The sequence below is a fragment of the Micromonospora marincola genome (assembly GCF_056150385.1).
Genome location: NZ_JAXCFT010000001.1, coordinates 456939 through 513870, shown reverse-complemented (window position 1 = coordinate 513870; position 56932 = coordinate 456939). Strand labels below are relative to the sequence as shown.

Here is a 56932-nt window from a genome sequence, read left to right as displayed (position 1 = left end):
GGGCAGCTCGTGCAACGCCCAGCCGGTGGCGGCGGCCAGCTCGACCGAGGCGTCGTAGCCGTCACCCGGTCCCGTCTCGGTGAACGTCAACGCCCGGTCGGCCGGCCCGGTGCCGGCACGGAACCCGGTGAACGGGTAGAACGCGGCGGAGACCACCGGGGCGGCGGAGGCGGGCAGCCGCCACGACACCGGCAGCCGGTGCACCGGCAGCTCCGGGTTGTGCCGCAGCAGCGTGGCAACCGCCGACTGCATCGGATCCCAGGTCAGACCGGTCCAACGGGCGGTCTCGACGGTGGAGAACGGATCCAACTGCCCCGGGTCGCCGACGAACAGCGCCCGCTCGAACCGCCCGGCCACGCGCAGCAGCGCGTCCGCGCGCATCTGGTACGCCTCGTCCACGATCGCCCACGGCCAGCTCCCCTCGGTGACCGTCGCCCACTTGGCCGCCGTACCGATGGTCACGGCCGGCCCACCCAGGTCGGCGACCTTCGCCGCGACCCGGACCGCCGGGTGGTTCCGCACCCGCTCGCTGGGCTGGTAGTCGGTGGCGGAGAGCCGGCCGACGCGCAGCTCCGGCGCCTTCCCGCCGAGCCTGTCGATCAGGTCGTCCACCTGTTCGTTGGTCTGCGCCACGATCATCAGCGGCTCGCCGGTGACCGCGAGTTCCACGGCCGCGCGCACCACGAGGGTGCTCTTGCCGGCGCCGGGCGGCGAGTCGACCACCACCCCCCGGTGCGCACCCTCGCGCACATCGCGCAGCACACTCTCCACCACGTGCAAGGCGGGGGCCCTTCTTAACGCATTCGGTATAGGCGGGGCCCCTTCTTAACACGGCTGGGGTAAGACTGCGGGCATGAGTGAAGCGCCGGTGCTCTACCTCATCGTCTGCGCCGCTCCCCCGGCCCAGCGGATCGGCGAGCTCGCCGAACTGCTGGCGGCCGGCGGCTGGCGGGTCTGCCTGATCGCCACCCCGACCGCCGCGAGCTGGCTCGACCGCGACGCGCTCGCCGACCAGACCGGTCATCCGGTACGGGCCGAGTGGCGCCGCCCCGGCGACCCCGAGCCACACCCGCCGGCCGACGCCGCGGCGGTCGTGCCGGCCACCTTCAACACGCTCAACAAGTGGGCCGCCGGGGCGAGCGACACGCTGGCCCTGGGCATCCTCAACGAGCTGCTCGGGACCCGGCTGCCGATCCACGTCTTCCCCCGGGTCAAGGCCCCGCTGGCCGCGCACCCGGCGTACGGGCCGAACCTGCGGTTGCTGCGGGACGCGGGGGTGGTGGTGCACGATGCGGAGGTGCTGCGGTCGCCGGACGAGATGACGCCGAGCCGGTGGGCGGCGGTGGTCGACGCGCTGCGCGCGGCGCGACCGCAGCAGCGCTAGCGGGCCTGGCCGACCGCGCTACGGCGCTGGTTACTGGTGCGCTTCCGCGGGCTTGCGGGCGTCGACCTCCCGGCGGAAGAAGGAGTCGAACGGCTCGGCGCGGTCGAGCAACGCGCGGACCTCGGCCCGGCAGACTTCGACGATCCCGGGTTCGACGATTTTCTCCGCGCCGACCGGAACCCCCGCGTCGTCGTAACGAACGTCGTAGACGGCCCGGCTGCCGGCCACCATCAGCTCCGGAACCCGGCCATGGTCCGCCTCAAGGTCTGACACACGGCATCAGGTCCACGATCCGCAGGCGGTGCAGCCCAGAGCCCATCCCGTCGAGGCGGGCGAAGAACCGCGCCAGCTCGGGGTTGTGCTGGGCGGCGATCCGCAACGCCTCGTCCCATCGGCCGGCGACGAACGCCTCCCGGCTCGGGATGCCCGGTTCGCGGAACGTCTGAAGCCGTTCGGTCTTGAGGATCACCCCGGGAGGCGGACCGACCGAGCCGCCGGGCGAACGTCGCGGCTGGTTCCGCTTCCCATCGACCAGCCATCACCACTCCTCGGAGTCACGGTCGAGCACTCAGATCAGCGAGGGCTGGCCGAGGGGCACTCTCGGATTTCGCGAACTGAAGTAGATCTACGGTCACGCGGCGGGGCGGAAGAGCGCCACCAGGTCGTCGAGGGCGACGACAAGCACGCCGAGGAGCAGGCCGGCGGAGGCGGCCAGCGCCGCCACGGCGAGTCGCGGCTCACCTGCGGACGTCGACGCCACCAGCCCGAGCCCGGCGACCGCCGTCAGCGCGCCGTTGCGTACGACGTGCTGCCAGGCCAACGGGGTGTCGGAGGCCCCGAAGCAGCGGCAGCGCGTGCGCTGTCCCCGACGGACGATGATCGTCACGCCCACGGTGAACACCGCCAGCAGCGCGCCGGCCAGCGCGCACCCGAGTGCCCCGCTCCCGGGGAGGGGCAGCAGCAGGATGAGCGTCACGGTCGCTTCGGCCGCCACGGTCGCCGCCGCCACCGGCCGCAGCACGTACGCCGGCACGATGCCCGCCTGCCGCAGCGAGTGGACGAACGCCGTGTAGCTCGCCCGGCCTGACACCTTGCCGGCCAGCGCGGCGACGAACACGACAGCGAGCAGCACCCGCGCGAAGACCTCCAGGTGTCGCATCCGTTCCCGCTCCCTTCGACCGACCTGGCCGCCAGCCTGGACGCCGGGCGTGCAAGTCCGGTGGAAGACCGGGGGCGCCTGCCTTCCACTCCGGTTGCACCCGGCCGGACGACGGTGTTCCCAAGCGTGCGGGGTCCGCCCCACGCGAACCGCCATCGCGGAAGGGAGTTCGGGATGTACAAGCTGTTGGAGAAGGTGGGGGGCAGGCTCCTGGGGGCGTTCGTGCCGGAGGTGGACGCCGCAGCCGCCTCGACCGCCTGCCGGTGGAAGAGCTTCAGCAGTTGCTGGCAGTGCGACTACCGCCCCTGCGACGCGTACTGCTGCGACGGCTACGGCTGCGACTTCGGCATCTGCTACTGACCGACCCGGCCGGCGGGTCCGCCCGCCGGCCGGCTCCCCTCTGAAGGAGTGACCATGCCCATTCTCACCGCGGCGCTCGTCCTCGTCGGCGCTCTCTGCCTGCTCGATCTTCTCCTCACGCTCGGCGTCGTCAAGCGGCTGCGGGAGCACACCGCGCTGCTCAACGAATCCGTCGCACCGTCGCCGCTCGTCGACGTGGGACAGGAGGTCGGTTCGTTCGAGTCGGCCACAACCACCGGCGAGCCGCTCACCGCCGCCGGGATCGGCTCCGGCACCCTGGTCGGCTTCTTCTCCCCCACCTGCGGTCCGTGCCGGGAGAAGCTGCCGAAATTCGTGGCGCACGTGCGTGACCTGCCCGCCGGGCAGCAGCGGCCGTTGGCCGTGGTGGTCGGGGACGCCGATCAGGCCGGCGACTTCATGGCCGCGCTGAGCCCGGTCGCCCGCGTGGTCGTCGAGGCCGGCGACGGCCCGGTGAGCAGCGCCTTCGGCGTCCGCGCGTACCCGACGCTGCTGCGGGTCGATCGCGACGGGGCGGGCAGGCTTGTGGTCGGCGCCAACCGGGTGGAGGTGGACCGGCCGGCCCCGGTCCCGGTCGGATGAGCCGCCGGCCGGCGGCGCCGTCCGACCCGGGGACCCCGAACCGGGTACGCGCGGCGGCGACGCTCACCGCCCGCGCCGCGCCGCTGCTCCTGGCCGGGTACGCCGGGCTCACCCTGCTCGGCGGCACCCTACCGGTGCTGGCCGCCTGGCTGACGAAGCTGGTGCTCGACGGGCTGGTCCACGGTCGTCCGCTCGGCGGCCTGGCGGCGTTGGCCGGGGCGCTGGCGCTGGCCGGCCTGCTGGCGGCGGCCGTACCCCAGGTTGGCACGTATCTGCGTGCGGAGCTGGACCGGGCGGCCGGGTTGCGCGCCCACGACCGGCTGTTCCGGGCGGTGGCCGGGTTCGTCGGGTTGCGGCGGTTCGAGGATCCGGAGTTCCTGGACCGGCTGCGGCTGGCCCAGCAGTCCGGCGGCACCAGCCCGATGCAGGCGGTGGACGCGATGCTCGGCGTGGCCCGGGCGACCGTGACCATCGCCGGTTTCCTCGCCTCCCTGTTCGTGCTCAGCCCGACGATGACGGGGCTGCTGCTGGTGGCCGCCGCGCCGACAGTGGTGGCGGAGGTGCTGCTCGCCCGTCGCCGGGCCAGGATGCTCTGGGCCATCGGGCCGACCGAGCGACGGGAGTTCTTCTACCGCGACCTGTTGTCCACCGTGGAGGCGGCCAAGGAGATCCGGTTGTTCGGACTGGACCGGTTCCTGCACGGCCGGATGCTTGCCGACCGGAGGCGCGCCGACTCAGCGCGTCGCGCCCTCGACCGGCGTACCCTGCTCGTCCAGGGCGGTCTGGGTGCGCTCGCCGCGGCCGTCTCGGGGGCCGGGGTGGTGTGGGCGGTCGCCGCCGCCCGGCGGGGCACGCTCTCGGTCGGCGACGTCACGGTCTTCGTCGCCGCGGTGACGGGGGTGCAGGGTTCGCTCGTCACGCTGGCCCGGGAGTTGGCCCGTGGTCACCAGGCGATGCTGATGTTCGATCACTATCTCGCCGTGACCACCGCCCCGCCCGACCTGCCGCTTGCCGCGCCGCCGGAGCCGCTGCCGCCGCTGCGCGCCGGGATCGAGCTGCACGACGTGTGGTTCCGCTACGCCGACGACCAGCCGTGGGTGCTGCGCGGGGTGGACCTGCGGATCCCGTACGGGGCGACGGTGGCGCTCGTCGGGCTGAACGGCGCCGGCAAGTCCACGCTCGTGAAGCTGCTGTGCCGGTTCTACGACCCGACCCGGGGCAGCATCCGCTGGGACGGGCTGGACGTGCGTCGCGTCGACCCGGCCGAGCTGCGCCGCCGGGTGAGCGGGGTGTTCCAGGACTACATGCACTATGACCTGACGGCACACGAGAACATCGCGCTCGGTGACCTCGATGCGATCGACGACCGGGACCGGGTGGCCCGGGCCGCGACCCGGGCCGGGATCCACCGCCGGCTGACGGAGCTGCCCGACGGCTACGACACGTTGCTGTCCCGGACGTTCTTCGTCGACGCCGCCGGCGGGCCGGACCAGCCCGGGGTGGACCTGTCGGAGGGGCAGTGGCAGCGGCTGGCCCTGGCCCGGGCGCTCATGCGCGACCGGTCCGAGCTGCTGATCCTGGACGAGCCGTCCGCCGGGCTCGACGCGGAGGCGGAACACGAGATCCACCGGGTGCTGCGGCAGCACCGCGACGGGCGTACCAGCCTGCTCATCTCGCACCGCCTGAGCACCGTCCGCGAGGCCGACCTGATCGTCGTACTCGCCGGGGGTCGAGTGATCGAACAGGGTGACCACGCCACGCTTACCGCGCTCGACGGCGAGTATGCACGGTTGTTCCGGTTGCAGTCGACCGGCTACCGGGACGCCGCGCCGGGCCTGGTGTCCGCCGGCGGGACGCCGTGATGCGTCACCTGTCGGCCGGCCCGGCCGCCGCGGACCCGGAGCGGGCCGTGGCGGTCGGGCGCCCCGGTCCCCCGCCCACTCCCGGGCAGCGGGTACGGCGCCGCACCCGCGGCGCGTCCGGACGGTTGTGGCTCGTGGCGGCGCTGCTGGCGGGTGGCGCGGCGGCGCTGTCGGCCACCGGCCGGACCGCCTGGACGGTGGTCTTTGCCGTGCTGGTTGGGGCGGGTGCGTGGGTCGCCGCGGCGGTCTCCCGGCGGCTGGTCGCGGTCACCGTGCGCGGGGTGAGCATGCTGCCGGCCTTCCGCGACGGCGACCGGGTCCTGGTCCGGCGCGCCAGAACACCGATGGTGGGGCAGGTCGTGGTGGTGGAGCAGCCGACGCCGGACGGCAGGTGGGCGCGCCCGCCGTTGCCCGCCTCGGCCGGTGCCCGGGCGGTGGCCGACCGACGTTGGATGATCAAGCGGGTGGTGGCGGTGCCGGGCGACGTGGTGCCGCCCATGCTCGCGGCGCGTACGCCCGCCGGCGCGCGGGTCCCGCCGGGCCGGCTGGTGCTGCTCGGCGACAACGCCGAGGCCAGCCTGGACTCCCGCCAGCTCGGACATCTTCCGCTGGACCGGATGCTCGGGACGGTCCGGCGACGGACCGGGCCGACCACCTGAGGCTCGGCGACCACCCCGGCTCACCGTTGCCCGAGGATGGGCAGACGCAGGCGGTCGGCGGGCACGCCGGCGACGGCGAGCCGGCGGTGGGCGGCGGCGAGCATGGCCGGCGGCCCGCACACGTGGACCTGTTGGCCGGGCCGACAGTGCCAGGTGGCCAGGTCGATCGCGGTGCCCCGCTCGCCCGGTCCGGCCTCCGGGTCGGCGGAGAACACCGGCACGATGGTCAGCCAGTCGTGCGCCTGTTGCAGTTTGTCCAAGGCGGTCGCGTCGTACAGGTCGGCGAACGTGCGCGAGCCGACAATCAGCGTGACCCGTCGGCCGGCGGGCGCTTCGGCGACCTGCTCGACCAGGGCGCGCAGCGGCGCCAGGCCGGTGCCGCCGGCCACCAGCAGCAGATCGTCGGCACCGCCGGCCAGTTCCAGCCCCGAATCGGCGGGCGCGCCGAGGTGGAGCAGGTCGCCGGGGCGTACCTCCTGGACCAGGCTGCCGGAGACGGACCCGCCGGCCAGCGCGCGGACGTGGAACTCGACGGTGCCGTCCGCGCGCGGCGCGTTGGCCGGCGACAGCCACCGCCACCGCCCCGGCCGGCGCGGCGTGCACACCGGCATCGCCTGCCCGGCCCGGAACGGTAGCCGCCGCCACGGCCGTACCGTCAGCACTGCGACACCGTCGGCGGCGCGGTCGTGGTCGACCACCTCGGCCGGCCACCAGGCCGGGCCGTCGCCCACCCGGGCGGCGGTCCGCTCCACCAGCCGCCACGCACGCCACCAGCCCATACCGGGCGAGGCCAGCAGCGCGGCGCCGATCGCCCCCGCGTGCCAGGGCCGCACACCAAAGCTGCGGTACGCGGACCCGAGCGCCCGCAGCAGCGCCGAGCGCCCGGCGTGGTCGTCACCGCCGTCCAGCAGTCGGAGCAGGGAGGCGTGCAGCAGCGGGGCGTCCCGCTCCGGCAGCAGCCCCGGACAGCGGTCCTCCACCACCGCCCAGAACCGGTCGGCCGCCTGGTCGGTCTCCTGTTGCGTCTCGGTGGCCGGGGTGCGTTCGTCGGCGGGTACGGGGGACATCGGTGGGCGCCTCCGGGCTCGGGTGTCGTGGACGCGGCGCCGGGGCGGGCGGGGTCGGCGGGCCGCCATTGTCGGGGGACGCGGCACCACCGGAGCCCAGCGCCCGCCCCGGGCCATACGACAAGCCTCGGACAGGTGAAGTCGAGGAACTACAGCGTCGAAGGAGCCCGTATGGCGCAGAAAAGAGGCATTCACCGCCCCACGATCTCCACGCATGGTGACTACATTGACTACAGAACGGAGGGAGGTCCGAGCATGGCCTTGAAGCGGCAGCGGCTCTGTCAACGGCGGAAAGCTCTCGGGTTCAGCCAGGAGCGCTTGGCCGACATCCTGGGCGTGGAGCGGTCCACGGTGGTGAGATGGGAGAACGCCGAGACGGACCCTCACCCGTGGCACAGAACCCGGATCGCCTTCGCGTTAGGCGTTACGCTCGAACAGGTCGATGACATGCTCGCCGACGTGTCGGTGGCAAAGCGTCGAGGGCAGGCTATGGCAAACAGGGATCAGGACCGTGACGCCAGCAGCACCGCCGCTGCCCGCCCGGAGCTTCTGGGCGACCTGCGGAGCTTCCTGACCGACTACCTCACGCCGTCGACCCGGCCAGCCCAATCTCCAGCCCAGGTTCGACGATCCGTCCGACGCATCCACGATCTCTATCAGCGGGCGAGCTACACATCTGCTGCCCTCCTGATACCGGACGTACTACGTGAGGCAACTGAGCTGTCGAACCAACCGACAGGGCCGGGCCGTCGAGACGCCTTTCGACTCCTCGCCGCCTGCTACCTCGCGGCAGCCAAGCTTGCCGCGAAGTTCGGCGACGGAGAATGCGCCCTCCTCAGTGCCGATCGGGCCGCGACCGCCGCGAAGCTCAGTGACGACGAAGCCCTCGTAGCGATCGCGGCGTACCAGGCCGCGTGCGGCCTTCTGCGGATGCCGGCCCGAGCCAACGAAGCGGAGGAGATCACCCGCCGCAGCATCGATCACCTCGCCGAAGGTGGTTCGACAGCCGACCCGGACCTGCTCTCCGCCCACGGTGCGCTGCTCCTTCTCGCCGCCGTGATTTCCGCCGGACAGGGCAACACCAAGGAATCCGCCCAGCTCCTGTCCCGTGCGGAGCGGTTGGCGGCAGACCTCGGAGGCGAGCAGAACCGCTTGTGGACCGCTTTCGGCCCGACGAACGTCGCCATCCACTCAGTTTCTGCCGCCGTCCACGCACGTAAGGCTGACCAAGCCTTGGAGGTCGGGTCGCGTCTCGACACCACACGGCTGCCCGCCGTCATCGTCGGACGACGCGCTCAGGTGCACATCGACCTGGCTGCGGCGGCGTTCATGTCATCCACGGACAGGTCTACTGCCGTGCTGCATCTGCTCGAAGCCGAGCGGGTAGCCGCCGAAGCGGTGTACGCCAACGTTCAAGCAAGAGCAGTCCTGCTCGACCTCATGACCAAGGAAAGGCGAGCGGCAACCCCCGGGCTGCGTCCGCTAGCGCAGCGGGCCGGCCTGCTGACATAACGGAGTCAAACCTCGCAGCTCTTGCATAGGACCTGTCGAGACGGGGTCCGCGGCGTGTCGATGATCTGACATTGGGCGGGCAAAGCGCCCGACACGGACCGATTCCACGGTTACAACGGCTTCCGCAGGGAACCGCATCGCGGCTAGCTTGCCTTCGTGGGGGATCTTGAGCAGGGCATTTACGAGCACCTGATAACGCAGGAGCTGACGGAGCGGCTCCAAGGCGTTGACCGCTCGCTCGTCCAGGACGAGAAGCTTGACCCCGCCGACTCACACGACGTACTCGCCCGCCACCTCGCCGCCCTCGCGCGACGTGCGCTACTCGCCGTTGGCGGCGGGGAGAACAAGCTCGCCCGGCAGGTCGACCTGGCGAACCGTATCGCCGCGCAGATCGCGCAAGCCGAGCCCCGTGCCGTCTCCGCCGACGACCAGGTGTCCGACGCCCAACGCCTGCTGCACGCCATCGCCGCCCCGCCCACCCCGCCGGCCGCACCCGTCTTCCCGATCCGCCCCTCCACGCCGCTGTCCACCGGCGCGCTGCTCGTCAATGGTCGGCACCAACCGCGGATCGGGCACGAGGTCAGCCACGAGATGGCCTCGGCGGACGCGGTCGACCTGCTCTGCGCCTTCATCAAATGGCACGGGCTGCGCATCATCGAGCCGGCGATCAGCGACCTCATCGCCCGGGGTGGCCGCATCCGGGTCATCACCACCACGTACATGGGTGCCACCGACCAGCGAGCGCTCGATCGGCTCGCCGAGCTTGGCGCCGAGGTCAAGGTGTCCTACGAGACGCGGACCACCCGCCTGCACGCCAAGGCGTGGCTGTTCCGACGCGACAACGGCACCACCACCGCGTACGTCGGCTCGTCCAACCTGTCGAAGGCCGCGCTCGTCGACGGCGTGGAGTGGAACGTACGCATCTCGAACCTGGAGCAGCCGCACGTCATCGACACCTTCGAGGCGACGTTCGCCGACTACTGGCACGACTCGGCGTTCGAGACGTACGACCCGGTGCGGGACGCCGAGCGGCTGCGCGTCGCACTGCGCGGAGAGCGCGCCGACGAGGCACCGACCGAGATCGCGAACCTGGATGTCCGACCGTTCCCGTACCAGCAGGAGGTCTTGAACGACCTCGACGCCGAGCGGGTGGTCCACGGACGCTGGCGCAACCTGGTGGTGATGGCGACCGGCACCGGTAAGACCGTGGTGGCGGCGTTGGACTACCGCCGCCTCCAGCGGGACGGGCACGTCGAGTCGCTGCTCTTCGTCGCGCACCAGGAGCAGATCCTTCGGCAGAGCCGGTCGGTGTTCCGTCAGGTCGTGGGTGACGGCAGCTTTGGCGACATGCTGGTCGGCGGCGAGCGGCCACGGCAGGCACGGCACATCTTCGCCTCGATCCAGTCGCTGCACCGGCAGGAGATCGACCCCGGGGCGTACGACATGGTGATCGTCGACGAGTTCCACCACGCCGAGGCACCGACGTACACGCGGCTGCTGGAACGGCTTCGGCCGCGCGTACTCCTGGGATTGACGGCGACCCCCGACCGGAGCGACGGCGGCGACGTGCGCCGGTGGTTCGACGGCCGCGCATCGGTGGAGCTGCACCTGTGGGAGGCGTTGGAGCGGCAGTTGTTGGCACCGTTCCAATACTTCGGGCTGCACGACGAGGTGGATCTGACGCGGGTGCGGTGGAAGCGCGGACAGGGCTACGACAAGGCCGACCTCGACGGCGTCTACACCGGCAACCACGCCCGGGCCCGGCTCATCCTGCAAGCGGTCCACCGGATCGCCGACGTGGGACGGATGCGGGCGCTCGGCTTCTGCGTCAGCATCGGGCACGCCGAGTTCATGGCCGACTGGTTCACCAGGCACGGCGTACCGGCCGCGGCGGTGACCTCGACGCGCGAACGCGGCGAACGACACACGCTTATCGACCGGTTCCGGAAGCGTGAGCTGCGGGTGCTGTTCACTGTCGACCTGTTCAACGAGGGCGTCGACCTGCCGATGGTCGACACGATCCTGATGCTGCGGCCCACCGAGAGCGCCACGATCTTCCTCCAGCAGCTCGGCCGAGGGCTGCGGTTGGACGACGACAAGCCATGCCTGACCGTGCTCGACTTCATCGGCGGCCAGCACGCCAACTTCCGCTTCGACATGCGGTGGCGGGCGCTGGCCGGGGTGAGCCGGCGGGCCGTCGAGGCGGCCGTACGCGAAGACTTCCCGTCGCTGCCGAGCGGTTGCCACATCGAGCTGGACCGGGTGGCGAAGGACATCGTGCTCGCCAACCTGAAGTCGGCGCTGCCCACGTCGAAAAACGCGCTGATGGCGGAGCTACGGCAGCTCGGTGACGTGAGCCTGTCCGACTTCCTGCGGGAGACCGGCCTGGAAATTGAGGATGTCTACCGGTCGGCGAGTGTTGGCGGGTGGGCCGGGCTGCGACGCCTGGCCGGTTTCGATCCGGCCCCGGGCGGCCCGGACGATCGTGACCTCGGTCGGGCTATCGGTCGGATGCTGCACGTGGATGACGTCGATCGGCTGGACCTCGTCGGCCAGGTGGCAGCGGGTCAATCGCCCGCCGGTGGACGGCTGTTGGACATGCTGCACTTCAGCCTGTGGGGGCCGGCGGTGCCGTTGGCCGAGCGCGATGCGCGGCTCAAGCGGCTGTGGGCGGAGCCGGTGCGCTCCGCGGAGCTACGGCAGGTCGCGGCTGTGCTGCGCGATCGGATTCATCGGGTTACCGAGCGGTTGGCTTCGGGTTGGGTGCCGCTGCGAGTGCACGCGCGCTACAGCCGGAACGAGGCGTGCGCGGCGTTCGGGATGGCGAACCCGGGTTCGCTGCGTGAGGGGGTGAAGTGGCTGCCGGACGAGAAAGCCGACCTCTTCTTCGTCACGCTTGTCAAGTCGGCGGAGCACTACTCCCCGACCACGATGTACGCGGACCGGGCCATCACCGACCGGCTGTTCCAGTGGGAGTCACAGAGCACGACCTCGGCGGGCTCGGCGACCGGGCGGCGGTATGTCAACCACGTCGCCCAGGGATCGACGGTGCACCTGTTCGTGCGGGAGACCCGGGTTGCCGACCGTGACCTGGGCGCGCCGCCGTACCTGTACGCCGGGCCGATGACGTACCGGGAGCACAGTGGTGATCGGCCGATGCGGATTCTGTGGGAGCTGGAGCATCCGCTGCCTGCTGACATGTACGCCGCAGCCCGGGCAATCGCGGCCTGACTGGTAGTGCTGGGGATGCGAGGCTTACTTCCTCTCGCTGGCCCTGCTGGTCCGGGTTGCCTCAAGTGTTGATCGGGCAGATCGGCAATGCGAGCGTCAGGCCGGCGCGGATGAGGGCATCCGCAGCTTTCGGCTCGACTGCGAATTGTGCCGCGACACCACGTACATCACAACCGGCCTCCCATGGCGGTCTTCGGACCCTACCGGGCCGAGTCCCGTGAGCGGGAGTCCTCGGTCGTCAGCATTTCACTGACCGAGCAGGCACGATCGCCGTCCGTTCTGTCGAACGGGCACGCCGGGTGGCCGGAAACAGCCTCCACCGAGCGATAGGCCGGGAAGGAGAATTCTGTCTGAGATCTGACATGAGAGTTGGGCGCATCCGGGGCATTGAGGGCGACTCAATCTTCCGCGACAACCAGTTCAGAGGTTGAACGTCGTGGGCGCTGGCTAAGGTGTCGATTCCGCATCCCTCCCGACACCTAGGAACGACTGTGGGCATCCTCAAGGAGATGCAACGGGCGCATGCACGGCAGGTGCGCGCCCAGAAGCAGGCTCAGGCCGCCGTCTACCGACACCAGCAACAGATGCGCCGCGAGGCAGACCGCGCGATGAAGGCCGCGCAGCGCGCCAGCGCCGCGAATGAGCGTGAGAAAAAGCGGCTGTACGCAGAGGCGCGCGCGGCGGAGGTGATAGCCGACAATGCCGACCTCCAGTCGCGCATCGAGGAGTTGAACGACCTTCTCTCGGCAACACTTGAGATCGACGACCACATCGATCTTCGCGGCCTCCGACGCTCCGCGGAGCACCCTCCCTTCGAACCTGGCTCCCTCGGTGTCCCTCAACCATCTCCGGACTGGCGACGCTTCGCTCCCCCCGCTCCCACCGGTCTCGGCAAGATGTTCGGCGGCCAAGCCCGACACCAGCAGCAGGTCGCGGCGGCACAGCAGGCATTCGGGCAGGCTCAGGCGCAGCATGCTGCGGCCGAGGCCGACCGGCAGCGCAGACTGACCGCCGCCCACCAGCGCTATCAGCAGCGCTGCGCGAAGCTCGACGCGGAAGTCACTGCGCACAACGCCGAGATCGAGCGCTTCGCGGCTGCCGTCGCCGCCGCCGAACCCGGGTCCGTGGTCGAATACTTCGGCATGGTGCTGGGCAACTCGGTCTACCCCGACGACTTCCCCCAGCACTACCGACTCGCGTATGTGCCGGAGTCGCGGCAGCTGGTGGTCGAGTACCACCTACCGACCCTGGACGTGATTCCTGCGGTCCGGGAATACCGATACGTCAAGTCGCGCGACGAGATCACCACTGCCGCCCGTCCGGGCAAGGAGATCAAGGAACGGTACGCGAATCTCGTCGCCCAGGTCACGTTACGGACCGTGCACGAGTTGTTCGAGGCTGACCGTTCCGGGTTGATGGAGACGGTGGTGTTCAACGGAATCGTCGACACGACCGACCCGCGGACCGGCGCTTCCGTTCAGCCGTGTCTCGTCACGCTACGGACCACCCGGGACGTGTTCACCGGGTTGAACCTGAAGCTGGTCGAGCCGCTGGCCTGCCTGCAACACCTCAACGCCTCGGTTTCCAAGCGTCCCGCCGAACTGGCGCCGGTCCGGCCCGTGCTCGAGTTCGACATGGTCGACAAGCGTTTCGTCGACGAGGTCGACGTCCTCGCCGATCTGGACCAGCGGCCGAACCTGCTCAAACTGACTCCGACGGAGTTCGAGAGCCTCATCCAGAATCTCTTCGCCAGAATGGGCCTGGACACCAAGCAGACCCGGCCGTCCCGAGACGGTGGTGTCGACTGCGTCGCCTTCGACCCACGGCCGATCTTCGGCGGCAAGGTCGTCATCCAGGCCAAGCGTTACCGCAACACGGTTGATGTCTCCGCTGTCCGCGACCTGTTCGGCACCTTGCAGAACGAGGGTGCGTCCAAGGGCATTATTGTGACCACCAGTGGCTACGGCCCGGCCTCGTACGAGTTCGCCTCGGGGAAGCCGCTGGAGCTGATCGACGGTTCGAACCTGCTTTACCTGCTCGCCGAACACGCGGAGGTGAAGGCCCGCATCGACCCCGGCGAACTGGACTGAGCTGTGCCTTCAGTGACACCCGAGCGAGCACAGATCATGCACTTCACCCACATCGACAACCTGGCAAGCATTCTCACCGCTGGCCGGCTACTTGCCGACCGTTCGGTCGGCGCGCATCTGAGGACCGATGTCGGAGCGGCCGACATCAAGGCCAGCCGCCGAAGCCGCCGGGTCACCTGCCCTCCTGGCGGTGTTGTCGCAGACTACGTACCGTTCTACTTCGCGCCCCTTTCGCCGATGATGTACCGGATATCGCGGGAGCATCGGGACGGAAGAACAGGTTGCTACCCCGGCGGGGACGATCCGCTCGTCTACCTGGTGAGTTCGATCGACCGGGTGCACGAAGCAGGCTTGTCATGGGTGGCGAGCGATGGCAACTGCGCCGCAGGAGTGACCGTCTTCTCCCGGGCCCTCGGCGACCTGGCCGCACTGGTGGACTGGCCGTTGATGCGAGAAAAGTACTGGAAGAACGTCCCCGAGGACTCCGACCGGGTCCGACGACGCATGGCCGAGTTGCTGGTCCACCGCGAATTTCCGCTCAGCCTGATCACTGGTTACGTGGTGCGAACGGAAGCTCGGAAGACGCAGGTCATCCACATCCTCCGAGCTGCTGGCATCATCGACGCGTACGTTGATGTCAGACAGCACTGGTACTACGGATACCAGCGAGGGGAGGTGCGTGAGTGATCGTCGTCAGCCAGGGCAACCTGCTGACCGCAGACGCCGAAGCCCTAGTGAACACGGTCAACACGGTGGGTGTCATGGGCAAGGGCATCGCCCTTCAGTTCAAGCGCGCCTACCCAGCCAACTACACCGCCTACCGGGCTGCCTGCGCGGCTCAAGAGGTCAGGCTGGGCGAAATGTTCGTCTTCGACTCGGCCCGACTCGGTCCACGACGGTACGTGATCAACTTCCCGACAAAGAGTCACTGGCGTGCGAACTCGCGGATCGAGGACGTCCGCTCCGGGCTGGCGGACCTGGTCCGGGTGGTGTGCCAGAGGGAGATCACGTCGGTAGCGGTTCCAGCGCTGGGCTGCGGCAACGGTGGCCTCGACTGGGGCGAGGTCCGGCCCATGATCGAGGAGGCATTCGCCGAGCTTCCCGAGGTCCGGGTGCTGCTGTTCCCACCTGAAGGCGCCCCCGACCCTGGTGACATGCCGGTAGCCACAGAGAAACCCGGGCTCACTCCTGGCCGGGCCACGCTGCTCCGCGCAATCGAGCGTTACGTGGACCGCGCCCGGGCACTCGAACCACGTGACGGAGTCACCGTTCTCGAGATCCAGAAAATCGCCTACTTCCTCCAGGTGCTCGGTCAACCACTTCGCCTCCAATTCGCCCGCGGGCGATACGGCCCCTACGCGGAGAACCTCAACCACGTCCTCGACCAGATCGAAGGGCACTACCTCACCGGTTTCGGCGACCGATCAGCCAGAGTCGAAGAGCTTCGACCGATCCGCCTGGTCGACGGCGCGGCCGGCGACGTCTCCACCTGGTTCGCCGAGCATCCCTCCCCGGACGCGCTGCTGGATCGCTTCGCGCAGCTTGTCGATGGTTTCGAGGCGCCCTACAGCCTCGAACTGCTGGCGACGGTGCACTACGCCGCCGAGTTGCACCCGCCGGCCGCCGACATCGACGAGCTGATCGATCGGGTGCGGACGTGGAGCGGCCGTAAGGCTCGACTCTTCACACCTGCTCACGTCCGGATGGCCTACGGCCGACTGCGGGAAGTTGGCTTGGCGCCAAGCCCGGCACGGGCCTGACGCGACTCGGAGAACAGTCGGTCTGCTTGTGTTCGACTGCCATGCTTCCGGTCAGGCAACTCGGAAAGAGGGCATGACCATGGAGCTTCACAGGACCCGGCTCTTTCCCGTCTCTGGCATCGTGTTCCTGGCCTTCGGTGCCTTCGTGCTGCTGTGCGGCCGCACCGACAGCACCTTAAGTCTGATCGGGACGCTGGTCCTCGGTGTGCTCAGTCTGCTGGTCGGCAGCATTTTGGCCTACTTCGCTCTTCGGCCGTTCCGGTTCCACATCGGCGCCGCCGGACTGACGGTGCGGCAGTCCGAGCCCAGGATCAACCGATTGCTGCCATGGACAGAAATCGATCACTTGGTCCTCGACCAGCCGGCACCGGTTCTCACCGGCAACAAGACCCCGTCCGCACTGCTGCTGCTCGTACCGGCCAGCTGGTCACCTCTCGATCTCCCGCTGACCCGCCGGAGCCCACTGGACGACCGCTCCGGCCTGATTCTGCTCAATCTCGGTGGCGTCCGGGAATCGCCGGACCAGGTGGCGGAAGCCCTCGCCCGATTTGGCGGCAGCCGCTTCACCGACTATCGGCAGCTCGTCCGGCAACGTTTCACGGCTCCGGACTTCGCCGTGGGGCTGCGGGGATACGACCAGGCTGCCGTCGACGCCCTGATCAGGAAGGGCCAGGAGGGGTTGACGTCGAACGCGATGCTGCTACGCCTTGGCGTCATGGCGGAGATCGAGCGGGACCGGGCCAAGCTTCCGGTCGCCGCGCGCGGCTACGACTACGGACAGGTCGATGCGTTCCTTGAGGACCTGTGCGCCGCGCTGGCGCGCTGGGAGGACGACAGGAAGGACGCCGGATAGCGGCCGATCCCGGTAGCCTCTGCACCGGAACTCCATTTCCCGGCTCAGGAGACGCGTCGCAGTAAGGGCCAGGAACCCGCCCCCACGTGCGGGAGGAGAGGGCGACAGTCGTTGCACGCTGCCCATCTCCAGGAGCACACCCATGGACCTCGGTCTCGGCCTCCCGATCAGCGATCCGCGCCTGCTCACCGACTGGGCGCGGCGCGCCGAGTCGTGCGGGTTCGACACGCTCGCCCTGCTCGACCGGCTCGCCTACCACAATCCCGAACCGCTCGTCGCGCTGTCCGTGCTGGCCGGCGCCACGTCGCGGATCCGGCTCCAGACGGAAGTGCTGCTCGGCCCGCTGCGCGCCACCGCCCTGCTGGCCAAGCAGGTCGCCACGCTGGACGTGATGTCCGGCGGTCGGTTCACGCTCGGCATCGGCCTCGGCGGCCGGGAGGACGATCACGCCGCCGCCGGCACGCCCCTCACCGCCCGCGGCCGGCTGCTGGAGGCCCAACTCACCGAGCTGCGCCAAATCTGGCGCGGCGAGCCCTTCCGGGGTACGACGATCGGCCCGCGACCGGAGACGCCGGCCGGGCCACAGGTCCTCATCGGCGCGTTCGCGCCCGCGGCGCTACGGCGGGTCGCCCGGCACGGCGACGGTTTCCTCTGCGCGGCGCCGCTCGCGTGGGCCGGGAGGCTGGTACGCACGGTCCACGACGAGTGGGCCGGGGCCGGGCGCGACGGCCGGCCCCGGCTCGCCTGTCAGGTGAACGTCGCCCTCGGCGCGGCCTTCGCACCGGCACGCTCGGCCGTCGCCGCCTACTACGGGCGCGACGACTGGGGCGTACCGATCGCCGATCCGCACGAACTCGCGGACACCGTTGCCGCGTACCGCGACTTCGGCGCCGACGAACTCGTCCTCTACTGCTACGCCGACGACCCGTCGCAGGTGGATGTGCTCGCCGGCGTCGTCGGCCGCGCCTGAACCCATGGAGATGCCGCCCCGGCGAGAGCTGACTCGCCGGGGCGGACCGCCGCTCAGACCGGGGCCTCGCTGACCGGTTCCGGCTCGGCGTGCCGGCCCCCACCACCACCGCCGCCGTTGCGCCGCTCGTCGCCGTGCCCCGGCCACCACGCCTTGTGCCCGATCAGCCCGGTCAGCGCCGGCACGAAGAACATCGACATGACGAACGCGGACAGCACGATCCCGATCGCCACCGCGAAGCCCATCTGCTGGAGGAACGAGATCGGCGCGAGCATCAGCACCCCGAACGTGCCGGCCAGGATCAGCCCGGCCGCGGCGACGGTCGGCCCGGCGTGTTCCACGCCGATGGCGGCGGCCTCGTGCGGTTCGTTGCCCTCCCGCGCCTCCTCGCGTAGTCGGGCGATCATCAGGATGTTGTAGTCGGTGCCGATCGCCACCACGAACAGGTAGAGGATGATCGGCAACTGGAACGTGACGCCCGGGTTGCCCTGGAGCCCCTGGAACACGTAGACGGTCGCGCCGAGCGTGGCGGCGAAGTTGAGCAGCACCGCGATCACCAGGTAGACAGGCGCGACGAGGCTGCGCAGCAGCAATGCGAGGATCAACGCGATCAGGCCGGCGGCGACCGGCAGGATCACCGACAGGTCGCGGTTGTTCGCCGAGTTGATGTCGGCGAAGATCGCGGTCGGGCCGCCCACAAGCGCCTTCGTACCCTGCGGCGCCTTGTCGTGCAGGTCGTCCCGCAGCTCGTCGCGGACCAGGCTGATCGCCTCGTTGGAGACCGGGTTCTCATCGAGCAGCAGGTTGATCCGGGCGACGCTCGGGTCGGTGGTGCTGCGTTCCGCCGGCTGCACCCGGGCCACGCCCGGCGCGCTCGCCGACGCGGCGGCGAAGTCGTTCACCTGCTGGTCGGTGAGGGGGCTGCCGTTGCCGGTGGTCAGGTAGACCTCGGTGGGGGCGAGCGCGCCGGCCGCGAAACCGCGCTGGAGGTCCTGTGCGGCCCGCGCCGATTCGGTGTCCTGCGGGAAGCCGGCGCTGAAGTCGTAGTCGGCCTTGTAGCCGAGCACACCGGCGGCGAGCGCGACGAGCAGCACGCCGGAGGCCGCGGCCACCACGGCGGGCCGGCGGCCGACGGCGGCGCCGAGCCGCCGGGACAGGCTCGCCGTGGGCGTACGCTGCCACGCCTTCGACGGCCAGAACACCCACCGGCCGAGCAGCGACACGATCGCCGGGATCAGGGTCAGCGACGTGACGAGCATGACGCCGACGGCGATGGCGAGCGCCGGGCCGAGCGAACCGAAGAAGCCGAGCGAGGCGAGCAGCAGCACCAGGAACGCGACGATGACCGCACCCGCGGCGGACGTGATGACCTCGCCGACCCGCTGCACCGTGACGATCATCGCGGTGCGCTTGTCGTCGCCGGCGCGCAGCCGTTCGCGGTAGCGGAACAGCAGGAACAGGATGTAGTCGGTGCCGATGCCGAACAGCACGATCAGCAGGATGGTCTGCAGGTCCTGGCTGACGTTGAGGTCGAACGCCTTGCCGGCGGCGGCGACCAGCCCGGTGGTCACGGACATGACCACGCCGATCACCACCACCGGAAGCAGCGCGGCGATCGGGCTGCGGAAAATGATCAAGATCAGACCGATGATGAGGACGATGGTGGCCACGCCGACGATCGCGAACGCCGAGTTGAACGTGTCCTCGTTGTCGACGAAGCTGGCCACGTCGCCGGCCACCCCGGCGGTCAGGCCGCTGCCGGCGAGCTCGGAGCCGAGGCTGGCGCGCAGCTCACGGACCGCGTCGAGCAGCTTCGGGTCGTCCGGCGTGTCGGCGTCGAGGCCGACGGAGATGATCTGCACCGACTTGTCCGGCGCGACCGCCTGCGGGCCGGTGAGGTAGCCGGAGGTCTGCGGGATGTTCCGGCTCCTGAGCGTCTGGGCGAGCTGCCCGACGCGCGCCTCGTCGGCCGGCGCGAGCGGCTTGCCGTCGCCGCGTTTGACCACGACGGTGGCGGTGGCGGTCGCCGCCTGCGGGAACGCCTTGCTGGCCAACTCGGTGGCCTGCACCGACTCGTAGGAGTGCGGCAGGAAGCTCTCCTGGTCGGCCGAGGTGATGTCGCTCAACGACGGGCTGGCGACGATGACTGCGATCGCGGCGAGCAACCAGCCGCCGATCACCCACCATGCCTTGCCGACAACGAACCTGCCCAGTCGCTCGAACATCGTTTCCCCCGTGAACTCGACTGCGTCATCCGCATCCTACCGTCGGTGACCAATCCTTTTCGGACGCCGCGCGATCTTCCGGTGCAGATCCGGGTGGTCGGTGCCGGAGTGTCGTAGGTGGCTCGTAGCCTGACGGGCATCGACGATCGCAGGGAGGCGACGTGCTCGACCACTTCTCCATAGCGGTGCGCGACCTGACGACCAGTGGCGCCTTCTACGACGCGGTCCTCGCCCCGCTCGGCGGCCGGCGGATCATGCAGCCGGGCCCGATCGGCTACGGCGTCGACGCGCCCGACTTCTGGGTCGAGCCGGCACCGGCCGACGCAGTCCCGGCACCGCTGCACATCGCGTTCACCGCGCCCGACCGGGCCGCCGTGCACGCGTTCCACGACGCCGCGGTGGCCGCCGGCGCCGAGGTGCTGCACGCGCCGAAGGTGTGGCCGGAATACCACGCCACCTACTACGGCGCGTTCGTCCGCGACCCGGACGGCAACAACGTCGAGGCGGTCTGCCACCGGCCGGAGTGAGCGCGGTGGAGATCGAGCCGGTCGAGCACGCTCCGGTCCGCGCCATCCGCCGGGCCTGGTTGACGCAACGCTGGCACGACCTGACGTTCCTGCACTGGGCGGTGCCGCCGGAGCGGGTCGCGCCGCTGCTGCCGGCCGGCACCCGGCCGGACACGATAGACGGTCTCACCTACGTCGGGCTGATCGGTTTCCGGATGGTCGGGGTGGGGTTCGGCCCGGGGCCGGGCGTGCCGTTCTTCGGCACGTTCTGGGAGACGAACGTGCGGCTCTACTCGGTCGACGGAGCCGGCCGGCGGGCGGTGGTGTTCCGCTCGCTCGACGCCTCCCGACTGGTGCCGGTGCTTGTCGCCCAGATCGGCCTGCGCCTGCCCTACAAGTGGTCGGCGATGCGGCTGGACCGCGCCGGCGACACGCTCACCTACCGCTGCCGCCGCCGCTGGCCCGGCCCGGCCGGCGCGAGCGGCCGGATGACCGTGCGCGTCGGCCCGCCGATCCCCGAACCGACGCCGCTGGAGCACTTCCTCACCGCGCGCTGGGGCCTGCACACCCGGGCGTACGGACGCACCCGGCACCTGCCGAACTGGCATCCGCGGTGGCCGTTGCACCGCGCCGAACTGCTGCACCTGGACGACGAGCTGGTCACCGCCGCCGGCCTGCCCGCACCGGACGGGCCGCCGGTGAGCGTGCTCCACTCTCCCGGCGTCCCGGTCGTCTTCGGCGGCCCCACCGCACTCCCCTGAACCGGCCCCTCGGTCAACACCAGCTCGGCGAAACGGCGGCATCAACCGCGCGGTCAGCGCAGCGGGTCGTGGGTGCCGCGCGGGACGTCGGGGCGGCAGCGGCGTACCCGGTCAGCAGCCATCCGGCCGCCCACCGCCAACCCGTGCCGTTCCACCGCGGCCAGCCCGTACGCGCTGCACGTCGGCGTGTAGCGGCAGGTCCCCGGCCAGCGGTGCGACAGCCAGCGCCGGTAGCCGAGGATGGCGGCCCGCCCGGCCCGGTCGACCGCCGGAGTCCGCACCACGCCGGCGGTCACCGAGCCGAGCGTGAGCAGCGTCGAGAAGAGCCCCAGGTCGCAGCAGCCCGGCCCGTCGCAGTCGGGCAGGTCGCAGTCGCACCCACGGTCCTTCTTCTTTTTCCGGTGGTGCCGCTTCCGCATGATCACGATGCCATGATGCGACACTGCCGCCAGCCGCCCCGGCGGCGTCGGAGATCAGGCGGCGTCGGCGAGCGGCGAGAACCGAACGTCGAGCCGCATGTCGAGCGCGCGGGCCAGTCGTTCCAGGATGACGAGGGTGGGGACCGTTCCCCCGGCTTCGAATCGGGCCACCGCGGACTGCGTCATTCCCGCCGCACGTGCCAGCTCGGTCTGACTCCAGCCGAGTCCCTCCCGCAGCTCACGAACGGCCTGTCCGAGTTCGAAGGCGAGACGCGCGGCCGCGTACGCCTCCTTTGCGCCCGGCTCCACCATCCGCTGCTGCCGTAGTTCTCCCCAGTCGGACCGCTCCGTCATCACTCAACCCCCTCGACCACGGTGTGCCGCTCCGCCGCGCACCGCACCAGAGCCTTACGCGCCCGCTGGACCTCACGGTCCTCCCGCATCCGCGTCTTGCGGAAGACTGTCAGCAGGATGATCCTCCGGTCGGAGGCAATCCAGTACGTCAGCCTGATCGCTTCGCGCTCCAGGTAGAAACGCAGCTCGCGAAGCTTCCCGTCGAGTTGCCGGGTGTGCGGCTCCCCCAACAGCGGGCCTCGATCGGCGAGCAGATCGACATAGAAGGCGGCTCGTGCGAACTCCGCGGTGGACAATTCCTCCAACCAGTCCCGTACCTCTGGTTCCAGTTCGACCCTACCCCAGCCTATAGCGTTGATGCTATGGGCTGCCGAACGTCGGTTAGCGATTCTGAGCCGGCGTGTCGCGGTGGCGGATGGGGCGGGAGCCGACCGGAACGGGTCCGGTGAGGTCGGGTCGGGGGGTGGCCGGCACCCTAACGTCGAGGGCGTCATCAGGAAGGAGCATCGGGTGCTGGATCGGCTCAACCAGGCCATGGACCACCTCGAACAACGGCTCGACCAGCCGCTCGACGTGGCCGAGCTGGCCCGGATCGCGTGCGTGTCGGAGCACCACTTCCGGCGGCTCTTCTCGGCGCTGGCCGGAACGCCGCTGTCGGAGTACGTGCGCCGCCGCCGGCTCACCCTGGCCGCCGCCGACGTGCTCGCCGACCGGGCGTCGCTGCTCGACGTGGCGGTCCGCTGGGGGTACGGCTCGAACGAGGCGTTCGCCCGCGCGTTCCGGGCCGTGCACGGTGTCGGCCCGGCGCAGGCGCGGCGCAGCGGTTCGGTGCTGCGGTCCCAGCCCCGGATGTCCTTCCGGCTCGTCGTCGAAGGGAGCATCAGCATGGACTACCGAATCGTGACCAAGGAGGCTTTCCGGCTCGCCGGCCGCAAGGCCCGGGTGCCGCTGGTCCACGAGGGGATGAACCCGCACATCGTGGCGTTCGTCAAGAGCGTGGACCCGGAGACCGTACGCCGGATCGAAGCGCTGTCCGACCAGGAGCCGCGCGGGATCGTCAACGTCAGCGACGACCTCGCCGGCTCCCGGGCGGAGGGCACCGAGCTGGACTACTGGCACGGTGTGGTGACCGGCGCCGAGGTGCCGGACGATCTGGACAGCCTGCCGGTGGAGGCCGGCGACTGGGCGGTTTTCCGCAGTTCCGGCGCGTTCCCGCAGGCGTTGCAGTATCTGTGGCGGGACGTGTTCACCCAGTGGTTCCCGTCGAATCCGTACGAGATCCGGCCCGGGCCGGAGATCTCCCAGGTGCGGATCGCCGAGGGCGGCGGCACCGCCGACGCGGAGCTGTGGATCCCGGTACGCCGGCTCTAGCGTCACGCCGTGTCCGCGGCCTGCGCCAACTCCGCGGCCTGCGTCAACGCGGCTGGCACGTCGTGCACGTGGTAGGGGTGCTCGCTCGGCTCGATGCCGGCGAGGAACATCGCGTACACGGCGGCCAGCCGCAGCGGCGCGACCGGCCGGAGCAGGTCGACCGCCCGGTGCGGCCGGCAGCCGGGCACGTCGGCCCGCCACCGGTCGGCCCACGCGTCGACCAGCCGGGCGGCGGCGGGCGGGTCGAGCCCTTCGGTGAGGCGCAGGATGTCGAAGGCGGGGTGACCGACGAAGGCGTCCGCCCAGTCGATGACCACGCGCCGGTCCCCGTCGCCGCGCACGTTGCCGGGGTGCAGGTCGCCGTGCACGAGCGTGTCCGGCAGGGCGCAGTCGCGGAGCCGCTCGTCGAGCCCGTCGAGCAGCCTCGCGGCCACCGTCACGTCGTGCCCCGCCAGCCGCTCCCGCACCCACCCCGCGAGCCCCACCCCCCGAAGATCGGGTACGCCCACCCCGACCAGCCGGTCCACCGCCCCCACGCTCCGGAGCTGCACCGAGTGGTGCGCCGCCGCGATCCCCGCCCGCACCCCTTCCTCCGCCCCATAGAGGTCCTCCCCAGGCACGTCCGCCAGAAGCAGCCGCCCTTCCTCCCCCACAGCCAGCACCACCGGCCCGGCCTCGACTCCCACGGCGGTGGCCAGCCAGGTCAGGACTGTGGGTTCTTGGCGGGCGAACGGGGGGAGCTGCTTCAGCCACGCCGGGCCCTGTGGGGTGTCCAGGCGCCAGATCGCGGAGAGGTTCCAGGTGCGCTGCTGCGCCACGGCGGTCACCGGGCGACCGAGGCGGCGCAGCTCGTCGATGGCCCAGGCGACGCTGCGGGCCGGGCCGCCGAGCTGCGCCCACGGCTGGCGCAGCGGATGCGGCGCGACGTCCACGGTCGCCGGTTCCAGGGGTACGCCGCCCGCCGCTCCCTGCCCGGCCGGCGCCCCGGTGAGCTGGGCGAGGTAGCGGACGTGGCCGCCGGGTGGGTGCGGACGGTCGGCGTCGAGCAGCCGCAGCACGGCCACCTCGACGCCGTGCCGCCGGCGAACGCCGTCGACGATCGACGCGACCTGCTGCCACCACGGGTCCGGCACGTCGAACGGGGGCAGCGCGCCGAGCCGCCGGCCGGCGTCGTCGACCAGGGCCACTGTCACGGTGCGGGACACGGCCGGGACGCTAACCGAGCACCCCTACGGGACACGAACGGTTTCCTCCGGGAGCGGTGCGGGGCTACTCCCGCTTGTCCCGAGGACGGGCGACGGACAGGCTGGGGCAATGAGCCTCCTCGATTCCCGGACCGGTCCCGCGTACCGCTGGTTGCGACCGGTCGCGGTGACCGCCGCGCTGCTGCTGCTCGGCTACGGACTGCTGCGCCGGGTCGACCGCTTGGACGGGCACAGCGACAAGGGCGCCTGGGCGTGGAACATCGGGCACGGCCAGTTCCTGCTCGGCGTGCTCGGGTTCGCCGCGCTGATCGTCGGGCTGCACGGCCTGCTGCGTACCCGCTCGACCCGGCTGCGGACGCTTGACGACGTGGCCGCGCTGGCCGGCCTGGTCGGCGCCGCCGCGTTCGTGTGGGTGATCCTCGGCGACCTGTTCCCGCGCTTCGGTGACGCGGTGGACACCCCCGACGTGGTGCTGTTCGGCGGGCCGGCGCTGTTCGAGCTGGGCCTGCTGGTGCTGCTGTGCCGGGCGGCGGCGACGCGGCTGCTGCCGGTGTGGGCGCCGGTGCTGGTGCTTGCCGGGTTCGTGGCGATCGCGGTGAACCTGGACCTGCTGCCGGTCGGCGCCGTGCTGGTCCTGGCCGGCGTGCTGCCGCTGCGCGTCCGGGGTGTTAGGCGGGGGCCCCGCCTATACCAAAAGCGTTAAGCGGGGCCCCCGCCTTACACCTCAGCTCCACACGGTGCGGCGCAGTCCCCGGTGACCGGCGCACACGTCGGGCTGCCCGCCGGTCCGGCTGATCGTGCCGTCGCGGCACTGCACCAGCCAGCCCCGGCCGGACCAGAACCCGGGTACGCACTCGAACCACTCGCAGACCCCGGCGGCCGGCTTGCGGATCCGGTCGCCGCCGCAGTAGTCGTACCCGAAGGGGTTCGTCGGGGCGCCGCAGCGTCGCTCGGCGACGGGCTGCCGGTCGTGGTCGCGCGGCGACGCGGACCGGGTGCCACCGGGCGCCGGGCTGGTGCTGGGCCGCACCTGGACGGCGGGGGCGACCACAGGCGGCGGGGGCGTGCCGGTGGTCGCCGGGGTGGCGGCGGCGGCCCGCTCCGACCCGGCCCGCGTCGGCGGGTCGGACTCGACGAGCATTGCCGGCACGACAAGCGTGAGCGCCACGCCGACCGCGATGGTCCGCCGGCCACCGGGCACCAGCGTGGAGATCCTGGCCTGGGCCGGGGTGAGCACGGCCGGTCGCTGCGGGCGCAGCTCCGCGTGTTCCTCGATCAGCTCGTCCAGCTCGGCGACGACCGCGGGGCGCTGCTCGATCGCGTCGGCGAAGGCCAGGGTGAGCGTGAACCGGAAGTCGGCCACCGCGCCGGTGGGCAGCAGCAACCCTGAGGTACGCCGCCGGTCCAGCACCTGGATCAGGGTGACCGGCGCGGCCGGGTCGTGGGACAGCCCGGTCATCCTTCCGTACGCCCAGTCGCGCCGGCCGCGTCCGCCGAGCAGCGCCAGGCGCCGGTTGGTGAGCACGGCCAGCCCGGCGTCGACCACCCTGACCCCCTCCGGGCGGCGTGGGCGCAGCACCGGCGGGTCGGGGTCGACGAGCAGTTCGGGGGCCGGGAGCACGGCGGTGTGCCGCACCTCGACAAGTTGCGCGGCGGGCAGCGTCCAGAAGACCACCTCGCCGGGGGCCAGCTCCATCGGCAGGCCGTCGCCGGCCCGGACCGAGCCGTGGAAGGACACCGCGAGGGTACGCAGCCGGCGCAGTTGGTCGTCGCGGCGGCGCCACGCCTCGTCGGCCGCGCGGAAGACCCGCTGCCGCCGCTCGTTCTGCCGGTGCGCCCACCGGTAACGCCATGTGGAACCCGTCGAATCAGTCATCGCCACGCCGACTCCTCCGCCGCGCGAGCCCACCATTCGGGGTGTTCATCCCTTTCAACGGCAATGCGGGGGTACGAAGACACGCCAAAGTCGCCGATTAGACCGAACGGCTGATTGACCCGCCTCCCCCGGCTCCGCTTCGCCATGCGGGCCGACTGACTCGTCGGTAACGTCAGCCGCAGGGCGGGGCGTACGCGGCCCCGGTGACGAGTGGAGGTGCATCGGTGGGCGACCCGACCGTCGTGGTGGGCGTGGACATCGGCACCACGAGCAGCAAGGCGGTCGCGTTCGACACCGACGGGCGGCAACTGGCCAGCCACTCGATCGGCTATCCGCTTGAGGAGCCGAACCCGGGCTGGGCCGAGCAGGACCCGGACGTCATCTACGAGGCCGTGGTCGGCGTGATCCGCGCGGTCGTCGACGAGCTGGGCGCGCCTGTCGCCGGCCTGTCGTTCAGCACCGCCATGCACAGCCTGATCGGGCTCGACGCCGACGGCAACCCGCTCACCCCGTCGCTCACCTGGGCCGACTCCCGGGCCAGCGCGCAGGCCGAGCGGCTGCGGGCCGCGCCGTCCGGGTTGGCCCTGCACCGGCGTACCGGCACCCCGGTGCACCCGATGGCGCCGCTGCCCAAGCTGGTCTGGTTCGCCGAGCAGGAGCCGAAGCTGCACGAGCGGGTCTCCCACTGGGTCGGCATCAAGGACCTCGTCCTGCGGCGGCTCGCCGAGGCGCTCGTCACCGATTACTCGGTCGCCTCCGCCACCGGCCTGATGGACATCCACCGCCTGGCCTGGGACACCGAGGCGCTGCGCATCGCCGGCATCACCGAGGAGCAGTTGCCCCAGCTCGTCCCCACCACGCACGTGCTGCCCGGGTTGACCGCCGAGGCCGCCCGGGCCACCGGCCTGCCGGCGGACACCCCGCTCGTGGTGGGCGCCGGCGACGGGCCGCTTGCGAACCTCGGGCTCGGCGCGGTGCGGCCCGGCGTGGTCGCCTGCTCGATCGGCACCAGCGGTGCGATGCGGGTGATGGTGGAACGCCCCGGCGTGGACCCGCTTGGCGGCGTCTTCTGCTATGCGCTTACCGAGGACCGCTGGGTGGTCGGCGGCGCGATCAACAACGGCGGAATCGTGCTCCAGTGGGCCCACGACGCGCTCGCCCCCGAGCTGGGCGAGCAGGCCGAGGAGGAACTGCTCGACCTGGCCGCGCAGGCGCCGGTCGGCTCCGGCGGGCTGATCATGCTGCCGTACCTGCTCTCCGAACGTGCCCCGCACTGGAGCGCGCTGCCCCGCGGCGCGTACGTCGGGCTGACCCACGGCCACGGCCGCGCCCATCTGGTGCGGGCCGCGCTGGAGGGGGTCTGCCAACAGCTCGCGCTGGTCCTGGCGTCGGTCCGCGCGGCCGGGAACGAGGTGCGCGAGGTCCGCGCCAGCGGCGGCTTCGCCCGCAGCCCGCTGTGGCGGCAGATCCTCGCCGACGCGCTGGGCATGCCGGTGCGCTTCCCAGCCGGCCACGAGGGGTCCGGTTTCGGCGCCGCGCTGCTGGGCATGCAGGCGCTCGGCCTGATCTCCTCGATCGAGGTCGCCGCCGACCTGGTCCAGATCGACGAGACGGTCCGCCCCGACCCGGCCGCCGCCGCCACGTACGCAGCGCTGCTCCCGCTCTTCTCCGAGCTGTACGACGCGCTCGTGCCCACGTTCGCGTCGCTGCGACGGTTGGCCCCGAGCCTGCCGCCGGAGCCACCACCCACCGCCCCTCCCCGATGACCGAACAGAGGTCGTGATAGCCGTGGTAACACTGCTCGCCGCACCGGCGGAACCACTCACGAACGCCGGCAACACCCAACTCGTCCTCGCCGCGCTGCTCGGCATCGCGGCGGTGGTGCTGCTCATCGCCTGGGGCAAGGTGCACCCGTTCCTGGCGCTGATCCTCGGCGCGGCGGTGCTCGGCGTGGTCGCCGGCGTCGCCGCCGACAAGATCGTCGCCTCGTTCAGCGGTGGGGTCGGCTCCACGGTCGGCGGCGTCGGCCTGCTGATCGCGCTCGGCGCGATGATCGGTGGCATGCTGGCCGAGTCGGGCGGGGCGGACAGCATCGTCGAACGGGTGGTCGCCCGGGTCACCGGTGGCGCGCTGCCCTGGGCCATGGCCGGTGTGGCCGCGCTCATCGGCCTGCCGCTCTTCTTCGAGGTCGGCGTGGTGCTGCTGGTGCCGATCGTGCTGCTGGTGTCCCGCCGGGTCGACGTGCCGCTGATGAAGATCGGCATCCCGGCGCTTGCCGGCCTGTCGGTGCTGCACGGCCTGGTGCCGCCGCACCCGGGCCCGCTCGTCGCGATCGACGCGCTCGGCGCCAACCTCGGTCAGACCCTCGCCTTCGGCCTGCTGGTGGCGATCCCCACGGTGATCATCGCCGGTCCGGTCTTCGGCAATTTCATCGCCCGGTACGTGCCGGCGACCGCGCCGGAGGCGCTGCTGCCCACCCGGCGCGACGTCGCGGTCGCCGCTGACCGCAGCCCCACCCGCCCCGGCGACGGCCGGGTCGACGCCGACGGCGACCTGGTCACCGAGGACGACCTGATCAACCCCGGCGCCGGCCGTCCCGGCGCGTCGATCGACGAGCCGGTCGGACCGCGCTCCCGCCGCGCGCCGGCGCTCTGGGCCGCCGTGGTCACCGTGCTGCTGCCGGTGGCGCTCATGCTGCTGCGGGCCATCGGCGAACTGACCCTCGACGAGGGCACCGCCGGCCGCAAGGCGCTCGACATCGCCGGCACCCCGATCGTCGCCCTGCTCGCCGGCGTCATCTTCGCCATGATCTTCCTGGGCTACCGGACCGGCTTCAGTCGCAGCCAGGTCTCCGGCTTCCTGGGCGGTTCGCTGCCGGCGATCGCCGGCATCCTGCTGATCGTCGCCGCCGGCGGCGGGTTCAAGCAGGTGCTCGTCGACGCCGGCGTGGGCAACCTGGTCGCCGACGCCGCCGAGGGCGCCAACCTGTCGCCGCTGCTGCTCGGCTGGCTCGTCGCGGTCGGCATCCGGGTCGCCACCGGCTCGGCCACCGTCGCCACGATCACCGCCGCCGGCATCGTCGCGCCGCTCGCCGCCACGCTCCAGGGCCCCGAGGTGGCGCTGCTGGCCCTGGCGATCGGCTGCGGGTCGCTGTTCTTCTCGCACGTCAACGACGCCGGCTTCTGGCTGGTCAAGGAATACTTCGGCCTGACCGTCGGGCAGACCATCAAGAGCTGGTCGGTGATGGAGACCATCATCTCGGTGGTCGGCTTCCTCGGCGTCCTCCTGCTCGACGTCTTCGTCTAGCCCGCCGGGCCGGGGGCGGGGCCAGGGCCGGCCACCGCCCGCGCCTGCCGCCTGGGCGATTGTCCGCCCGCGACTGCCTTTAGAGCTGATATCACCAACGACTCAGCTCTAAAGGGAGGCCGAAGCATCCGCTGCCGGACGGACAGCCGATGAGGTGGGCGCGAAGGGGTGGGACCGACCCACGGAGCGCGGTCGGCGGTGACCAAGACGCCCAACGGCGGTCAGGCGGCCTCGACGCCGGAGATGCGGAACTTGTGCACCTCGGCGCCGAGGATCGCCGTGACCTGCTCGGCGTCCGGCCCGGAACCCCGGAACGCGAGCAACTGCTCGTCGGACTCCCACCGCTCGTACACGTTGATCCGGCCCGGCTCGACCAGGTCGGCGCTGACCGCGAAGTCGACGCAACCGGGGGCGGCGCGGGCAGCGCGGACGGCGTCCGCGCAGAACGCCAGGTAGGCGTCCCGCCGGGCCGGATCGACGTAGAGGGTACCCGCGACGATGAGCATCCGGCCATCGTGCCAGGCGTGCCGGCGATGCCGGGCTCAGGCCCGGCTGATCGCGTTGGCGTGGATCGCCTCGTTCAGAAAGGCCGCCATCCCGGGCCGGATCGCCTCGAAGTACGCGGTGAACCGCGGGTCCGCCACGTACATGTCGGCCAGGCCGGTGTGGAGCTCCAGCGGGCAGTCGTACCACCACTCGGTGATGAGCTGCCGGTGCTCCTCGGCCAGCGCCATCGCCTCCGGCCCGTCGGCCGGCGCGCCCGACTCCATCAGCGCGGCGAACCGCCGGCCCCAGTCCTCGTTCACCTCCTTGTTGCGCAGCCAGTCCTCCTTCGAGTAGCGGCTGGCCCGCTCCTGCGACTGCCGGTACGCCTCCGTGTCACCCCAGCGCTGCTGGGCCTCCTCGGCGTGGTCGTCCGGGTTGAAGTCCCCGAACACCTCGAACCGCTCCTCCGGCGTCAACCTGATCTCCAACTTCCTCGCCTCCATCGCGTGCTCGATCGCTGCCACCATCTCCCGGAGCTTGCCGATCCGCCCGGACAGCAGCTCGTGCTGCCGGCGCAGGTGCGCCGCCGGGTCGGCGTGCGGGTCGTCCAGGATCTCGGCGATCTCGTCCAGCGGGAACCCCAGCTCGCGGTAGTAGCGGATGAGCTGCAGGCGGTCCAGGTCCGCGTCGTCGTAGCGGCGGTAGCCCGCCGGCGTACGCCCGCTCGGCCGCAGCAACCCGATCTCGTCGTAGTGGTGCAGCGTGCGGACCGTCACCCGGGCCGCCCGTGCCACGTGTCCCACCGTGTATGCCATGGTTCCCCTCCCTTCCGCCACCAAGGCTCCCGCCTCCCGCAGCGTGAGGGTCAAGTCACCCGGAAATCTTCTCGGGGACCAGCGTGGGGAGCAGGTCGGGCAGGGCGGTCGGACGGCCGTACCGCCAGCCCTGACCCTGCCGGCAGCCGATCGCGGTGACCGCCGCGTGCTGCGCGCCGGTCTCCACCCCCTCGGCCACCACCGCCAGGTCGAACGCGCCGGCCAGCCGGTTGACCATCTCCACCGTGGCATACGCGCGGGCGTCGCCGGCATCCAACCGGGACACGAAGGAACGGTCGATCTTCAAATCGGTGGCGGGGATCCGGTGCAGGTAGCTCAGCGAGGAGTAGCCGGTGCCGAAGTCGTCGATGGCGATGCGGATGCCCAGGTCACGGAGCTGCGCCAGCCGGTCGAGCACCGCCTCGCTGCCCTCGATCAGGGCCGACTCGGTGAGTTCGAGCGTGAGCGCCCGAGGCGGCAGGCCGGCCGCGCCCATCGCGCCGGTGACGGTGGCGATCAGGTCGGGCCGGCACAGGTGGGCGGCGGCGATGTTCACCGCCACGGTCACCTCGGGCGCGCGCTCCCGCCAGGTCGCGGCGGCCCGGCACGCCTCGTGGATCACCCACCTGTCGATGGCCAGGATGAGCCCGGTCTCCTCGGCCAGCGGCAGGAACCTCGCCGGGGTGAGCACGCCGAGCCGGGGATGCCGCCAGCGGACCAGCGCCTCGGCGCTGCGTACCGTGCCGGTGGCCAGGTCGACGATGGGCTGGAACTCCATCAGCAGTTGACCCTCGTCGACCGCGCGGCGCAGGTCGGCGATCAGCTCGGCCCGGCTGACCGCCGACTCGCGAAGCTCCGGCGTGCACGTCCGGTACGCCGACTTGCCGGCCGCCTTCGCCGCGTACATGGCGATGTCGGCGTCGCGCAGCAGGTCGGTGTGCGAGCTGTGCTGCGGGCCGAACTCGGCGATGCCGATGCTTGCCGACGGGTGGACGCCGAGATCCTCCTCGCCGGGCAGCGGTTCGAGGGCGGCGAGCAGCCGGACGGCGAGCCGCTCGGGCGACACCGGGCGGTCGCCGTCGACAAGCACGGCGAACTCGTCGCCGCCGAGCCGGGCGATCATCCCGTCCGGGCCGATCGCATCCCGCATGCGCTCCGCCGTGGTGGTGAGCAGCCGGTCCCCCGCGGCGTGCCCGAACCGGTCGTTCACCTGCTTGAAGCCGTCCAGGTCGAGCAGCACCACGGCGACCGGGCCGCCCCGGCGCAGCCCGCGGCGCAGCCGCCGGATGAAGGTCAGCCGGTTGGGCAGGCCGGTGAGCTGGTCGGAGTAGGCCAGCCGGCGCAGCCGGGCGACCAGCCGCAGGTTCTCGTTCGCGGCCAGTCCCTGTCGCAGCGCGAGCACCCCGAGCAGCGCCATCATGCCGACGAAGACCAGGTGCGGGGTCTGCCCGGTGGGTCGCCGGGACAGCATCACCGCCACGATCGCACCGCCGACCGGCAGGTACGGCAGAGCGACCCGCCACCACGGCGGCAGCGGCGACTCACCGGCGTCGTCCTCCCCGTCACCGCAGCCCGGCGGCGGGTAGCGGGTGGCCAGGCCGACAAGCAGGTAGCTCAGCGGCCAGCAGACGTCGACCGGATGCCCCGGGGCGTAGTTGCCGTGCGCGACGAGGGAGACGTAGACCGCGTCGGCGCCGGCCCGGATCGCCAGGCCGGCGCCGATCACGGTGAGCGCGCGCCACATCGGGCGGCCCGGCCCGGCGACCGCCACCAGAATGGTGAGCTGCATCAGGTCGAACATCGGGTAGAGCAGCCCGAACGTGCGCAGCGGGTCGGACACGTCGGAGTCGGCGAGGTCGCGGAACACCACCACCCAGCCGACCGGGATGAGGGCCAACGCGACGATCACGCCGTCGAGCAGCGTGCGGGCCTGCCCGATCAGGCTGCGCCCGCCGGCCCGGGAGAAGAGCAGCGCGGCGGTGCCGGTGACGATCCCGGCGGTGAAGAGACCGCCGACAAGCGGCGTGTGGGGCAGCTCGATCCCGCCGAGCCGCTCGACCGTCCACACCGTACGTCCCATGGCGGCAAGCATCATGGTGGCGGCGAGCAGCGCCCAGAACCGCCGCAACGTGACCGGGTGTCGGCGGGCCGCGCCGACGCAGAGCACCGCCGCCCAGCTCGACACCGCCATCGCGCCGAGGTCGCTCACCAGGGCCGCCCCGGGCAGGCCGGCGACCAGCCAGATCATCTCCCCGAGTACGACGACGGCAGCCGCGACGAATCCGACACGGCCGGCGAGCGATGGACGAGCCGGCGCCGCGGCGGCGAGGCTCACGTCGTGCGGGGGGACAACGATGCGCTCCGGCTCTCTTCCAGACGTGCGCCCTCGGCGGCGAGGACCGGACGGCGGACGACGAACGGCGCAAGCCTAGTCAGCGCCGGGTGCCGCCGCCAGAGTCGTGGGGTGTCGGTCACCGGACGTGACGCGGGCCGTCCCACCCAGCGGCAACCACTCAGGACCACGCCTCCGCCGCACCCGGCGGCCCGCCGTGCGTCCACGGTGTCTCCTCCGGCGCCGGGAACGCGCCGCCCGGCAGGAAGCCGTCCGACAGGCTGGTCAGGCAGATCCGCTCCCCCACCTCCGGCACGCTGCCCGCCGGCGCGGTCAGCCCGCGCCCCATCCCGCCGGACAGCTCCACCACCACCTCGGTCTTGCCGTCACCGCCCGGGGTCACGAACACCACAGTTGCCTTCTGCCCCGGACGGGCCGGCGACCACAGTGTCGCGCCCACCGGCATCGGCACCGGCTCGGTCGTCACCACCTGGATCCGGGGACGCAGCACCTGCCGCTTCCCCGAGTCGTCCACCCGCTTCGGGTCGGCAAGCGTCACCTCGCCCACGAACGCCTCCCCGGCCAGCCGGTGCTCGGCCATCACCAGCGGATCGTCGTACGCCCGCTGCACCGCCCACGCGGTCAGCGCCCGCTCCAGCCGCTGCAACCGCAGCGCCGCCGCCACCGCGCCGTCCCGGCGCGGCTGCGGACCGCCGCCGGCGTCGACGTGCTCGGCGTGGGCGGTGAACGCGTCCCGGTCCCCGGCCCAACGGCCGGCCACCCGCGCGCCCGGCGGCAGCGCCCGCAGCAGCCCGACGCCGCGCCACATCAGCTCCCAGGTAGGTGTGAGCTGGTCGCGTACAAGTCCGACAAGCTCGTCGTACGCCGCGGCGCGAGCGGTCGGATCGCCCTCGGTCCCGGCGTACGCCTCGATCGCCGGGGCGAGCAGGTGGTTGTCGAAGTCCGGAGCGGTGGCCGGCCCGGCCGGCGGGCACGACGCCGGGTCCTCGGCCCGGGCCGCCGCCTCGGCGCCGGTGAGTCCCGGCGGCGGGTCGAGCCAGCCCAGCACCGCCGGCAGGTGCAGATCCTCCACCGCGCTCTGCCCGGTGGCCCAGTGCAGGGTCAGCGCCTCGGTAAGTGCCATGAAGGCCGACGAGCCGGGTTGCTCGGCGCGCTCGGCGAAGAAGGTCAGCCAACGGCCGAGCAGCGGCACCGACGGGTGCACCGGGTGGTCGCCGTCCGGACGGCGGAACCGGGTGGACCGGCCGAACAGCCGCAGGAACGTGACCCCGGCCGGGTTGGGCACCAGCAACTGCGGGGCGTCGACGTACCGGTGACGGACGTCCCGGCCCCGGTCCACCGCCACCGCCTCGGTCACGCCGCGGAACGAGTCCAGGTAGGGCAGGACGACACCGGCCAGCTCGGCGGCGAAGGCGAAACGCTGGTCCCGGTTGCGGGGCTGCGGCACGACAAGCAGCCGGGCCACCTCCGGCGCGGCGCCGACCAGGGCGGCCAGCGGGGCGTTCGCCTCACCGGCCAGCGCCAACGGCACCAGCACCAGTGGCCGCTCCGACAGGTGCAGGTGCCGGACCGTGGCCACCGGCTGCGCCCGCCCGGTGGCGACCGCCCGCGCCCGGGCCAACGCGCGCAGCGTGCTCACCGCAGGCCCCCGACGCGAGACCCGGTTGTCGACCGGCGCGCGCTTCGGGGCGTACTCACGCGGGGTTTCCGGTGAGGGCCTCGGCGCGCAGGCGCGCGGCGGCCCGCAGCAGCGCGGCGGCCTCCGCCTGCTCCGGCTCGGGGGCGCGTACGCCGTCGGCGAGCGCCAGCACGTCGGCCACCTCGACCACACCGCCGAGCGCCTCGCGGACCGGCCGGCCCAACGCCCCGGTCTGTCCGCGCGCCTCGTGCCGGCAGAAGTAGGCAAGCTCGCAGGCCGCCAGGCACTCCGGCGCGTACCGGGCCGGCACCTCGTGCAGCGCGGCGGCAAGCGTGTCCGGATCGGCCGCCGGGTCGGCGGTGAAGCCGGCCGGCACGGCGGCCAGCAGGTCGTCGACGCGGGCCATCCGGGCCAGTTGGCGGCGCAGCACCAACAGTTGTCCGCGCACGTCGAGCAGGCTCGCCACCGGCCGGTTGGCGAAGTCGCGCGGGCAGATCAGCACCACCTCGTGCGAGACCAGCTCCGGGTCGTGTCCCTCGGCGGCGAGCAGCTCGCGCAGCGCCAGCACGTAGACGGCGGACTGGATGGCGGCGGCGGCCACCTTCGCCGGGTCGGCCTGCCCGTCGATCACCGGGAACGACTTGATCTCCACGACGTGGAACCGGCCGCCGAGCCGGGCGGCCACCAGGTCCGGCTCCAGGTGCACCCGCCGGCCGGCCACCTCCAGCCCGAGCAGCGGATGGTCGAACAACGCCGGGCCGTCACCGCCCGCGGTCAACGCCACCCGGGACCGCTCCGGCCGGTCGTCGTCGCCACCGAGGTCGGTCCACGTCGCGCCCGCCGGCACCGGTACGCCGAGCCGCTCCGCCACCAGGCGCAACAGCTCCACCCCACCGTCCGCCTTGACCTGCGCCTCGAACGCGTTGCCGCGGGTGATCGCGAAACGGGACTGCCCGAACCGGGCCGGGAAGCCCAGCCGCTCGGCGAGCGCCGGCTTGTCCGCCCCGGCGCTGTCCAGCACGGCGCGCCGGGTGCAACCGGGGTTGCCGGTAAGCGCGGCGATGGTGCGGGCGTTGTGCCGCCGCGGCGGCCCCCCACCCCGAATCTCCCCCAGCCGATCTTCCACCCCTGGAGTGTAAGGAGGGGCCCCCGCTTAACGCCTCCGGTAGAGGAGGGGGCCCCGCTTAACACCCGCCGGGCCGGGTCAACGGTCGGCGGAGCGGTTCCAGGGGGAACGCGGGGACGACGCGCCCGCCACCGGCCGGCGGCGGCGACGGTGCCGGCGGCCGGGCGTGCACGACGGCCGGGCGGCGGTGTGGACCGGGACGGCGGGCGCGGCGACCGGTGACCGGCCGATCAGCCAGCAGAGGAAGTTGGTCACGGTCAGCCGACCGGGAGGCGCTCGGCGTCGGCGCGGGAGATGTCGTACTGGGCGCCGCAGAACGTGCACTGCTGCGCGTAGCGGGTGCGTACCGGGATCAGCGGGACGAAGAAGAGGCTGAACTTGGTGACCCGCCGGGTGATCACCTGTGCGGCCTGGTTCCCGCAGTGCCGGCAGACCTGGGTGACGACGCCGGACCGGTCGACCTTGGTGCGCAGCCCGAAGATGAAGAACATCGCCCGCCATTACCCACCCGCGGCAGGTGTTAAGCGGGGCCCCCGCCTCTACCGAATGCGTTAAGCGGGGCCCCCGCCTTACACCTCAGAGCCAGATGGGGTGCCAGGTGGGGAGTTCGTGGAAGCGGCGCAGCTCGGCCAGGCCCGCCACGGTGCCGCTCCAGGCCGCGTACGGGGGGTTGCCCTCGTCGAAGCCGGACTGCACGAACGTCAGCTTCGTCCGGCCGCCGGACTCGGCCAGCTCCCAGTTGGTCACGCCGGTCGGCCCCCAGTCGATCGAGATGGCCCGGCCCGGCGTCACGTCGAGCACCTTGGCCGCGTAGCCGCTGTCGAAGCCGCCCATCGCGTAGCGGCCACCCTCCCACGGCTCGATGCCGATCGGGTAGCCGAACCACGCGCTTGCCTGCTCGGAGTCGGTGAGCGAGGTCCACACCTTGTCCATCGGCGCGTCGATCAGCAGCTCGCCGCGCAGGTCGGTCGAGGTGAAGTCGGTGCGCGGCAGCAGCGTCCGCCCTTCCAGGTGGGCGTTGAGGTTGGCGATCGACAGCGCCCAGAACGTCTGGAGCGCGCCCCGGATGGTGCTGCCGTCCATCGCCTCGGCGAAGGTGAAGTGGCTCTGCCGCAGCGTCAGCAGCGTGGCCTCGCCGTCGGGCGCCAGCTCGAACTCGGTGGTGGTCTCGACGCCGTCGAGCGTCCAGGCGAAGCGCAGCGTCTTGTCGTCGGCGTGCAGCAGTCGCTGGTGTGGCGCGTCGCCCTCGGGTGTGAAACGGCCCCAGAACTCGTACCGCCGGGGCAGGTCGACCTCGGCGTGCTCGGCCAGCCACACGCGCAGCTCGGCCGGGTCGGTCAGGGCCCGGCGGACGGTCGCCGCATCGGCGGCGAGACGGGCGCGGACGGTCATCGGGTCACTCATGGTTGTCACCTTTCGGGTAGCACGCCACGGCGAGTTTGAAGGCGTCTCCCTCGGCGCCGCCGTAGCGGGTGAACAGGTCCTGCAGCGTCGTCTGCAGGTCGTGCAGGAATTCCTGGCGCCGCTCGGCGGGCACCCGGATCTCGCCGGAGACGCCGATCGACGGCAGTTCGGGGGCGGCGCGGTCAAGCGCGGCGATGTCCGCCTGGACCTCTTCCATCAGGTCGAGCAGGTAGCCGAGGCTCAGTTCGTCGCGCGCCCGGCGGGCGCCGCCGATCCGGCCGACCAGTCGGGGGGAGAGCCAGTAGGACCGGGCGACGGCCTGGTAGATGCCCTCGTTGATGCCGCGCACCCGCCGTTCGGCGACCTGCTCGGCCAGCCCGGCCGCGACCAGCTGCTTGACGTGGTAGTAGACGCGCTGCGGCGTCTGCTCCAGCCGGGCCGCGACCTCGGTGCAGGTGCGGGGCTCGGCGAGTTGCCGCAGCACCTCGATGCGCTGCGGCTTGAGCAGGACTTCGGCCTGCTCACGTTCTTCCAGGTACAGGACGTCTCTCATGGCAAAATCAGTTTGTACGTACAAAACTTCTTTGTCAATAGGTTCGACGAAAGGCCGCGCGGTCCGCGCGGCCTTTCGTCGGTACGGGTCAGGGCGTCCAGTCGGGACGCAACGGGTAACCGTTGACCCCCTCCGGGCCGTTGTGCGTGGCGAGCACCTGGTGCAACTGGATGCCGTTGCGCTCGAACGCCATCCGGGAGCCGGCCATGTAGAGGCCCCACACCCGGGCGGTGCCCGTGCCGACCTCGTTCACGCAGAAGTCCCAGTTGTCGACCAGGTTGCGGCACCAGCCGGCAAGCGTCAGCGCGTAGTGCTGGCGCAGGTTCTCCTCGTGGTGCACCTCGAACCCGGCGTCGTGGATCTCACTGATCAGCCGCCCCGGACCGGCCAGCTCGCCGTCCGGGAAGACGTACCTGTCGATGAACGCGCCGGAGCGGTGCGGGGCGCGGTTGTCCGCGCGGGTGATGCAGTGGTTGAGCAACCGCCCACCGGGCTTGAGCCGGGACTTCAGCGCGCCGAAGTAGGCCGGGTAGTTGCGCACCCCGATGTGCTCGGTCAAGCCGATCGAGGAGATCACGTCGAACTGCTCACGCGGCGCGTCCCGGTAGTCGAGGTGCCGCACCTCGGCGAGATCGCCGAGCCCCTCCCGCTCGATCGCGGCCTGCGCCCACTCCGCCTGCGCCCTGGACAGCGTCACGCCGAGCGCCTTGACGCCGTACTCCCGGGCCGCGTGCCGGACCATGCCGCCCCAGCCGCAGCCGACATCCAACAGCCGCATCCCCGGCTTGAGCGCCAGCTTGCCGGCGACCAGGTCGTACTTGGACCGCTGCGCCTCCTCCAGCGTGTCACCCGGGCTGCGGAAGACCGCGCAGGTGTACGTCATGGACGCCCCGAGCACCTTCTCGTAGAAGGCGTTCGACACGTCGTAGTGGTGGGAGATCGCCGTGCTGTCCCGGACCCGCGAGTGGCGCAGGCCCGACATCACCCGCCGCCAGCGCGGCGCCGCCTCCTGCGGCGGGGGCGGCGGAGGTCGCAGCCGCTCCCAGCCCAGCCCCTTGACCAGGGCCAGCGCGTCGGCCACCGGCGGCATCCGCAGCGGCATCTCGTCCTTGAGCACCCGCAACGCCTCGTACGGGTCGCCCGGGTGCACGCCGTCGAGGCCCAGGTCACCGCTGACGTAGGCCCGCGCCATGCCCAGGTCACCGGGCGCGGTGAGCAGGTAGGACAGGCCCCGCTCGGTGCGGATCGACAGGGTGATTCCGGCGTCGGCCGGGCCCACCTCGCTGCCGTCGTACGCGGTGACCCGGACCGGCAGGTCGCCGCTGGTGACGGCGCGGATCACGTCCGCGACTGTGGGTCCGGTGCGCCGCCCGCCCGACGGCGGGCCGGCGGGGGCGCTCGCCGCCCCTGGTGTTCGGTCGGTCAGACTCATGCTCGGGATACCGCCTTCTCGTACAGTCCGGTGAGTCGGTGATCCGGGTCGTAGCGGTCCTTCACGGCGCGCCAGGTCTCCCCGCCGTAGAGCCGGTCGAACGCGGCCCGGTCGTAGTACGCGTCGGAGTAGAGCGACTTGTGGCCGCCCGTCTCCGACACCATGTGCTCGATCTGCCGGTTCACATCCCCGTCGGCGGCGCCCGCCGCGATCGGCACACTTCCCCAGAAGCCGATGTTCACATAGGTTTCGCCCGGCTGGAGCGGATACAACGGCCAGGCCCGGGCCGATCCCGGGCCGGCCGGCTCACGCAACCGCAGCGGGCAGAGCCATACCGGGTCCATCTTCACGTTGCCCGCGAACCAGCGCAGGAACTCGGGCGTGCGCGCCAGCGGGATCTCCACGTCCTGCACCACGCGCTCGCGCGCCGGCCGGCCCCGCCACCTGTCGACCCGGGCGGCCACCTGGTGCCGGTGCTCCAGCCGCACGATCCGGTGGTAGACGTCGCTGCGCCGGTAGCGCTGCGGCCAGAGCCGCCGGACCACCGGATGTTGCACCCCGAACGCGGACGAGCACCAGAACCAGTCGGTGTCCCACCGCCAGAGATAGTCGTACGCGCTGAGCACGTCGCGGGTGCGGCGGCGCAGCGAGCGGTAGTAGATCTCCTGGCCGGTGTAGTCGGACGGGCGGCCCTCGGGCTCGTCGGTGAACGCGCCGAGCACCAGGTAGGACTCGCCGGGGCTGAACATCACCCCGTCCATGGCGTCGACCGGCTCACCGGCCCAGGCGCCCGTGGCGACCACCTCGCCGATCGCGTCGACAAGCTCCTCCAGCCGGGTGAACCGGATGTTGCGCAGCGCCACGTGCCGGCGGACCGGTTGCAGCTCGATGCGCAGCCGGGTGGCGTAGCCGAGGCTGCCAAGCGAGTTGGGGAACGCGCGGTGCAGGTCGGCGTGCTCACCCTGCGGACGGGTGGTGATGAGCTCTCCCGCCCCGGTGAGGATGTCCATCTCCAGGACCGACTCGTGGGGCAGTCCGTTGCGGAAGGAGGTGGACTCGATGCCCAGCCCGGTCACCGCGCCGCCAAGTGTGATCGTGCGTAGTTGCGGCACGACAAGCGGCATCAACCCGTGCGGCAGCGTCGCGTCGACCAGGTCCTCATAGGTGCACATGCCCTGCACGTCGGCGGTGCGGGCCGCCGGGTCCACGGCGAGCACACCGGTGAGCCCGCTCACGTCCAGCCCCGGCGTGCGGGGCGCGGATCGCGGGCGGAAGAGGTTCGAGGTCTGCTTTGCCAACCGTACGGTTTCGCCGGCGGGCACCGCGGCGTAGGACCGCCGCAGCGTGCCCACCGCCCGTTCATGATCACGGACAGCTCGCATGAGAGCACCTTACGCCCGGCCCCGACAATTCGTGGGATGTTATTGGCCCGAGCCCCAGCCCGAGCCCACCCGCCCGCCGGGGCGACTGGCCCTCGGCGGCCCGGTGGGTCAGGATGCCCCCATGGCCGACCCGCGCTCCGACCCGTCCGGCACCGTCTACGGCGCCCGTCGCACGCGCGGCGTCCGGCTGCCACCGGACCCGCTGATGCGGATCGCGCTCGGCGTCGCCCTGGTCGGCGTACTCCTGGGAGTGTTCTTCGCCACCGGCGTGCTCGGCGGCGGGGCCGACCGGGCGGTGGTGCCGGCGGCAGCCGCGCCGACCCCGGCGGAGAGCGAGTCGAGTCCGGCGCCGCCGCCCACCACGGAGGCCGCGCCGTCGCCCTCGCCGAGCGCGGCGCCGACCACGCCGGCCACGCCGGTGGCCACCCCGAGGGTGATCCGCGGCGTGCCGTCCGGGCGCTGCGTCGGTGTCACAGGCGACGACCCGGAGGGCGCGCAGGCCGCGCTCGCCGACTGCACCGGCGGGCCGGAGCAGCAGTGGGTGGTCACGCCCGTCACCGCCGACACCTACCTGCTCGTGAACGCGGCAAGCGGCAAGTGCCTCGACGTCAACGAGGCGCGCACCGACGACGGCGCCGACGTGCAGCAGTGGTCCTGCAACGGGCAGGCCAACCAGCAGTGGAAGCTCAACCCGACAGGCGCCGGCCCGGTGCTCCTGGTCGCCGCGCACAGCGGCAAGTGCGCGCAGGTCGACGACGCCGGCACCGAAGCCGGGCGGGAACTCGAACAGGCCCCGTGCGGCGGCGCCGCCGAGCAGCAGTGGGCGCTCGGCTGACCGGTCAGCCCCGATAGCTCCAGGCCCGCCGGCCGGCCGCCACCGGCAGCACGAACGCCGCCGTCGTGCCCCGCCGACGCAGCAACAGGGAGAGCCCGGCCGCGCCGATCGACAGCGCGCCGGCCACGTACCAGGCCACCGCGTAGTCGCCGAGCCGGTCCCGGACCAGGCCGGCGCCGGTCGCCGCCACCGCGGCGCCCGCCTGGTGCGCGGCGAACACCCAGCCGAACACGACCGCGCCGGACGCGCCGAACCACTCCCGGCACAACGCCACGGTCGGCGGCACGGTCGCCACCCAGTCCAGCCCGTAGAACACGATGAAGACGAGCATGCTCGGCCGGGCCGAGCCGGCGAACAGGCTCGGCAGCACCAGCAGCGACGCCCCGCGCAGCGCGTAGTAGGCACCGAGCAGCAGCCGGCTGTCGACCCGGTCGGTCAGCCAGCCGGAGGCCACCGTGCCGACGATGTCGAAGAGCCCGACCAGGGCGAGCAGGCCGGCGGCGGTCGTCTCCGGCATGCCGTGGTCGTGCGCGGCCGGCACGAAGTGCGTACCCACAAGCCCGTTCGTGGTCGCGCCGCAGATCGCGAAGCCGCCCGCGAGCAGCCAGAACGGCCGGGTCCGCGCGGCGGCGGCGAGCGCGCCGACCGCGCGGGCCGCCGCGCCGCCCTCCGCCCCGGCCGGCGGGACGACCCCGGTCCCGCCGTAGGCGGGAAGACCGAGGTCCGCCGGGTGCTCGCGCAGCAACCACACCACGAGGGGTACGACGGCGAGCGCGGCCCCGGCGACGACGAGTGCCGCCGCGCGCCAGCCGTGATCGCGCACCAGCACCGCGAGCAGCGGAAGGAACACGAGCTGACCGGCCGCGCCGCCGGCGGTGAGCACGCCCGTCACCAGGCCACGACGCCTGACGAACCAGCGCCCGGTGACCGTCGCCACGAAGGCGAGCGCCATCGAGCCGGTGCCCAGCCCGACCAGCACACCCCAGCAGAGGATGAGCTGCCAGCTCTCGGTCATCGCCACGGTCAGGCCGCTGCCGGCCGCCACCAGCAGCAGCGCGCCGGCCACCACCCGGCGGATCCCGAACCGGTCCATAAGCGCGGCGGCGAACGGGGCGGTGAGGCCGTAGAGCAGCAGGTTAACCGAGACGGCGGCGGAGATGGTGGCGAGCGGCCAGCCGAACTCGGCGTGCAACGGGTGCAGCAGCACCCCGGGGGTGGCGCGGAAGCCGGCGGCACCGACCAGGGCCACGAAGGCGACCGCGGCGACGAGCCAGGCCGGATGGAGTCTTCTCACCCACCGAGTCTCGGACGCCGGGGCGTGCGGGACGAGTGGCCGGAAAGCCATCGTGCGCAATAATCGGGCCATGCCCGTCGTACCGCACCGCGTCGCCGTCCTCGCCCTGGACGGCGTGGTCGCCCTCGACCTCGGCACCCCGGCGCAGGTCCTCGGCGCCGCCCGCACCGAGGACCGGACCCCGCTGTACGCGGTCACCACCTGCACCGCGGGCGGCCGGCCGGTGCGCACCACCGCCGGCTTCCAGGCGCTCCCCGACCACGGGCTCGACCTGCTGGAAACCGCCGACACGGTGATCGTTCCCGGCATCCACGCGGGCCCGCCGCTCACCGACGGCACGGTGGCCGCCGAGGTGGCGACCGCGCTGCGCGCCGCCCACGACCGGGGCGCCCGCATCATGTCCATCTGCACCGGCGCGTTCGTGCTCGCCGCCGCCGGCCTGCTCGACGGCCGGCCCGCCACCACCCACTGGGCCTACGCGTCGCGCTTCCGCCGGCTGCACCCCGGCGTACGGCTCGACCCCGACGTGCTCTTCGTCGACGACGGCCGGGTGCTCACCTCGGCCGGGGTGGCCGCCGGCGTCGACCTCTGCCTGCACGTGATCCGGACCGACCACGGCAGCGCGGTGGCCAACCGGGCGGCCCGGCGTTGCGTCGTACCGCCGTGGCGCGACGGCGGCCAGGCGCAGTACATCGAACGGCCGGTACCCCGGGCCGCGCAGACCGGGACCGCGAACACCCGGGAGTGGGCGCGGCAGCGGCTGCACGAACCTGTCGCGCTGCGTGAGCTGGCCGCGCACGCGCGGATGAGCGTCCGCACGTTCACCAGGCACTTCCGCTCCGAGACCGGGCTCAGCCCGGCGCAGTGGCTGCTCCAGCAACGCACCGAACACGCCCGGGTGCTGCTGGAGAGCACCGACCTGAGCGTCGACCGGATCGCCCGCGACGCCGGCTTCGGCACCACCGCCGCCCTGCGCCAGCACTTCCACACCCGGGTGGGCGTGTCCCCGACCGCCTACCGCCGCACCTTCCGCGCGCCCTCGGCCCCGGTTCCGGTCTCAGGCCAGGTGGGGCTGGCGACGTAGGGCGCGGAGCTGGGCCAGGTGCATCGGCAGGTGCACCCGGATGTGCAGGTCCATGGCCCGCCCCCAGGGCAACGATTCGTCCACGTCGAGGTCGAAGCCCTCGCGCAGCACGGTCTCCACAGGCGTCTCCGCGGCCGGACCGAGCCGCTCCGCAAGCGAGCACAGTTTCCGGCTGGTGGCCCGGAGCAGGACGGCCAGCCCGTCCAGCCCGCCGCACTCGGACACCAACGCATCGAGCTGCGGGCGGTGGACGGCGTCCAGGTCGTAGTACGCGAACGGCGACCCGGCCAGCACCGCCTCGGAAGCCTCGCTCATCAGCTCGTCGTTGGCGGCGAGGTGCGCCACGATCTGCTCGGCGCTCAGCTCGCCCTCCGGCGGCGGCCCGAACCCGCCCGCGTCCACCTCCGCGAGCAACTCGTCGTACGCCCGCCGCAGCGCGACGGCGTCCACCTCGTCCATGCCCGCATCCAACCCTCGCCGCCACCGCCCGCACCCCAACTACCCCACCCGGTTCACCCAGACGGGTCCCACCCACCCCACCCCGCCCCGCAGATTCACGGAAAGCGTGGCCATTCGGCGCGCGATGAGCACACTTTCCGTGAATCTGCGGGGTCGCGGCGACGCGGGATCGCGGCGGAGTGGCGCGGGTGGCGGGGTCAGCGGCGGCCGTGGCGGGCGCGGAGGTAGTCGGAGACGACGTACTCGCCCAGGTCGTTCAGGTCGGGGGTGAACATCCGGCCGCCCGACCGGCGGGCCACCGCGTCCACGAACCGGCGCAGCCCCGGGTCGTCGCCGAGCATGAACAGGTTGAGCGTGGCCCCGTACCGGGTCAGCCGGTCCACCTCGCGGATCGTCGCCGAGATGGTCTCCGGCAGCGGCGGCCAGTTGAAGTACGCCTCCCCGTCCTCCGGGTCCAGGTGCGCGGTGGGCTCGCCGTCGGTGACCACGAGCACCACCGGCTCGGCGCCGGGGTGGCGGCGCAGGTGCCGGCCGGCCAGCCGTAACGCGTGCTGGAGGTTGGTGCCCTGCTGCATGTCCGGCTCCGCCGCCGCCAGCTCCTGCTGGGTCAGCGGCATCGCCTCCCGCCCGAAGCCGATGATCTGCAGCGCGTCCTGCGGGAACCGGGTCGCCATCAGGTGCGACAGGGCCAGCGCGGTCTGCTTCATCGGACCCCAGCGCCCCTGCGAGATCATCGAGTATGACAGATCGACGCAGAGCACCACCGCCGCGGACGCCCGCCGTTCGGTCTCCACCACCTCGAAGTCCTCGACCGCGAGCTGCACCGGCACTCCGGTGCCGGCCCGGCGGACCGCGCGGGTCAGCGTGCGCACCACGTCGAGGGGTTGCTCGTCGCCGTACTCCCAGGGGCGGGAGCCGCCGCTCACCTCGCCGGCCGCCCCGGCCGAGCGCAGGTCGTGCTGGCCGCGCGGCCCGGCCGTCAGGTCGGCGAAGACCCGTCGCAGCGCGGTGCCGGCGAGCCGGCGCAGCGCCTTCGGGCTGAGCGTCAGCCCGTCCGCGTCCCGGCTCACCCAGCCCTGGCGGCGTAGCTCCCGTTCCAGGTCGCGCAACCGGCGTACGTCGTCGGCGGCGTCGCGGCCCAGCGTCCGGGCCACCGCGTCGACGTCCACGTCGTCCAGGGAGGCGCCGGGCTGGTCCTGGTCGAGGGAGTCGAGCAGCTCGTCCAGCTCGGCGATCTCGTCGAGCGCGCCGGCCGCCTCGCCGTAGCCGAGCGGCTGGTCGCCGCGGACCCGGTCGCCCCGCTGCCAGTTGAGGTCGGGGCGCAGCGACCGCAGGTGACCGTCGAGCTGGGTCAGCTCGCCGGCGAGCCGGTCGCCGAGGGACTGGCGCATCAGCCCGGCCAGTTCCTCGCGTTGCCGGTCCGACAGCGACCGCATCAGCCGCTCCCCGGCCGCCGCCCGGCGGGCCAGCACGTCGATCAGCTCCTCGACGTTGCCGGGCCGTTCCGGGAAGAACTCGCCGTGGCGGCGCATGAACTCGGCGAAGGCGTCTGTGGTGTCCTCCGCGCGGGCGTGCCGGGCGAGCAGGGCGTTGAGGTCGGCCATCATCTCGGCGAGGTGCCGCTGCGTCTCCGGGTCGCCGGCGGCGCGTGCCGCGTCCCGCAGCCCGGCGAAGCGCTGCTCCAGCACGTCGCCGCGCAGCCCGTCGAGGATCCGCTCGTAGGTCTGCCGGGCCTCGGCGCTGGCCCAGTCGTACCCGGCGAGCTCCGACACCGCCCGCGCGGTGGACCGGGGCAGGTTGTCGAGCATCGCCTCGGCGAACCGGGCGTCGTCGCCGTCGCGTCCCCGCAGCTCGTCCCGTTCGGCGGCGAGCGCCTGGTCGAGCAGCGCCTGGGCCTGGGTCACCGCGCCGTCCAGGTCGCCTCGGCGCAGCGCCTCCCGGCGCAGGCGGCGCGCCCGGGCGGCGAGGTCGGCCAGGCCGCCACGCCCGTCCGGGCCGCGCCGCAGCAGGTCACGCAGGGACTCCCGCAGGCTGCCGCCGTTGAGGACCTCCGCGCCTACCGCGTCCACCGCGGCACGCACGTCGTGCGGTGGGGCGAGCGGGTCGGGGCCGCCGCGCCACTGCCCGTACCGGAACCGGTTGCCGGCCATGGTCAGCCCCGGCCGCCGTAGACGGTGCGCCCGGACTCGGTGACGTCCTTGCCCAGCCGGCGGGTCAGGTGCAGCCCTTCGAGCACGAACTCGATGCCGGCGGCGGCCTCCTCCGGGCTTGGCGCGTCGCCGAGGCCGAGCCGGTCGAGCACCTTGGCCAGCCCCGGCACGGTGCCGACCTGGCGCAGCAGCTCCGCCGAGGAGACCAGTTCCCCGGTCTCGACGGCGCCGCCCTCGGCCACGAGCGCGGTGAAGCCGGACAGGTCCAACCCGGCCAGCCGGGTCCGGAACGTCTCGGCCGTGGCGGTACGCAGCAGGTGCGCGAGGACTTCGATCTCACGCCCCTCCTCACCGCTCTCGAACTCCACCTTCCCGCGCAGCGTCGAGGTCACCGACACGGCGTCGCCGACGCGCGCCACCGGCGCCTCGGGTGTTAGGCGGGGGCCCCGGTTAACGCTTTCGGATGTGGCGGGGCCCCCGCCTAACACCTCAGCGGCGAGCAGGCCGGAGCGGCGCAGCGCGGCGGCGGCCACGGTCTCGGCGGCGGCGATGGCGAACCGGGCGGATACGCCGGAGCGCGGGTCCACCGACGGCGACTCGCGCACCTCGCGGGCGAACCGGGCGAGCACCTCAAGCACGTGCTCCGGGACGCTCGCGACCAGGTCGGCCTCCTGCCGGATCAGCGCCAGCTCCAGCTCCAGGTCGAGCGGGTAGTGGGTGCGGATCTCGGCGCCGAAGCGGTCCTTGAGCGGGGTGATGATCCGGCCCCGGTTGGTGTAGTCCTCCGGGTTGGCGCTCGCGACGAGCAGCAGGTCCAGCGGCAGCCGCAACTGGTAGCCGCGGACCTGGATGTCGCGTTCCTCAAGCACGTTGAGCAGCGCCACCTGGATCCGTTCGGCCAGGTCGGGCAGCTCGTTGACGGCGAACACGCCCCGGTTGGTGCGCGGCACCAGGCCGAAGTGGATGGTTTCCGGGTCGCCGAGCGTGCGCCCCTGGGCGAGGCGGACCGGGTCGACGTCGCCGATCAGGTCGCCGACGCTGGTGTCCGGCGTGGCGAGCTTCTCGCCGTAGCGCATCGAGCGGTGCAGCCAGCCGATCGGCAGGTCGTCACCGGCGGAGTCGACGAGCGCGCGGGAGGCCGGGGTGAGCGGGTGCATCGGGTGCTCGTTGAGCACCGACCCGGGGATCACCGGGGTCCACTCGTCGAGCAGCCCGCCGAGGGAGCGGATCAGCCGGGTCTTGCCCTGGCCGCGCTCGCCGAGCAGCACCATGTCGTGGCCGGCGAGCAGCGCCCGCTCGACCTCGGGCAGCACCGTGTCCGCATAGCCGACGATGCCGGGGAAGCGGTCCGCGCCGGAGCGCATCCGGGCCAGGAGGTTGTCGCGGAGTTCCCGCTTGACGGTGCGGTAGTGGTGGCCGGCCGCGCGCAGCGCGCCGAGCGTGCCGGGCAGGTCGGCCGGCGGGGCCGGGGAGATCTGGGTGTGAACGCTCACCCACCCCACGCTAGCTCAGTTTTTCCGCACCGCCCGGTGGTCGGTCCCGCCCCGTGACCGGGACCGACCACCGGGGGTGGTCAACGCCCGCAGCGCCGGCACACGCCGCGGCGGCGCAGCAGGTAGGCGTACGTGGCCGCGCCGAGCGCCACGCCCCAGAGCGGCCAGAGCAGCATCGGCAGGGTGGTCAGGCTGAACCCGCCGGTCAGCTCCCAGAACCGGGGGGCGGTGACCAGCCCGAGGGAGCCCGCGGTGACCGAGAGCGCGACCAGCGTGGCGGGCGCCACGGCCAGCGACACCGGCACCCGCCGACCGGCCAGGCCGACCATCCACCTGGGGAACCGCTCGCCCCAGGGGCGGACCAGGCCGAGCGTGAGCACCGCGCCGGCCACCGCGAAGGCGCCCAGCCCGGCGCCCGCCCAGACCAGGCCGGTGTCCCGCATCTCGTCGAGGAAGTCGCGGGAGATGCCGAGCGGGATGCCGGCGGCCCAGGCGAGCCGGGTGAGCGCGTACAGGGTGGGGATGATCGCGGCGGTCCAGGCCGCCAAGCGACCCCAGCGGGCCGCGGCGGCCGGGGTGGTCCAGCCCCGCTCGGCGTCGGCCCGGCCGCAGGCGGCACAGGCCCCGGCGGTACGGCGTTGCCAGCCGAGCACCGCCAGGGCGAGCAGCACCCCGCCCGCCATCGCGGCGGTCTTGCACAGCAGCGTCCAGGTGAACACGTCGCCGTAGTCGACGGGCGGCCACCCGAACGGCGCCCCGACGAGAAGGATCGGCGCGTAGCCCAGGGTGATCAGCACCCGGGTGTCCGGCACCACCACGGCAAGCACGAACGCGACGGTCCAGCCGTAGCCGAGCAGCAGCGCGCGCAGCGGCCGGGACGGCTGGGCAACCGGCCCGGCCATGGCCAGCGCGACGACCGCGGCGGTGAGCAGCAGCGTCGCGAACAGCGCCGGCCCGACCGACACCGGCACCAGCCGGAGCAGGTTGACCTGGTGGTCCCGGTCGTTGGCACCGAACGGGTAGCCGCCGCCGGTCACGGCGGAGATCAGGGCGAGTACGCCCCAGAGCGCCAGCCAGCCGGCGGCGAGCGGCGCGGTCCGGGACCGGTGACGGGTGGGTGCGAGCAGCGTGGCGGTCATGGTTCGAGCCTCGACTGTCGACGATCCGTAACCCTCCCGTGGCGGGGTGAAGCGTCTCCCCCGGCCGGGGGACTCAGCCGGTCGGGACCACGAACCCCGACTCGTACGCGGCGATCACCGCCTGGGTGCGGTCCCGCACCCCGAGCTTGGCCAGCACGTTCCCGACGTGTGTCTTGACCGTCTCCACGCCGAGCACCAGCCGGGCCGCGATCTCCGGGTTGGACAGTCCGGCCGCCATCAGCCGCAGCACCTCACCCTCCCGTTCGGTCAGCCGGGCCGCGTCGAGCCGGTCGCCGCCGCTCCGCCCGTACGCGCCGACGAGCTGCCGGATGGCGGCCGGGAAGAGCAGCGACTCGCCGGCCGCCACCACCCGGATCGCCTCCACCACCTCACCCGGGCGGGCCCGTTTGAGCAGGAACCCGCTCGCTCCGGCGCGCAGCGCCTCGTAGATGTACTCGTCGTTGGCGAACGTGGTGACCACGAGCACGCGCGGCGGGTCGGCGGAGGCGGCGAGCAGCCGGCGGGTGGCCTGGATGCCGTCGATGGCCGGCATCCGCACGTCCATCAGGACCACCCGCGGTCGCAGCCTGGCCACAAGCGGCGGCACCTCCGCGCCGTCCGCCGCCTCGCCGACGACGCGCAGGTCCGGCTGGGCGTCGACGATGGCCCGCAGGCCGACCCGGATCAGCTCGTCGTCGTCGACGATGAGCACGTCGATGGTCACCCGTTCTCCTCCCTCGACGCCGGCAGGGTGGCGCGGACCCGCCAGCGCTCCCCTTCCGGGCCGGCGTCGAGCCGCCCGCCGAGCAGCAGCACCCGTTCCCGCATGCCGTCCAGCCCACGCCCGCCGCCGGTCGCCCGTTTCGCGCCGCGTACGGCGTTCACCAGCTCGATCTCCAACCCTTCCGGGGGTACGGCGACCCGCAGCGTGACCGGTCCCCGGCCGTGTCGGGCCGCGTTGGTAAGCCCTTCCTGCACGATCCGGTAGCCCTCGCGGGACACCACCGCGGGCAGCGCGTCCAGCGGGCCGGCGACCCGGGGTTCGACGACCAGCCCGGCGGCCCGGGCGGCGGCGACAAGCCCGTCCAGCCCGGCCAGGGTGGGCTGCGGCGCGGTGGGCGCGGCCGGCGGCCCGGCGTCGGTCTCGCGGAGCAGCCCGAGCACCTGGTCGAGGTCGTCCATGGCCCGCCGGCTGGTTTCCTCGATGGCCCGCAGCGCCCGCCTGGTGAACTCCGGGTCGGTGTCGAGCAGCTCCCGCCCGGCGCCGGCCTGGAGCGTCGCCACGGTCAGCGCGTGCCCCACCGAGTCGTGCAGTTCCCGGGCCAGCCGGTTGCGTTCGGCAAGCCGCACGGCGCGCGCTTCGAGCGTGGCGATCCGTTCGGCCTGGGCCGGGCCGAGCAGCACCGGCGCCATCGAGGCGGCGAGCGCGCCCAGCCCGGCCATCGCATAGCCGAGCGCGACGAGCACAGCCACCCCGGCCAGCCCGGCCGGCACCGGGCGGGCCGGGTCGAACGGGCCGAAGCGCTCGTCCGACACCGCGCCGACGTCCACCCCGGCCAGTCCGGCGACGAAGACGAGCGCCATCGGGAACGCGCTTATCGCGGCGAACAGCACCGCCGCGCCGGTGGCCAGGTGCACGGCGATCCAGAGCGCCGCACGCAGCCGGGTCTCCCGGTCGAGGCGGTGGCCCGGCAGCGGCTCCGGCAGGTCGACCGCGAGCAGCGCCCGGGCGGCGGCGATCTCCAACGCACGGCTGCCGGCCAGGAACACCGGCACCACGGCCAGCCCGACGCCGACAAGCAGCAGCCCGAAGCCGAGCGGGCGCGGCACCCCCGCGCTTGTCAGTAGCTGCGCGAACGCCACCACCAGCAGCACGTACGGCAGCGCGAGCACGCCGCCGAGGAGCAGGAAGACGGCCCGCCGCCAGGTGCTGCCGCGCACAAGCGGCGCGAACACGCCCCGGACCGTCATCAGGTCATTGTCCCGCCGCTCCCCGCCGGGCGACTCCCCCGCGCCGGGGAGATCGGTCCCTCAGCGGTGGTCCCGCACGTAGCGCTGCGGATCCTTGTCGCGGAACGGCAGGTCCCGGCCGTTCTTGTGCTCGCCGTAGAACGTGAGCCAGCGCGCCCCCAGCTCGGCTCGCAGTTCCACGCTCGCGTGCCGGCGGAAGTCGGGAAGCGCCTCGTCCTCCTCCTCGGCGAGGTGCTCGCTGTTCTCCCTGCGGGCCGTGCCCACTGCCGCCCACCAGGCGTCCGAGCCGACCTCGTGCAGCTTGGACTCGGCGACCGCGTCGCGGATCTTGTTGTGGTCGCCGATGGCGTCGGCGGTCTCGTCCTCGCCGTCGTCACCGTGCTTCACCAGGTGCGGGTAGAGGATGGCCTCCTCCGCCTCGGCGTGGATGTCCAGGTGCAGGGCGAGCGCCTCCCAGATCGCAAGCATCTCGGCCGGGTCGCGGGCGTCGTCGAGCCGGGCGAAGCCGCGCCGGAAGGCTGCATGGTCGTCCAGGATCAGTGCGGTGATGTCGTCCATGCGGTCACTTCCCCAGTCGGGCGCGGATCATCCGGGGCACCGCGGCCAGGCCGGTGACCGGCCGGAACGCGTGCGCGGCGGCGACGAGCGCGGCGTACTCGTCGTCGGCCAGGTCGATCTCGGCGGCGGCGGCGTTGCGTTCCACCTGCTCCACCCCGGACGCGCCGGGGATGGCCACCACGTTCGGGTGCCGCAGCACGTACGCCAACGCGATCTGGCTGGGCGTGGCGTCGTGCGCGTCGGCCACCTCACGCAGCGTGGCGATGAGCTGGGCGCCGCGTGCCAGGTTCTCCGGCAGGAAGTACGGGTTGGCCCGGCGCACCGCACCGGCCGGCGGGTTCGAGGCGTCGTAACGGCCGGAGAGGAACCCCTGCGCCAGCGGGCTGTACGCGATGACGATCCGGCCGGCCTGCTCCGCGTACGGAATCAGGTCTTCCTCCGGGCCGCGGTCGATCATGCTGTAGCGGACCTGGTTGCTCAGCACCCGGCGGCCCAGCGCGGCCTCGGCGAACCGCCACCGGCGCAGGTCGTAGTTGCTGACCCCGACCTCGCCGACCAGCCCGATGTCCTGCAACGAACGCATGCCGCGCATGGTGGTGGTGTCGGCGACCACCGGGTTCGCCTGGTGCACCTGGTAGAGGTCGATGCCGTCGACGCCGAGCCGGGCCGCGGAGGCGACCGCCCGCTGCTGCACCACTGGCGCGACCGGCAGCAGCGGGAAGATCTTGCTGGCCACCACGACCTTCGCCCGGTCGTCGCCGAGCGCGGCGCCGAGGATGCGTTCGCTGCGGCCGAAGCCGTACAGCTCGGCGGTGTCGAAGAGGGTGACCCCGAGGTCGAGCGCCCGCCGCACGATCTCGGCGGCCCGGCGCTCGTAGTCGGGCCCGTAGCCCCACTCGCGGGAGCCGAACTGCCACGTGCCGAGGCCGATCTTCGAGATGGGCTTGGGGGTGTCGAGCCGCACGAAACGCATGACCTCGACGCTACCCGCGCCGGTGGGGACCGCACGCCCGTTCGCCGGTGGCGGCAGAATGACCTGGTGACCTACCTCGCCAGCGACAACCGTTACGACACGATGCGCTACCGGCGCAGTGGCCGCAGCGGGCTCAAGCTGCCCGTCATCTCCCTCGGACTGTGGCACAACTTCGGGCCGGACCGGCCCTTCGAGCGGCAGCGCGACATCGTCCGCCGCGCCTTCGACCTCGGCATCACCCACTTCGACCTGGCCAACAACTACGGTCCGCCGCCGGGCACGGCGGAGGAGGCGTTCGGCCGGCTGCTCGCCACCGACCTGAAGCCCTACCGGGACGAGCTTGTGGTGTCGAGCAAGGCCGGCTACCTGATGTGGCCCGGCCCGTACGGCGAGTGGGGCTCCCGGAAATACCTGATCTCGTCGCTGGACCAGTCGCTGCGCCGGATGGGCCTCGACTACGTGGACATCTTCTACTCGCACCGGTTCGACCCGGAGACCCCGCTTGAGGAGACGATGGGCGCGCTCGACGCGATCGTCCGCTCCGGCCGGGCGCTCTACGTCGGCATCTCCAACTACGACTCGGACCAGACCGCCCGGGCCGCCGAGATCCTCCGCGACCTGGGCACCCCGCTGCTGATCAACCAGCCGTCGTACTCGATGCTCAACCGCTGGACCGAGTCCGACGGGCTGCTGGACACGCTGGCCCAGGTCGGCGCCGGGTGCATCGCGTTCAGCCCGCTGGCCCAGGGCCTGCTCACCGACCGCTACCTGGACGGCATCCCGGCCGACTCGCGTGTGCGGACGAGCGTCTTCCTGAACGAGAACGACCTGGACGAGGCGAAGATGGCGACCATCCGCGCGCTCGCCGAGGTGGCCCGGCGGCGGGGGCAGACGCTGGCCCAGCTCGCCCTGGTGTGGGCGCTGCGCGACCCGCGGATGACCAGCCTGATCATCGGCGCGAGCAGCGTCGCCCAACTGGAGGGCAACGTCGCCGCGCTCGACGACCTGGACCTCGCCGGGGATGACCTGGCCGAGATCGAGCGCCTGCTCGGCTGAGCGTCACCAGATCCGGCGCCGCCCGGCGCGGTGGTTGCGGACCCCGCACGGCCGTCCGGGTGCCGGCCCGCCGGCCCGCCTGCGGCGCAGCCCGACCACGGTGGCGAGCATCGCGGCGACCACCACCACCACCGCCGCCGCGCCGATGACGAGCGGCCGGGACACCGGGCCGGTCTGGGTCACCGCCGCGACCGGCACCCCCGGTTCGTCGCCGGTCGCCGGCTCGGCGAGGGTACGCGGGGCCGCCGCGCTCGCCGCCGGAGTGGCCTTCCCGGTGGTACGCGCCCCGGCGCCGCCCGAGGCCGCCCGGAAGACGACGTCGGAGCAGGAGTAGTAGGTGTCCTGGGTGTTCGAGTTCTGCCAGATGACGTAGATGATGTGCCGCCCGGTGTGCCCGGTCGGCAGCCGCCCCGGCATCTCGTACGCGCCGTCGCGGATCGGCGGGTCGGTGACCGCCAGGAACGGCTTGCTCTCGACGTCCGCCCAGGTCAGACGGCGGTCCGGGGCGTACGAGTCGGTGGTGACGTAGAACCGGAACGTGCCCTTGTGCGGGATCGTGGTGCGGTAACGGAAGGTGTGCCGGGCGCCGGCGGTCAACGTGGTCGCCGGCCAGTCGGCCCGGGGCAGGTCCAGTCCCCGGTAGGCGGAGAGGCCGCCGCTGCACAGCTCCCCGTCCGGGATGCGTTCCCGGTCCCGCCCGTCGATCCGCGCCACCCGGATGTTGTCCCACTCGCGCACCGCCGCCCCGGCGGCGATCGCGGCCCGGCAGGCGGGCGTCTCCGCCCGGCCGCCCTCCGGCCCGCAGGCCGCCCCCCGGCTCATCGGGCTGGTCGGCGCGCCGTGGGCGCTTGCCGGCACGGCGGTGAGCAGCAGCGTCGCGGCGACGGCGGCGAACGCGACGAGCGCGCGACGTGTGCCCATGTGATCGACCTCCTGGGCACTGGTACGGACGCGGGGCGGCAATGGTTCGATCCACATCGACGCCACGACCGGTCAGGCTCGGCTGGCCGAACGGGCAACGGGGGCGGCGCAATGGCCCGGGTGGGCCCTAGAGTGACGGCACCCTGTGATCGAGGAGTGCGCCTTGCCCGAGCCGGAACAGCCTTCCGAGCCGCCCCGCGCCGCCCCCGCGGACGGGCCTCCGACGGGCGACGCGCCACCAGCCGTCCAGCCGTACCTGCTGGTGCTGCCCACGATGGAGGGCGCGCCGCCCCCGGTGCCGTGGCCCGACGCGGAGGGCCGACCGGGCTGGGCGATCCCGGTCACCGTGCCACCCGGCACCCAGGGCTACGCGCTGTTCCTGCCGCTGGTCCCGGCCGGCGCTCCGACGCCCGGCGTGCCCACCCAGGCCACCGCGCCGGCCGTGGAGAACCCGACCACCGCGAGCCCGGCCGATCCGACGGGCGCCACTGCGGTCACCGCGAACCCGGCGACGCCGGCGGTCCGCACGCCGCCGGCCGGCGAAAGCCCGACCGAGGAAAGCCCGGCCGGCGGGAGCCCGACCGGCGAAAGCCCGACCGGGCCGGCGGACGTCGCGCCGGCCGTGGCGAACCCGGCCGGCGGTGCCGAGCCGGTGGCGGCGCGGCCGGATGCCGCTCCGACCACCGGGCCGGCCGCGCCGGGCGCCACCCCGACGGCCGCCGCGCCGGCCGCACCGGGCGGCCCGCCGGTGGCTCCCGGGCATGTCCTTCCGCCCGTCCACGGTGCGGTGCCGCCGCCGGTCCCCGGAGCGGGATACCAGGATGCGCGGCCCTGGGGGCACTACCCGCCGGCGCCGGGCTGGGCGGCCCGGCCGCCGACGCCCCGCACCTCGTTCCTCGGCGCCCGGTGGCCCGGCCCGAAGCCGGCCACCGGCCGGGCGGTTCCGCTCGCGGTGCTGGCCGGCGCGCTCGGCAGCGCGATCTTCGTGCCGCTGAACCGGGTCGGCATCGGCTGGTTCCTCGGCTGGCTCACGCTCACGGTCGCGGTGCTGCTGGCGGTCCGGACCCGGGCGGCCGAGCTGCCCCGCGTCGACCGGCTGGTCCGCGCCGGCTGGGCGGTCGCCGCCCTGGCCCTGCTCGCCGTGCCGGCGTTCCGCAACGCCTGGTGGCTGGTGACGTTCTGCGTGCTCGGCGCGCTGGGCTGCGCCACCCTCGCCATCGTCGGCGGCCGGCTGGTCCGCTCGATCCTGTTCGGCCTGCCCGCCACCCCGTTCGCGGCGCTGCGTGGCCTGCCCTGGGTGCGCCGGCACGTCGCCGCCTCGCCGCAGGCGGCCACCGCCCGCAAGGTCACCGTCTCGGTGGTCGCCACGCTCGTGGTGCTCGTGGTCTTCGGCAGCCTGCTCGCCTCGGCCGACGCGGCGTTCTCCGAGGCGCTCGGCGCGCTCGTGCCCGAGGTCGACCTCGGCTCGGTCTTCCGCGGGCTGTTCCTGGCCGCGGTGGGCGGGCTGATCGCGGTCGCCGCGGTCTACACGCTCGCCGCCCCGCCCGACCTGTCCACGGTGGACCGGGCCGCTGAGCGCCGCCTCGGCGTGCTGGAGTGGGCACCGGCGATCGGAGCGCTGACCCTGCTCTTCGCCGGCTTCGTGGTGGTGCAGTTCACCGTGCTCTTCGGCGGCCAGCGGCACGTGCAGAAGGTCGCCGGGCTCAGCTACGCCGAATACGCCCGCAGCGGATTCTGGCAGTTGCTCTTCGTCACGCTGCTGACCGTCGCGGTGCTCGGTGGCGTGACCCGCTGGGCCGCCCGGGAGCGGCAGGTCGAGCGCACCGCGCTGCGCGTACTGCTCGGTCTGCTCAGCGCGCTGAGCGTGGTGATCGTGGTGTCGGCGCTGTCCCGCATGTGGACCTATCAGAAGGTATACAGCTTCACCGGCGAGCGGATCTTCGTGATGGCGTTCGAGCTGCTGCTGGGCGCGGTCTTCCTGATGATCCTGGCGGCCGGCGTGCGGTGGCAGGGCCGGTGGATCCCCGGCGCCACGGTGGCGCTGGCGGTGGCGATGCTGCTCGGCCTCGCGGTGCTCAACCCGGAGGACTACGCGGCCCGGCGCAACACCCTGCGGTACGAGCAGACCGGCAAGATCGACGCCTGGTACCTGCGGGCGCTGTCCGCCGACGCCACGCCCGCCCTCACCAGGCTCCCCGATCCGGTGCGCCGGTGCACGCTGAGCTGGATCGCCGACGAACTCGACAAGCCCGACCCCTGGTACGCCTGGAACCTGGGCC

Annotated in this window: 53 protein-coding genes (2 of these 53 only partly in view); 22 read left to right on the top strand and 31 right to left on the bottom strand. The window is 72.7% G+C overall.

The genetic code is table 11. From position 1 onward, the window contains the following. Nucleotides 1-771 carry the 5' portion of an AAA family ATPase gene (locus tag SM450_RS02445; protein ID WP_474618356.1) on the bottom strand. It extends 501 nt beyond the left edge of the window, so only the first 771 of its 1272 coding nucleotides appear in the window; it begins with the start codon at nucleotides 769-771; its stop codon lies beyond the left edge, outside the window. 82 nt (nucleotides 772-853) lie between these two features. On the opposite strand from SM450_RS02445, the gene SM450_RS02440 reads away from it, so the two are divergent. Continuing rightward, nucleotides 854-1384, top strand: a complete 531-nt coding sequence (locus SM450_RS02440) for a flavoprotein (RefSeq protein WP_474617982.1) — start codon at nucleotides 854-856, stop codon at nucleotides 1382-1384. 30 nt (nucleotides 1385-1414) lie between these two features. Here SM450_RS02440 and SM450_RS02435 read toward each other — a convergent pair whose 3' ends face one another. From SM450_RS02435 to SM450_RS02425, 3 genes are all read right to left on the bottom strand, one after another. Further along, nucleotides 1415-1657 (bottom strand): DUF6879 family protein, encoded by a 243-nt coding sequence (locus SM450_RS02435; RefSeq protein ID WP_474617981.1) that lies wholly within the window; start codon nucleotides 1655-1657, stop codon nucleotides 1415-1417. Continuing rightward, nucleotides 1644-1853: a hypothetical protein gene (locus SM450_RS02430; protein ID WP_474617980.1), complete on the bottom strand. Its 210-nt coding sequence runs from the start codon at nucleotides 1851-1853 to the stop codon at nucleotides 1644-1646. The genes SM450_RS02435 and SM450_RS02430 overlap by 14 nt, the downstream gene beginning before the upstream one ends. A gap of 162 nt (nucleotides 1854-2015) precedes the next feature. Beyond that, nucleotides 2016-2543 carry a MauE/DoxX family redox-associated membrane protein gene (locus SM450_RS02425; protein ID WP_474617979.1) on the bottom strand — a complete coding sequence of 176 codons (528 nt, stop codon included), beginning with the start codon at nucleotides 2541-2543 and terminating at the stop codon, nucleotides 2016-2018. 174 nt (nucleotides 2544-2717) lie between these two features. Between SM450_RS02425 and SM450_RS02420 the strand changes: the two genes are divergently transcribed. The 4 genes from SM450_RS02420 to SM450_RS02405 are packed head-to-tail and all read left to right on the top strand — an operon-like array spanning nucleotide 2718 to nucleotide 6024. Further along, nucleotides 2718-2903: a hypothetical protein gene (locus SM450_RS02420; protein ID WP_474617978.1), complete on the top strand. Its 186-nt coding sequence runs from the start codon at nucleotides 2718-2720 to the stop codon at nucleotides 2901-2903. Between the two features lie 54 nt (nucleotides 2904-2957). After that, nucleotides 2958-3503, top strand: a complete 546-nt coding sequence (locus SM450_RS02415) for a TlpA family protein disulfide reductase (protein ID WP_474617977.1) — start codon at nucleotides 2958-2960, stop codon at nucleotides 3501-3503. Next, nucleotides 3500-5365: an ABC transporter ATP-binding protein gene (locus SM450_RS02410; RefSeq protein WP_474617976.1), complete on the top strand. Its 1866-nt coding sequence runs from the start codon at nucleotides 3500-3502 to the stop codon at nucleotides 5363-5365. The genes SM450_RS02415 and SM450_RS02410 overlap by 4 nt, the downstream gene beginning before the upstream one ends. After that, the gene (locus SM450_RS02405) at nucleotides 5365-6024 is read left to right on the top strand and encodes a S26 family signal peptidase (protein ID WP_474617975.1); all 660 of its coding nucleotides are present in this window, start codon (nucleotides 5365-5367) and stop codon (nucleotides 6022-6024) included. Before SM450_RS02410 ends, SM450_RS02405 begins: the two co-directional genes overlap by 1 nt. Nucleotides 6025-6044: 20 nt before the next feature. On the opposite strand, the gene SM450_RS02400 is transcribed toward SM450_RS02405, so the two are convergent. Next, nucleotides 6045-7091 (bottom strand): FAD-binding oxidoreductase, encoded by a 1047-nt coding sequence (locus tag SM450_RS02400; RefSeq protein ID WP_474617974.1) that lies wholly within the window; start codon nucleotides 7089-7091, stop codon nucleotides 6045-6047. Between the two features lie 255 nt (nucleotides 7092-7346). On the opposite strand from SM450_RS02400, the gene SM450_RS02395 reads away from it, so the two are divergent. The 7 genes from SM450_RS02395 to SM450_RS02365 all read left to right on the top strand — a co-directional run bounded on the left by SM450_RS02395 (nucleotide 7347) and on the right by SM450_RS02365 (nucleotide 17507). Further along, nucleotides 7347-8603, top strand: coding sequence for a helix-turn-helix transcriptional regulator (locus tag SM450_RS02395; protein ID WP_474617973.1), 1257 nt, complete (start codon nucleotides 7347-7349; stop codon nucleotides 8601-8603). 156 nt (nucleotides 8604-8759) lie between these two features. Next, nucleotides 8760-11834: a DEAD/DEAH box helicase gene (locus SM450_RS02390; protein ID WP_474617972.1), complete on the top strand. Its 3075-nt coding sequence runs from the start codon at nucleotides 8760-8762 to the stop codon at nucleotides 11832-11834. 491 nt (nucleotides 11835-12325) lie between these two features. Further along, nucleotides 12326-13924, top strand: coding sequence for a restriction endonuclease (locus SM450_RS02385; protein WP_474617971.1), 1599 nt, complete (start codon nucleotides 12326-12328; stop codon nucleotides 13922-13924). A gap of 36 nt (nucleotides 13925-13960) precedes the next feature. Continuing rightward, nucleotides 13961-14611, top strand: a complete 651-nt coding sequence (gene darT / locus SM450_RS02380; protein ID WP_474617970.1) for a type II toxin-antitoxin system toxin DNA ADP-ribosyl transferase DarT — start codon at nucleotides 13961-13963, stop codon at nucleotides 14609-14611. Then, entirely contained in the window at nucleotides 14608-15684 is a 1077-nt protein-coding gene (darG, locus tag SM450_RS02375) for a type II toxin-antitoxin system antitoxin DNA ADP-ribosyl glycohydrolase DarG (RefSeq protein ID WP_474617969.1), read from the top strand. Before darT ends, darG begins: the two co-directional genes overlap by 4 nt. 73 nt (nucleotides 15685-15757) lie before the next feature. Then, nucleotides 15758-16537, top strand: coding sequence for a hypothetical protein (locus SM450_RS02370; protein ID WP_474617968.1), 780 nt, complete (start codon nucleotides 15758-15760; stop codon nucleotides 16535-16537). 142 nt (nucleotides 16538-16679) lie between these two features. Beyond that, complete coding sequence (locus tag SM450_RS02365) at nucleotides 16680-17507, top strand: LLM class flavin-dependent oxidoreductase (protein WP_474617967.1); 828 nt, start codon at nucleotides 16680-16682, stop codon at nucleotides 17505-17507. A gap of 53 nt (nucleotides 17508-17560) precedes the next feature. Here SM450_RS02365 and SM450_RS02360 read toward each other — a convergent pair whose 3' ends face one another. Then, nucleotides 17561-19732 (bottom strand): MMPL family transporter, encoded by a 2172-nt coding sequence (locus SM450_RS02360; protein WP_474617966.1) that lies wholly within the window; start codon nucleotides 19730-19732, stop codon nucleotides 17561-17563. Nucleotides 19733-19893: 161 nt separating this feature from the next. Here SM450_RS02360 and SM450_RS02355 point away from each other — a divergent pair, with 161 nt between their 5' ends. Both SM450_RS02355 and SM450_RS02350 read left to right on the top strand, forming a co-directional pair. After that, nucleotides 19894-20259, top strand: a complete 366-nt coding sequence (locus SM450_RS02355) for a VOC family protein (protein ID WP_474617965.1) — start codon at nucleotides 19894-19896, stop codon at nucleotides 20257-20259. 5 nt (nucleotides 20260-20264) lie between these two features. Next, complete coding sequence (locus SM450_RS02350) at nucleotides 20265-20999, top strand: YqjF family protein (RefSeq protein WP_474617964.1); 735 nt, start codon at nucleotides 20265-20267, stop codon at nucleotides 20997-20999. Nucleotides 21000-21052: 53 nt separating this feature from the next. Here the strand turns inward: SM450_RS02350 and yidD are convergent, their stop codons facing one another. The 3 genes from yidD to SM450_RS02335 are packed head-to-tail and all read right to left on the bottom strand — an operon-like array spanning nucleotide 21053 to nucleotide 22077. Continuing rightward, nucleotides 21053-21418 carry a membrane protein insertion efficiency factor YidD gene (gene yidD / locus SM450_RS02345; protein WP_281590482.1) on the bottom strand — a complete coding sequence of 122 codons (366 nt, stop codon included), beginning with the start codon at nucleotides 21416-21418 and terminating at the stop codon, nucleotides 21053-21055. A 54-nt stretch (nucleotides 21419-21472) separates the two neighbouring features. Then, a complete protein-coding gene (locus tag SM450_RS02340; protein WP_474617963.1) occupies nucleotides 21473-21772 on the bottom strand; it encodes a helix-turn-helix domain-containing protein in 300 nt (99 codons plus the stop codon). Beyond that, nucleotides 21772-22077: a type II toxin-antitoxin system RelE/ParE family toxin gene (locus SM450_RS02335; RefSeq protein ID WP_474617962.1), complete on the bottom strand. Its 306-nt coding sequence runs from the start codon at nucleotides 22075-22077 to the stop codon at nucleotides 21772-21774. The genes SM450_RS02340 and SM450_RS02335 overlap by 1 nt, the downstream gene beginning before the upstream one ends. Before the next feature lie 205 nt (nucleotides 22078-22282). On the opposite strand from SM450_RS02335, the gene SM450_RS02330 reads away from it, so the two are divergent. Beyond that, entirely contained in the window at nucleotides 22283-23143 is an 861-nt protein-coding gene (locus SM450_RS02330; RefSeq protein ID WP_474617961.1) for an AraC family transcriptional regulator, read from the top strand. Between the two features lie 2 nt (nucleotides 23144-23145). Here SM450_RS02330 and SM450_RS02325 read toward each other — a convergent pair whose 3' ends face one another. Continuing rightward, the gene (locus tag SM450_RS02325) at nucleotides 23146-24348 is read right to left on the bottom strand and encodes a phosphotransferase (protein WP_474617960.1); all 1203 of its coding nucleotides are present in this window, start codon (nucleotides 24346-24348) and stop codon (nucleotides 23146-23148) included. Nucleotides 24349-24457: 109 nt separating this feature from the next. Here SM450_RS02325 and SM450_RS02320 point away from each other — a divergent pair, with 109 nt between their 5' ends. Then, nucleotides 24458-25051, top strand: a complete 594-nt coding sequence (locus SM450_RS02320) for a hypothetical protein (RefSeq protein WP_474617959.1) — start codon at nucleotides 24458-24460, stop codon at nucleotides 25049-25051. A gap of 21 nt (nucleotides 25052-25072) precedes the next feature. On the opposite strand, the gene SM450_RS02315 is transcribed toward SM450_RS02320, so the two are convergent. After that, nucleotides 25073-26230 (bottom strand): hypothetical protein, encoded by a 1158-nt coding sequence (locus SM450_RS02315; protein ID WP_474617958.1) that lies wholly within the window; start codon nucleotides 26228-26230, stop codon nucleotides 25073-25075. Nucleotides 26231-26448: 218 nt separating this feature from the next. Here SM450_RS02315 and SM450_RS02310 point away from each other — a divergent pair, with 218 nt between their 5' ends. Together SM450_RS02310 and SM450_RS02305 are read left to right on the top strand one after the other, a co-directional pair. Further along, nucleotides 26449-27990, top strand: a complete 1542-nt coding sequence (locus SM450_RS02310) for a gluconokinase (RefSeq protein WP_474617957.1) — start codon at nucleotides 26449-26451, stop codon at nucleotides 27988-27990. Between the two features lie 22 nt (nucleotides 27991-28012). Next, nucleotides 28013-29530, top strand: a complete 1518-nt coding sequence (locus tag SM450_RS02305; protein WP_474618355.1) for a GntT/GntP/DsdX family permease — start codon at nucleotides 28013-28015, stop codon at nucleotides 29528-29530. A 221-nt stretch (nucleotides 29531-29751) separates the two neighbouring features. Here SM450_RS02305 and SM450_RS02300 read toward each other — a convergent pair whose 3' ends face one another. The 10 genes from SM450_RS02300 to SM450_RS02255 form a co-directional block, all read right to left on the bottom strand. Continuing rightward, the gene (locus SM450_RS02300; protein ID WP_474617956.1) at nucleotides 29752-30036 is read right to left on the bottom strand and encodes a putative quinol monooxygenase; all 285 of its coding nucleotides are present in this window, start codon (nucleotides 30034-30036) and stop codon (nucleotides 29752-29754) included. Nucleotides 30037-30072: 36 nt separating this feature from the next. Then, the gene (locus SM450_RS02295; protein WP_474617955.1) at nucleotides 30073-30831 is read right to left on the bottom strand and encodes a MerR family transcriptional regulator; all 759 of its coding nucleotides are present in this window, start codon (nucleotides 30829-30831) and stop codon (nucleotides 30073-30075) included. A gap of 55 nt (nucleotides 30832-30886) precedes the next feature. After that, nucleotides 30887-33079, bottom strand: coding sequence for a putative bifunctional diguanylate cyclase/phosphodiesterase (locus SM450_RS02290; protein ID WP_474617954.1), 2193 nt, complete (start codon nucleotides 33077-33079; stop codon nucleotides 30887-30889). A 265-nt stretch (nucleotides 33080-33344) separates the two neighbouring features. Continuing rightward, a complete protein-coding gene (locus SM450_RS02285; RefSeq protein ID WP_474617953.1) occupies nucleotides 33345-34823 on the bottom strand; it encodes a hypothetical protein in 1479 nt (492 codons plus the stop codon). 55 nt (nucleotides 34824-34878) lie between these two features. Next, on the bottom strand, nucleotides 34879-35949 hold the full coding sequence (locus tag SM450_RS02280; RefSeq protein WP_474617952.1) for a hypothetical protein: 1071 nt from the start codon (nucleotides 35947-35949) through the stop codon (nucleotides 34879-34881). Between the two features lie 257 nt (nucleotides 35950-36206). After that, on the bottom strand, nucleotides 36207-36440 hold the full coding sequence (locus SM450_RS02275; RefSeq protein WP_474617951.1) for a zinc-ribbon domain-containing protein: 234 nt from the start codon (nucleotides 36438-36440) through the stop codon (nucleotides 36207-36209). 85 nt (nucleotides 36441-36525) lie between these two features. Then, complete coding sequence (locus SM450_RS02270; RefSeq protein ID WP_474617950.1) at nucleotides 36526-37353, bottom strand: SRPBCC family protein; 828 nt, start codon at nucleotides 37351-37353, stop codon at nucleotides 36526-36528. Then, a complete protein-coding gene (locus SM450_RS02265; protein WP_474617949.1) occupies nucleotides 37346-37906 on the bottom strand; it encodes a helix-turn-helix domain-containing protein in 561 nt (186 codons plus the stop codon). Before SM450_RS02265 ends, SM450_RS02270 begins: the two co-directional genes overlap by 8 nt. A gap of 88 nt (nucleotides 37907-37994) precedes the next feature. Beyond that, the gene (locus tag SM450_RS02260) at nucleotides 37995-39338 is read right to left on the bottom strand and encodes a class I SAM-dependent methyltransferase (protein WP_474617948.1); all 1344 of its coding nucleotides are present in this window, start codon (nucleotides 39336-39338) and stop codon (nucleotides 37995-37997) included. Continuing rightward, on the bottom strand, nucleotides 39335-40720 hold the full coding sequence (locus tag SM450_RS02255) for an FAD-binding oxidoreductase (RefSeq protein ID WP_474617947.1): 1386 nt from the start codon (nucleotides 40718-40720) through the stop codon (nucleotides 39335-39337). Before SM450_RS02255 ends, SM450_RS02260 begins: the two co-directional genes overlap by 4 nt. 121 nt (nucleotides 40721-40841) lie before the next feature. On the opposite strand from SM450_RS02255, the gene SM450_RS02250 reads away from it, so the two are divergent. After that, nucleotides 40842-41555 (top strand): RICIN domain-containing protein, encoded by a 714-nt coding sequence (locus SM450_RS02250; protein WP_474617946.1) that lies wholly within the window; start codon nucleotides 40842-40844, stop codon nucleotides 41553-41555. A gap of 4 nt (nucleotides 41556-41559) precedes the next feature. On the opposite strand, the gene SM450_RS02245 is transcribed toward SM450_RS02250, so the two are convergent. Next, complete coding sequence (locus SM450_RS02245) at nucleotides 41560-42900, bottom strand: MFS transporter (RefSeq protein ID WP_474617945.1); 1341 nt, start codon at nucleotides 42898-42900, stop codon at nucleotides 41560-41562. 19 nt (nucleotides 42901-42919) lie between these two features. Here SM450_RS02245 and SM450_RS02240 point away from each other — a divergent pair, with 19 nt between their 5' ends. Continuing rightward, nucleotides 42920-43933: a GlxA family transcriptional regulator gene (locus tag SM450_RS02240; RefSeq protein ID WP_474617944.1), complete on the top strand. Its 1014-nt coding sequence runs from the start codon at nucleotides 42920-42922 to the stop codon at nucleotides 43931-43933. Here SM450_RS02240 and SM450_RS02235 read toward each other — a convergent pair. The 8 genes from SM450_RS02235 to SM450_RS02200 all read right to left on the bottom strand — a co-directional run bounded on the left by SM450_RS02235 (nucleotide 43907) and on the right by SM450_RS02200 (nucleotide 52676). After that, nucleotides 43907-44392, bottom strand: a complete 486-nt coding sequence (locus SM450_RS02235) for a hypothetical protein (RefSeq protein WP_474617943.1) — start codon at nucleotides 44390-44392, stop codon at nucleotides 43907-43909. The two genes, SM450_RS02240 and SM450_RS02235, sit on opposite strands and share 27 nt — an antisense overlap. 197 nt (nucleotides 44393-44589) lie before the next feature. Continuing rightward, entirely contained in the window at nucleotides 44590-46542 is a 1953-nt protein-coding gene (locus tag SM450_RS02230; protein WP_474617942.1) for a VWA domain-containing protein, read from the bottom strand. A 2-nt stretch (nucleotides 46543-46544) separates the two neighbouring features. After that, nucleotides 46545-48035 (bottom strand): magnesium chelatase ATPase subunit I, encoded by a 1491-nt coding sequence (locus tag SM450_RS02225; RefSeq protein ID WP_474617941.1) that lies wholly within the window; start codon nucleotides 48033-48035, stop codon nucleotides 46545-46547. 80 nt (nucleotides 48036-48115) lie between these two features. Further along, the gene (locus SM450_RS02220) at nucleotides 48116-49174 is read right to left on the bottom strand and encodes a hypothetical protein (protein WP_474617940.1); all 1059 of its coding nucleotides are present in this window, start codon (nucleotides 49172-49174) and stop codon (nucleotides 48116-48118) included. Nucleotides 49175-49247: 73 nt separating this feature from the next. Then, the gene (locus tag SM450_RS02215; RefSeq protein ID WP_474617939.1) at nucleotides 49248-49898 is read right to left on the bottom strand and encodes a response regulator; all 651 of its coding nucleotides are present in this window, start codon (nucleotides 49896-49898) and stop codon (nucleotides 49248-49250) included. Next, nucleotides 49895-51145: a sensor histidine kinase gene (locus SM450_RS02210; protein WP_474617938.1), complete on the bottom strand. Its 1251-nt coding sequence runs from the start codon at nucleotides 51143-51145 to the stop codon at nucleotides 49895-49897. Before SM450_RS02210 ends, SM450_RS02215 begins: the two co-directional genes overlap by 4 nt. A gap of 60 nt (nucleotides 51146-51205) precedes the next feature. Further along, entirely contained in the window at nucleotides 51206-51703 is a 498-nt protein-coding gene (locus SM450_RS02205; protein WP_474617937.1) for a hemerythrin domain-containing protein, read from the bottom strand. 4 nt (nucleotides 51704-51707) lie between these two features. Then, on the bottom strand, nucleotides 51708-52676 hold the full coding sequence (locus SM450_RS02200) for an aldo/keto reductase (protein ID WP_474617936.1): 969 nt from the start codon (nucleotides 52674-52676) through the stop codon (nucleotides 51708-51710). Between the two features lie 66 nt (nucleotides 52677-52742). On the opposite strand from SM450_RS02200, the gene mgrA reads away from it, so the two are divergent. Beyond that, nucleotides 52743-53732: an L-glyceraldehyde 3-phosphate reductase gene (mgrA, locus tag SM450_RS02195; protein WP_474617935.1), complete on the top strand. Its 990-nt coding sequence runs from the start codon at nucleotides 52743-52745 to the stop codon at nucleotides 53730-53732. A gap of 3 nt (nucleotides 53733-53735) precedes the next feature. On the opposite strand, the gene SM450_RS02190 is transcribed toward mgrA, so the two are convergent. Next, nucleotides 53736-54653 (bottom strand): lytic polysaccharide monooxygenase auxiliary activity family 9 protein, encoded by a 918-nt coding sequence (locus SM450_RS02190; RefSeq protein ID WP_474617934.1) that lies wholly within the window; start codon nucleotides 54651-54653, stop codon nucleotides 53736-53738. A 163-nt stretch (nucleotides 54654-54816) separates the two neighbouring features. Here SM450_RS02190 and SM450_RS02185 point away from each other — a divergent pair, with 163 nt between their 5' ends. After that, nucleotides 54817-56932, top strand: partial view of a DUF4153 domain-containing protein gene (locus tag SM450_RS02185; RefSeq protein WP_474617933.1) — the 5' portion only. The gene runs 113 nt beyond the window's last position; the window shows 2116 of its 2229 coding nt (coding positions 1-2116); it begins with the start codon at nucleotides 54817-54819; its stop codon lies beyond the right edge, outside the window.

Coding starts and splice junctions, on each gene's coding strand:
- SM450_RS02360 (WP_474617966.1), bottom strand. CDS start 19,732: ATGTTCGAGCGACTGGGCAGGTTCGTTGTCGGCAAGGCATGGTGGGTG.
- SM450_RS02260 (WP_474617948.1), bottom strand. CDS start 39,338: ATGAGTCTGACCGACCGAACACCAGGGGCGGCGAGCGCCCCCGCCGGC.
- SM450_RS02190 (WP_474617934.1), bottom strand. CDS start 54,653: ATGGGCACACGTCGCGCGCTCGTCGCGTTCGCCGCCGTCGCCGCGACG.
- darT (WP_474617970.1), top strand. CDS start 13,961: ATGCACTTCACCCACATCGACAACCTGGCAAGCATTCTCACCGCTGGC.
- SM450_RS02300 (WP_474617956.1), bottom strand. CDS start 30,036: ATGCTCATCGTCGCGGGTACCCTCTACGTCGATCCGGCCCGGCGGGAC.
- SM450_RS02320 (WP_474617959.1), top strand. CDS start 24,458: ATGAGCCTCCTCGATTCCCGGACCGGTCCCGCGTACCGCTGGTTGCGA.
- SM450_RS02220 (WP_474617940.1), bottom strand. CDS start 49,174: ATGACCGCCACGCTGCTCGCACCCACCCGTCACCGGTCCCGGACCGCG.
- SM450_RS02440 (WP_474617982.1), top strand. CDS start 854: ATGAGTGAAGCGCCGGTGCTCTACCTCATCGTCTGCGCCGCTCCCCCG.
- SM450_RS02235 (WP_474617943.1), bottom strand. CDS start 44,392: ATGGACGAGGTGGACGCCGTCGCGCTGCGGCGGGCGTACGACGAGTTG.
- yidD (WP_281590482.1), bottom strand. CDS start 21,418: ATGCGGAAGCGGCACCACCGGAAAAAGAAGAAGGACCGTGGGTGCGAC.
- SM450_RS02275 (WP_474617951.1), bottom strand. CDS start 36,440: ATGTTCTTCATCTTCGGGCTGCGCACCAAGGTCGACCGGTCCGGCGTC.
- SM450_RS02425 (WP_474617979.1), bottom strand. CDS start 2,543: ATGCGACACCTGGAGGTCTTCGCGCGGGTGCTGCTCGCTGTCGTGTTC.
- SM450_RS02245 (WP_474617945.1), bottom strand. CDS start 42,900: ATGGCTTTCCGGCCACTCGTCCCGCACGCCCCGGCGTCCGAGACTCGG.
- SM450_RS02200 (WP_474617936.1), bottom strand. CDS start 52,676: ATGCGTTTCGTGCGGCTCGACACCCCCAAGCCCATCTCGAAGATCGGC.
- SM450_RS02230 (WP_474617942.1), bottom strand. CDS start 46,542: ATGGCCGGCAACCGGTTCCGGTACGGGCAGTGGCGCGGCGGCCCCGAC.
- SM450_RS02255 (WP_474617947.1), bottom strand. CDS start 40,720: ATGCGAGCTGTCCGTGATCATGAACGGGCGGTGGGCACGCTGCGGCGG.
- SM450_RS02240 (WP_474617944.1), top strand. CDS start 42,920: ATGCCCGTCGTACCGCACCGCGTCGCCGTCCTCGCCCTGGACGGCGTG.
- SM450_RS02400 (WP_474617974.1), bottom strand. CDS start 7,091: ATGTCCCCCGTACCCGCCGACGAACGCACCCCGGCCACCGAGACGCAA.
- SM450_RS02370 (WP_474617968.1), top strand. CDS start 15,758: ATGACCATGGAGCTTCACAGGACCCGGCTCTTTCCCGTCTCTGGCATC.
- SM450_RS02295 (WP_474617955.1), bottom strand. CDS start 30,831: ATGGCATACACGGTGGGACACGTGGCACGGGCGGCCCGGGTGACGGTC.
- SM450_RS02265 (WP_474617949.1), bottom strand. CDS start 37,906: ATGAGAGACGTCCTGTACCTGGAAGAACGTGAGCAGGCCGAAGTCCTG.
- SM450_RS02405 (WP_474617975.1), top strand. CDS start 5,365: ATGCGTCACCTGTCGGCCGGCCCGGCCGCCGCGGACCCGGAGCGGGCC.
- SM450_RS02290 (WP_474617954.1), bottom strand. CDS start 33,079: ATGATCTGGCTGGTCGCCGGCCTGCCCGGGGCGGCCCTGGTGAGCGAC.
- SM450_RS02340 (WP_474617963.1), bottom strand. CDS start 21,772: ATGACGGAGCGGTCCGACTGGGGAGAACTACGGCAGCAGCGGATGGTG.
- SM450_RS02420 (WP_474617978.1), top strand. CDS start 2,718: ATGTACAAGCTGTTGGAGAAGGTGGGGGGCAGGCTCCTGGGGGCGTTC.
- SM450_RS02410 (WP_474617976.1), top strand. CDS start 3,500: ATGAGCCGCCGGCCGGCGGCGCCGTCCGACCCGGGGACCCCGAACCGG.
- SM450_RS02250 (WP_474617946.1), top strand. CDS start 40,842: ATGGCCGACCCGCGCTCCGACCCGTCCGGCACCGTCTACGGCGCCCGT.
- SM450_RS02365 (WP_474617967.1), top strand. CDS start 16,680: ATGGACCTCGGTCTCGGCCTCCCGATCAGCGATCCGCGCCTGCTCACC.
- SM450_RS02270 (WP_474617950.1), bottom strand. CDS start 37,353: ATGAGTGACCCGATGACCGTCCGCGCCCGTCTCGCCGCCGATGCGGCG.
- SM450_RS02205 (WP_474617937.1), bottom strand. CDS start 51,703: ATGGACGACATCACCGCACTGATCCTGGACGACCATGCAGCCTTCCGG.
- SM450_RS02210 (WP_474617938.1), bottom strand. CDS start 51,145: ATGACGGTCCGGGGCGTGTTCGCGCCGCTTGTGCGCGGCAGCACCTGG.
- SM450_RS02415 (WP_474617977.1), top strand. CDS start 2,958: ATGCCCATTCTCACCGCGGCGCTCGTCCTCGTCGGCGCTCTCTGCCTG.
- SM450_RS02395 (WP_474617973.1), top strand. CDS start 7,347: ATGGCCTTGAAGCGGCAGCGGCTCTGTCAACGGCGGAAAGCTCTCGGG.